Annotated in this window: 57 protein-coding genes and 1 tRNA gene (1 of these 58 only partly in view); 31 read left to right on the forward strand and 27 right to left on the reverse strand. The window is 58.7% G+C overall.

Annotated elements, in window-relative coordinates:
* Positions 1 to 302 precede the first annotated feature (302 nt).
* The 6 genes from ACWIKB_RS12740 to puuE all read right to left on the reverse strand — a co-directional run bounded on the left by ACWIKB_RS12740 (position 303) and on the right by puuE (position 6,416).
* Entirely contained in the window at positions 303 to 1,661 is a 1,359-nt protein-coding gene (locus tag ACWIKB_RS12740) for a nucleobase:cation symporter-2 family protein (protein WP_475267192.1), read from the reverse strand.
* Between the two features lie 227 nt (positions 1,662 to 1,888).
* Entirely contained in the window at positions 1,889 to 3,190 is a 1,302-nt protein-coding gene (locus ACWIKB_RS12745) for a urate hydroxylase PuuD (protein ID WP_054615676.1), read from the reverse strand.
* Between the two features lie 51 nt (positions 3,191 to 3,241).
* Complete coding sequence (locus ACWIKB_RS12750; protein WP_010456681.1) at positions 3,242 to 3,745, reverse strand: ureidoglycolate lyase; 504 nt, start codon at positions 3,743 to 3,745, stop codon at positions 3,242 to 3,244.
* Positions 3,746 to 3,891: 146 nt separating this feature from the next.
* Complete coding sequence (gene alc / locus ACWIKB_RS12755; RefSeq protein WP_475267194.1) at positions 3,892 to 4,887, reverse strand: allantoicase; 996 nt, start codon at positions 4,885 to 4,887, stop codon at positions 3,892 to 3,894.
* A gap of 90 nt (positions 4,888 to 4,977) precedes the next feature.
* Entirely contained in the window at positions 4,978 to 5,493 is a 516-nt protein-coding gene (uraD, locus tag ACWIKB_RS12760) for a 2-oxo-4-hydroxy-4-carboxy-5-ureidoimidazoline decarboxylase (RefSeq protein ID WP_475267196.1), read from the reverse strand.
* Positions 5,490 to 6,416, reverse strand: a complete 927-nt coding sequence (gene puuE, locus ACWIKB_RS12765; protein WP_475267197.1) for an allantoinase PuuE — start codon at positions 6,414 to 6,416, stop codon at positions 5,490 to 5,492. The genes uraD and puuE overlap by 4 nt, the downstream gene beginning before the upstream one ends.
* 420 nt (positions 6,417 to 6,836) lie before the next feature.
* On the opposite strand from puuE, the gene uraH reads away from it, so the two are divergent.
* On the forward strand, positions 6,837 to 7,190 hold the full coding sequence (gene uraH, locus ACWIKB_RS12770; RefSeq protein ID WP_010456673.1) for a hydroxyisourate hydrolase: 354 nt from the start codon (positions 6,837 to 6,839) through the stop codon (positions 7,188 to 7,190).
* A 171-nt stretch (positions 7,191 to 7,361) separates the two neighbouring features.
* Here the strand turns inward: uraH and ACWIKB_RS12775 are convergent, their stop codons facing one another.
* The 3 genes from ACWIKB_RS12775 to ACWIKB_RS12785 form a co-directional block, all read right to left on the reverse strand.
* On the reverse strand, positions 7,362 to 7,988 hold the full coding sequence (locus ACWIKB_RS12775) for a LysE family translocator (protein ID WP_475267199.1): 627 nt from the start codon (positions 7,986 to 7,988) through the stop codon (positions 7,362 to 7,364).
* A 64-nt stretch (positions 7,989 to 8,052) separates the two neighbouring features.
* On the reverse strand, positions 8,053 to 9,402 hold the full coding sequence (locus tag ACWIKB_RS12780; protein WP_475267201.1) for an NCS2 family permease: 1,350 nt from the start codon (positions 9,400 to 9,402) through the stop codon (positions 8,053 to 8,055).
* Positions 9,403 to 9,736: 334 nt separating this feature from the next.
* Positions 9,737 to 10,183 (reverse strand): MarR family winged helix-turn-helix transcriptional regulator, encoded by a 447-nt coding sequence (locus ACWIKB_RS12785; protein ID WP_475267203.1) that lies wholly within the window; start codon positions 10,181 to 10,183, stop codon positions 9,737 to 9,739.
* Between the two features lie 81 nt (positions 10,184 to 10,264).
* On the opposite strand from ACWIKB_RS12785, the gene ACWIKB_RS12790 reads away from it, so the two are divergent.
* A complete protein-coding gene (locus ACWIKB_RS12790; protein WP_475267205.1) occupies positions 10,265 to 11,431 on the forward strand; it encodes an aminotransferase-like domain-containing protein in 1,167 nt (388 codons plus the stop codon).
* 188 nt (positions 11,432 to 11,619) lie between these two features.
* On the opposite strand, the gene ACWIKB_RS12795 is transcribed toward ACWIKB_RS12790, so the two are convergent.
* From ACWIKB_RS12795 to ACWIKB_RS12815, 5 genes are all read right to left on the reverse strand, one after another.
* Positions 11,620 to 11,991, reverse strand: coding sequence for a glutathione S-transferase N-terminal domain-containing protein (locus ACWIKB_RS12795; protein ID WP_054048702.1), 372 nt, complete (start codon positions 11,989 to 11,991; stop codon positions 11,620 to 11,622).
* Between the two features lie 104 nt (positions 11,992 to 12,095).
* Positions 12,096 to 12,641 carry a GTP cyclohydrolase I FolE gene (gene folE, locus ACWIKB_RS12800; RefSeq protein ID WP_003204506.1) on the reverse strand — a complete coding sequence of 182 codons (546 nt, stop codon included), beginning with the start codon at positions 12,639 to 12,641 and terminating at the stop codon, positions 12,096 to 12,098.
* A 77-nt stretch (positions 12,642 to 12,718) separates the two neighbouring features.
* Entirely contained in the window at positions 12,719 to 13,276 is a 558-nt protein-coding gene (locus ACWIKB_RS12805) for a Smr/MutS family protein (protein WP_305505490.1), read from the reverse strand.
* A gap of 87 nt (positions 13,277 to 13,363) precedes the next feature.
* Positions 13,364 to 13,684 (reverse strand): hypothetical protein, encoded by a 321-nt coding sequence (locus ACWIKB_RS12810; protein WP_123510723.1) that lies wholly within the window; start codon positions 13,682 to 13,684, stop codon positions 13,364 to 13,366.
* 131 nt (positions 13,685 to 13,815) lie between these two features.
* The gene (locus ACWIKB_RS12815; protein ID WP_475267208.1) at positions 13,816 to 14,406 is read right to left on the reverse strand and encodes a cysteine hydrolase family protein; all 591 of its coding nucleotides are present in this window, start codon (positions 14,404 to 14,406) and stop codon (positions 13,816 to 13,818) included.
* Between the two features lie 252 nt (positions 14,407 to 14,658).
* Between ACWIKB_RS12815 and prmB the strand changes: the two genes are divergently transcribed.
* On the forward strand, positions 14,659 to 15,567 hold the full coding sequence (prmB, locus tag ACWIKB_RS12820; protein ID WP_475267210.1) for a 50S ribosomal protein L3 N(5)-glutamine methyltransferase: 909 nt from the start codon (positions 14,659 to 14,661) through the stop codon (positions 15,565 to 15,567).
* A 92-nt stretch (positions 15,568 to 15,659) separates the two neighbouring features.
* Here the strand turns inward: prmB and ACWIKB_RS12825 are convergent, their stop codons facing one another.
* A complete protein-coding gene (locus ACWIKB_RS12825; RefSeq protein WP_475267212.1) occupies positions 15,660 to 16,451 on the reverse strand; it encodes a hypothetical protein in 792 nt (263 codons plus the stop codon).
* A gap of 110 nt (positions 16,452 to 16,561) precedes the next feature.
* Positions 16,562 to 17,560 (reverse strand): alpha/beta hydrolase, encoded by a 999-nt coding sequence (locus ACWIKB_RS12830; protein WP_475267214.1) that lies wholly within the window; start codon positions 17,558 to 17,560, stop codon positions 16,562 to 16,564.
* 84 nt (positions 17,561 to 17,644) lie between these two features.
* Here ACWIKB_RS12830 and aroC point away from each other — a divergent pair, with 84 nt between their 5' ends.
* The 5 genes from aroC to mtnC all read left to right on the forward strand — a co-directional run bounded on the left by aroC (position 17,645) and on the right by mtnC (position 21,866).
* The gene (gene aroC, locus ACWIKB_RS12835) at positions 17,645 to 18,736 is read left to right on the forward strand and encodes a chorismate synthase (RefSeq protein WP_103402587.1); all 1,092 of its coding nucleotides are present in this window, start codon (positions 17,645 to 17,647) and stop codon (positions 18,734 to 18,736) included.
* Between the two features lie 34 nt (positions 18,737 to 18,770).
* Positions 18,771 to 19,916, forward strand: a complete 1,146-nt coding sequence (locus ACWIKB_RS12840) for an MFS transporter (RefSeq protein WP_475267216.1) — start codon at positions 18,771 to 18,773, stop codon at positions 19,914 to 19,916.
* Complete coding sequence (locus ACWIKB_RS12845) at positions 19,913 to 20,539, forward strand: methylthioribulose 1-phosphate dehydratase (protein ID WP_475267218.1); 627 nt, start codon at positions 19,913 to 19,915, stop codon at positions 20,537 to 20,539. The genes ACWIKB_RS12840 and ACWIKB_RS12845 overlap by 4 nt, the downstream gene beginning before the upstream one ends.
* A 93-nt stretch (positions 20,540 to 20,632) precedes the next feature.
* Complete coding sequence (locus ACWIKB_RS12850) at positions 20,633 to 21,178, forward strand: 1,2-dihydroxy-3-keto-5-methylthiopentene dioxygenase (protein ID WP_123510739.1); 546 nt, start codon at positions 20,633 to 20,635, stop codon at positions 21,176 to 21,178.
* 4 nt (positions 21,179 to 21,182) lie between these two features.
* The gene (gene mtnC / locus ACWIKB_RS12855) at positions 21,183 to 21,866 is read left to right on the forward strand and encodes an acireductone synthase (protein ID WP_475267220.1); all 684 of its coding nucleotides are present in this window, start codon (positions 21,183 to 21,185) and stop codon (positions 21,864 to 21,866) included.
* Positions 21,867 to 22,086: 220 nt separating this feature from the next.
* Here the strand turns inward: mtnC and ACWIKB_RS12860 are convergent, their stop codons facing one another.
* A complete protein-coding gene (locus ACWIKB_RS12860; RefSeq protein WP_054048577.1) occupies positions 22,087 to 22,365 on the reverse strand; it encodes a DUF3509 domain-containing protein in 279 nt (92 codons plus the stop codon).
* Positions 22,366 to 22,708: 343 nt separating this feature from the next.
* Here ACWIKB_RS12860 and ACWIKB_RS12865 point away from each other — a divergent pair, with 343 nt between their 5' ends.
* From ACWIKB_RS12865 to ACWIKB_RS12910, 10 genes are all read left to right on the forward strand, one after another.
* Complete coding sequence (locus ACWIKB_RS12865; protein ID WP_475267222.1) at positions 22,709 to 24,535, forward strand: long-chain-acyl-CoA synthetase; 1,827 nt, start codon at positions 22,709 to 22,711, stop codon at positions 24,533 to 24,535.
* Positions 24,536 to 24,631: 96 nt separating this feature from the next.
* On the forward strand, positions 24,632 to 25,150 hold the full coding sequence (locus ACWIKB_RS12870) for an ankyrin repeat domain-containing protein (protein ID WP_475267224.1): 519 nt from the start codon (positions 24,632 to 24,634) through the stop codon (positions 25,148 to 25,150).
* A 272-nt stretch (positions 25,151 to 25,422) separates the two neighbouring features.
* Entirely contained in the window at positions 25,423 to 25,953 is a 531-nt protein-coding gene (locus ACWIKB_RS12875) for a hypothetical protein (protein WP_475267225.1), read from the forward strand.
* 71 nt (positions 25,954 to 26,024) lie between these two features.
* Positions 26,025 to 26,216: a PLDc N-terminal domain-containing protein gene (locus tag ACWIKB_RS12880; RefSeq protein ID WP_054048570.1), complete on the forward strand. Its 192-nt coding sequence runs from the start codon at positions 26,025 to 26,027 to the stop codon at positions 26,214 to 26,216.
* Positions 26,217 to 26,491: 275 nt separating this feature from the next.
* A complete protein-coding gene (speE, locus tag ACWIKB_RS12885; RefSeq protein WP_475267226.1) occupies positions 26,492 to 27,364 on the forward strand; it encodes a polyamine aminopropyltransferase in 873 nt (290 codons plus the stop codon).
* Positions 27,365 to 27,586: 222 nt separating this feature from the next.
* Positions 27,587 to 27,820, forward strand: a complete 234-nt coding sequence (locus ACWIKB_RS12890) for a hypothetical protein (protein WP_475267227.1) — start codon at positions 27,587 to 27,589, stop codon at positions 27,818 to 27,820.
* A 214-nt stretch (positions 27,821 to 28,034) separates the two neighbouring features.
* On the forward strand, positions 28,035 to 28,376 hold the full coding sequence (locus tag ACWIKB_RS12895) for a ribonuclease E inhibitor RraB (RefSeq protein WP_054048564.1): 342 nt from the start codon (positions 28,035 to 28,037) through the stop codon (positions 28,374 to 28,376).
* A gap of 463 nt (positions 28,377 to 28,839) precedes the next feature.
* Entirely contained in the window at positions 28,840 to 30,249 is a 1,410-nt protein-coding gene (locus ACWIKB_RS12900; RefSeq protein ID WP_054048561.1) for a circularly permuted type 2 ATP-grasp protein, read from the forward strand.
* 12 nt (positions 30,250 to 30,261) lie between these two features.
* Complete coding sequence (locus ACWIKB_RS12905; protein WP_133836635.1) at positions 30,262 to 31,212, forward strand: alpha-E domain-containing protein; 951 nt, start codon at positions 30,262 to 30,264, stop codon at positions 31,210 to 31,212.
* Positions 31,209 to 32,024, forward strand: a complete 816-nt coding sequence (locus tag ACWIKB_RS12910) for a transglutaminase family protein (RefSeq protein WP_054048557.1) — start codon at positions 31,209 to 31,211, stop codon at positions 32,022 to 32,024. The genes ACWIKB_RS12905 and ACWIKB_RS12910 overlap by 4 nt, the downstream gene beginning before the upstream one ends.
* A gap of 114 nt (positions 32,025 to 32,138) precedes the next feature.
* Here ACWIKB_RS12910 and ACWIKB_RS12915 read toward each other — a convergent pair whose 3' ends face one another.
* Complete coding sequence (locus ACWIKB_RS12915) at positions 32,139 to 32,960, reverse strand: c-type cytochrome (protein ID WP_475267376.1); 822 nt, start codon at positions 32,958 to 32,960, stop codon at positions 32,139 to 32,141.
* Positions 32,961 to 33,638: 678 nt separating this feature from the next.
* Between ACWIKB_RS12915 and ACWIKB_RS12920 the strand changes: the two genes are divergently transcribed.
* The 3 genes from ACWIKB_RS12920 (at position 33,639) to ACWIKB_RS12930 (ending at position 37,831) form a co-directional block, all read left to right on the forward strand.
* Entirely contained in the window at positions 33,639 to 34,844 is a 1,206-nt protein-coding gene (locus ACWIKB_RS12920) for an acetyl-CoA C-acetyltransferase (protein WP_475267229.1), read from the forward strand.
* A 24-nt stretch (positions 34,845 to 34,868) separates the two neighbouring features.
* A complete protein-coding gene (locus ACWIKB_RS12925) occupies positions 34,869 to 37,013 on the forward strand; it encodes a 3-hydroxyacyl-CoA dehydrogenase NAD-binding domain-containing protein (protein ID WP_475267231.1) in 2,145 nt (714 codons plus the stop codon).
* Between the two features lie 95 nt (positions 37,014 to 37,108).
* Positions 37,109 to 37,831 (forward strand): amidotransferase, encoded by a 723-nt coding sequence (locus ACWIKB_RS12930; protein ID WP_475267233.1) that lies wholly within the window; start codon positions 37,109 to 37,111, stop codon positions 37,829 to 37,831.
* A 100-nt stretch (positions 37,832 to 37,931) separates the two neighbouring features.
* Here the strand turns inward: ACWIKB_RS12930 and ACWIKB_RS12935 are convergent, their stop codons facing one another.
* From ACWIKB_RS12935 to ACWIKB_RS12945, 3 genes are all read right to left on the reverse strand, one after another.
* Positions 37,932 to 38,903, reverse strand: a complete 972-nt coding sequence (locus ACWIKB_RS12935; protein WP_475267235.1) for a magnesium and cobalt transport protein CorA — start codon at positions 38,901 to 38,903, stop codon at positions 37,932 to 37,934.
* Positions 38,904 to 39,050: 147 nt separating this feature from the next.
* A complete protein-coding gene (locus tag ACWIKB_RS12940; RefSeq protein ID WP_475267237.1) occupies positions 39,051 to 39,773 on the reverse strand; it encodes a 1-acylglycerol-3-phosphate O-acyltransferase in 723 nt (240 codons plus the stop codon).
* Positions 39,774 to 39,987: 214 nt separating this feature from the next.
* Positions 39,988 to 40,677 (reverse strand): crotonase/enoyl-CoA hydratase family protein, encoded by a 690-nt coding sequence (locus ACWIKB_RS12945; protein ID WP_475267239.1) that lies wholly within the window; start codon positions 40,675 to 40,677, stop codon positions 39,988 to 39,990.
* 308 nt (positions 40,678 to 40,985) lie between these two features.
* On the opposite strand from ACWIKB_RS12945, the gene ACWIKB_RS12950 reads away from it, so the two are divergent.
* Positions 40,986 to 41,075 (forward strand) — tRNA-Ser (locus ACWIKB_RS12950).
* A 253-nt stretch (positions 41,076 to 41,328) separates the two neighbouring features.
* Here the strand turns inward: ACWIKB_RS12950 and ACWIKB_RS12955 are convergent.
* Positions 41,329 to 41,931, reverse strand: a complete 603-nt coding sequence (locus ACWIKB_RS12955) for a hypothetical protein (RefSeq protein ID WP_475267240.1) — start codon at positions 41,929 to 41,931, stop codon at positions 41,329 to 41,331.
* A gap of 182 nt (positions 41,932 to 42,113) precedes the next feature.
* Between ACWIKB_RS12955 and ACWIKB_RS12960 the strand changes: the two genes are divergently transcribed.
* A complete protein-coding gene (locus tag ACWIKB_RS12960) occupies positions 42,114 to 43,412 on the forward strand; it encodes a serine hydrolase domain-containing protein (RefSeq protein WP_475267242.1) in 1,299 nt (432 codons plus the stop codon).
* A gap of 16 nt (positions 43,413 to 43,428) precedes the next feature.
* Here ACWIKB_RS12960 and ACWIKB_RS12965 read toward each other — a convergent pair whose 3' ends face one another.
* A complete protein-coding gene (locus tag ACWIKB_RS12965) occupies positions 43,429 to 44,064 on the reverse strand; it encodes a hypothetical protein (RefSeq protein WP_475267243.1) in 636 nt (211 codons plus the stop codon).
* A gap of 156 nt (positions 44,065 to 44,220) precedes the next feature.
* Here ACWIKB_RS12965 and ACWIKB_RS12970 point away from each other — a divergent pair, with 156 nt between their 5' ends.
* Positions 44,221 to 44,541: a YbjQ family protein gene (locus ACWIKB_RS12970; protein ID WP_475267244.1), complete on the forward strand. Its 321-nt coding sequence runs from the start codon at positions 44,221 to 44,223 to the stop codon at positions 44,539 to 44,541.
* A 41-nt stretch (positions 44,542 to 44,582) separates the two neighbouring features.
* Here ACWIKB_RS12970 and ACWIKB_RS12975 read toward each other — a convergent pair whose 3' ends face one another.
* On the reverse strand, positions 44,583 to 45,419 hold the full coding sequence (locus ACWIKB_RS12975; RefSeq protein WP_475267246.1) for a hypothetical protein: 837 nt from the start codon (positions 45,417 to 45,419) through the stop codon (positions 44,583 to 44,585).
* 137 nt (positions 45,420 to 45,556) lie between these two features.
* On the opposite strand from ACWIKB_RS12975, the gene ACWIKB_RS12980 reads away from it, so the two are divergent.
* The 5 genes from ACWIKB_RS12980 (at position 45,557) to ACWIKB_RS13000 (ending at position 47,659) form a co-directional block, all read left to right on the forward strand.
* Complete coding sequence (locus ACWIKB_RS12980) at positions 45,557 to 45,745, forward strand: hypothetical protein (RefSeq protein WP_169370831.1); 189 nt, start codon at positions 45,557 to 45,559, stop codon at positions 45,743 to 45,745.
* A 323-nt stretch (positions 45,746 to 46,068) separates the two neighbouring features.
* Positions 46,069 to 46,440, forward strand: a complete 372-nt coding sequence (locus ACWIKB_RS12985; protein WP_475267247.1) for a bacteriocin — start codon at positions 46,069 to 46,071, stop codon at positions 46,438 to 46,440.
* A gap of 166 nt (positions 46,441 to 46,606) precedes the next feature.
* Positions 46,607 to 47,029 carry a hypothetical protein gene (locus ACWIKB_RS12990; RefSeq protein WP_475267249.1) on the forward strand — a complete coding sequence of 141 codons (423 nt, stop codon included), beginning with the start codon at positions 46,607 to 46,609 and terminating at the stop codon, positions 47,027 to 47,029.
* 129 nt (positions 47,030 to 47,158) lie between these two features.
* On the forward strand, positions 47,159 to 47,356 hold the full coding sequence (locus ACWIKB_RS12995) for a hypothetical protein (RefSeq protein WP_475267250.1): 198 nt from the start codon (positions 47,159 to 47,161) through the stop codon (positions 47,354 to 47,356).
* Between the two features lie 84 nt (positions 47,357 to 47,440).
* Entirely contained in the window at positions 47,441 to 47,659 is a 219-nt protein-coding gene (locus tag ACWIKB_RS13000) for a hypothetical protein (RefSeq protein ID WP_475267251.1), read from the forward strand.
* Positions 47,660 to 47,736: 77 nt separating this feature from the next.
* Here the strand turns inward: ACWIKB_RS13000 and ACWIKB_RS13005 are convergent, their stop codons facing one another.
* Together ACWIKB_RS13005 and ACWIKB_RS13010 are read right to left on the reverse strand one after the other, a co-directional pair.
* Positions 47,737 to 48,165, reverse strand: a complete 429-nt coding sequence (locus ACWIKB_RS13005) for a DUF6896 domain-containing protein (protein ID WP_475267253.1) — start codon at positions 48,163 to 48,165, stop codon at positions 47,737 to 47,739.
* Positions 48,162 to 52,949 (reverse strand): RHS repeat-associated core domain-containing protein, encoded by a 4,788-nt coding sequence (locus ACWIKB_RS13010; protein ID WP_475267255.1) that lies wholly within the window; start codon positions 52,947 to 52,949, stop codon positions 48,162 to 48,164. The genes ACWIKB_RS13005 and ACWIKB_RS13010 overlap by 4 nt, the downstream gene beginning before the upstream one ends.
* Before the next feature lie 261 nt (positions 52,950 to 53,210).
* Between ACWIKB_RS13010 and ACWIKB_RS13015 the strand changes: the two genes are divergently transcribed.
* The gene (locus tag ACWIKB_RS13015; protein ID WP_475267256.1) at positions 53,211 to 53,906 is read left to right on the forward strand and encodes an HAD-IA family hydrolase; all 696 of its coding nucleotides are present in this window, start codon (positions 53,211 to 53,213) and stop codon (positions 53,904 to 53,906) included.
* Positions 53,907 to 54,029: 123 nt separating this feature from the next.
* Here ACWIKB_RS13015 and ACWIKB_RS13020 read toward each other — a convergent pair whose 3' ends face one another.
* On the reverse strand, positions 54,030 to 54,776 hold the full coding sequence (locus ACWIKB_RS13020) for a 3-oxoacyl-ACP reductase family protein (protein ID WP_475267258.1): 747 nt from the start codon (positions 54,774 to 54,776) through the stop codon (positions 54,030 to 54,032).
* Positions 54,777 to 54,901: 125 nt separating this feature from the next.
* On the opposite strand from ACWIKB_RS13020, the gene ACWIKB_RS13025 reads away from it, so the two are divergent.
* A protein-coding gene (locus tag ACWIKB_RS13025) for a LysR family transcriptional regulator (protein ID WP_475267260.1) crosses the window boundary here: on the forward strand, positions 54,902 to 55,765 show its 5' portion. Its footprint extends 60 nt past the window's final position; only the first 864 of its 924 coding nucleotides appear in the window; it begins with the start codon at positions 54,902 to 54,904; the stop codon falls past the right edge of the window.

Here is a 55,765-nt window from a genome sequence, read left to right on the forward strand (position 1 = left end):
TCGGGCGGCCGCGGAGAATACTGACTCCTTGGCCAGGTCTCAAGTGCCCCGCAACAGCGCACCGACGACAGGTTTGGGGCACGGTTGGCGGTAGTTGGCTTGTCGTCGCAAAACGACAGCCTTGAGTGGGTAAAAACCATCTGTTGCTTCCTCTTGTTTTTATTGTTGAGGCGCAGGCAGTTGCTGACCCTGTGTGGGAGCGGGCTTGCTCGCGAAGGCGTCGGATCAGTCGACTCATGTGTGTCTGACACACTGCTTTCGCGAGCAAGCCCGCTCCCACAAGGGGCGGTGTGTTTTTCCGGTTAGTGCGGGTGGGCCGCGCAGTCGTTGATGGCCGCGCGTTCTCTACCGCCGAGAATGTTGAACAGCAGGTTCAACGACAGCGCACTCAAGGTCGCCATGGCGATGCCGCTGTGGGTGATCGGGCTCATCCAAAGTGGCAAGTGCGCGAAGAACTCCGGACGCACCACCGGGATCAGGCCCATGCCGATGCTCACCGCCACCAGCAACTGGTTGCGACGATCACCGATGTCGGCTTCTTGCAGGATCTTGATCCCGGTTGCAGCGACCATGCCGAACATCGCAATCGCCGCACCACCGAGTACCGCTGGCGGAATCGACGCCACCAGGAACGCCGCTTTTGGCAGCAGGCTCAGCACCACCAGCAAGCCACCGGCAACAATGGTCACCGAGCGGCAGCGCACGCCGGTCATCTGCACCAGGCCGATGTTCTGCGCGAAGGAGGAGTGGGTGAAGGTGTTGAAGAAACCGGCGAAGAACGAGGCGGCGGCGTCACACAGCAGGCCACGCCGCAGCATCCGTGGGCAAACTTCGCGGTCGGTGATTTTGCCGAGGGCGAGGAACATCCCGGTGGACTCGACGAAGATGATCACCACCACCAGGCACATTGAAAGAATCGGCGCGAGTTCAAACTTCGGCATGCCGAAATGCAGCGGCGTGACGATCTGCAGCCACGGCGCTTGCGCCATGCCGCTGAGGTCGACCATGCCGATCAGCCCGCAGACGACGTAGCCCAGGCACATGCCGATCAGCACGGAAATATTGACCCAGAAACCACGCATGAATCGATGGACCAACAGAATGGTCGCCAGTACCAGCGCGGCGATGGCCAGGTAAATCGGTGAACCGAATTGAGTTGCGCCAGCACCGCCACCGGCCCAGTTCACGGCGACGGGGAACAGCGACAAACCGATCGAGGTGATGACCGTGCCGGTCACCAGCGGCGGGAAGAAGCGCACGACTTTGGACATGAATGGAGCGATGAGCATGCCGAAAAAACCGGCGGCGATGGTCGCACCGAAGATCCCTTGCAGGCCGATCCCGGGCATGCAGGCCATCGCTACCATGCTGCCGACGGCGGCGAAACTTGCGCCCATCATCACTGGCATGCGAATGCCCAACGGGCCGATGCCCAGGGACTGGACGATGGTAGCGATGCCCGCGACGAGCAGGTCGGCGTTGATCAGGAAGGCGATTTCTTCACGATTCAGGCCAGCGGCCTGTCCGATGATCAACGGCACCGCGATGGCACCGCCGTACATCAGCAGAACGTGTTGCAGACCGACCAGGATCAGTTGCAAAAGGGGCAAACGCTGAATGGCGGGTGCGTCGGGGATGCGCGCTTCGGATAGCTCGGACATGCAACACCTCGGATCTTTTTTATTCTTGTGATTTTGTGCAACAGGCAAACCTGTGGGAGCGGGCCTGTGGCGAGGGGGCTTGCCCCCGTTGGGCCGCGAAGCAGCCCCAAACTCAGCAATTGCGTTCCGTCTATGGGACCGCATCCGCAGGTTTTACGACCGCTTCGCGCTCGAACGGGGGCAAGCCCCCTCGCCACACAAGCCCTACTGCCACAATGGCTTTTTACTTAATTGGTCTGGGCTCCCTGGTTGATCCAGGCACCAATCAGGTCACGCTCTTGCTGGGTCATCTGTGTGATGTTGCCCAGTGGCATGATCTGGCTGGCGACGGCTTGCGCCTGGATCCGCGGGGCCAATTGCTGGATTTGTTGCGGGGTGTCGAACATCACGCCGGCCGGTGCTGCACTGAACAGCGGGCTGGTCGGTTTGGCCGAGTGGCACACGGCGCAGCGTTCCTGAATCACGCTGTGTACCTTGTCGAATGCCGGGCCTTGATTTGAAGCTTGGGCCGGTGCAGCGGCAGGCGCGGCAGGCTTGGCTTCAGCAGGTTTGGCGCCACCGCCGAGGGCGGTTTCCGGCAACGGCTGGTACTCGATGGTGCCAGGGGCCTTAGCCACTTCAGGTGCGCTCGGCATCTGCGCCGGGCCAGTCACGTAGGCCAGGCTGATCATGCCGACGGCTGCAACCGGCAGGGTCCAGGCGAACTTGTGGCTGTCGTGACGGGTGTTGAAGTAGTGACGCACCAACACCGCCAGCACCGCGATCCCGGCCAGGATCAGCCAGTTGTATTGGCTGCCGTAGGTGCTCGGGAAGTGGTTGCTGATCATGATGAACAGCACCGGCAAGGTGAAGTAGTTGTTGTGCCGCGAACGCAGCAAACCTTTGGCCGGCAGCGCCGGATCAGGCGTGCGGTTTTCGGCAATCGCCGCTACCAGTGCACGTTGCGCCGGCATGATGATGCGGAACACGTTGCCGACCATGATGGTGCCGATGATCGCGCCGACGTGCAGGTACGCACCCCGACCGCTGAACACTTTGCTGAAGCCGTAAGCGGCGCCAATGATCAGCACGAACAGGATGAAACCCAGCAGGGCAGGGCGTTTGCCCAGGGCCGAGTCGCAGAGGAAGGAGTAGATGAACCAGCCGATGAACAGCGAGCCGATGCCGATGGCCACGCCTTCAGGACCGCTGAGGGTGCTGCCCGGTGCCAGCAGGTACAACGTCGGGTTGGAGTAGAACACCACGCACAGCAGCGCGATCCCTGACATCCAGGTGAAGTAGGCTTCCCATTTGAACCAGTGCAGGTTGTCCGGCATGGTTGGTGGAGCCAGTTTGTATTTTTCCAGGTGATAGATACCGCCGCCATGGATCGCCCACAGATCGCCCGCCAGACCACTTTTCGGGTTGACCCGATTGAGGTTGTTTTCCAGCCAGACGAAATAGAACGACGCACCGATCCAGGCCACGCCAGTAATCATGTGAACCCAGCGCACGCTCAGGTTCAGCCATTCCAACAGATGTGCTTCCACAGTCTTTACCTCTCGCCTGTCACCCTTGTTGTCGGGTGATCAGACCTTCTCTTATTGGTGGGGGGCGAGGATCAAACGCTCATCCTCTTTGAAAAAATGCTCATCGCAGTTATTGCCTGTGCCACTGCGATCAACCACCAGGAAGTCATCCCGCTTTTCGATCGTCAGCACCGGATGGTGCCAAACGCCGCGATGGTAATTAATGCCCTGCCTGCCGTTGGTGACGAAGGCGCGGACCAAGCCTGATACAGGTTCATCGCCAAGTGGCGCGACCACGATCAGAAAGGGGTTGCCGAGCAGCGGAATGAAAGCCTGGCTGCCCAGCGGGTGACGCTCCAGCATGCTGACGGTCAGCGGCATGTCCTGCGCGTCGGCGCGGAAGATGCTGATGATCGCGTTGTCCTCTGGCGTGGCGGTTTGCACCGTCGCCAGTTTATGAAAGCGCATGGTCGAACCGTTGTTGATCATGAAGTGATCGCTGCCGTCGGTTTCGATCACGTCACCGAAAGGGGCGAAGGCTTCTTTGGTCAGCGGTTCAATCGTTAGTGTGCGCATGCTGGTCTTCTTTTCCGAGTTCTGTGTTGTTGGTTCCGCTCTTGTGGCGAGGGAGCTTGCTCCCGCTGGAGTGCGAAGCGCTCCCAAGCTTTTGGGGTCGCTTCGCAGCCCAGCGGGAGCAAGCTCCCTCGCCACAGGTTCAGCGCTTACTTCGCGACCTTGCCGAGGACGCGCAGGCGACTCACACCACCATCCGGGAATACGTTGAGGCGGATGTGGGTGATCGGGCCCAGGGCCTTGATCTGCTCGGCGAAGGTGTGTTCGGCGTGCATTTCCAGTTTCTGCGCTGGCAGCAGTTCGCGCCAGAACAGCGATTGGGTTTCGATCTGGCTGTCGGTGCCGCCCTTCACGAAGGCGCCCTGGATCGAGCAGGTGTCCGGGTAGTTGCCCTTGAAGTGCAGGGTGTCGACGATGACTTTTTCGACTTCGCCGGCATGACCCAACGCGACGATCACCCAGTCATTGCCCGGTGTGCGACGACGCGCAGTTTCCCAGCCGTCGCCCATGTTGACGCCACGGCCCGGGTTGAGAATGTTGCTCATGCGGCCGAAGTGTTCGTCGGAGCAGGCGAGGGCGCGGCCACCGTTGAGGGCTGCTGCCAGGTCGATCTGCTCGTTGTCGCCGACGGCCGACCAGTCGCGGTGCGGCACGCCGTACACGCGCAGACGGGCCACGCCGCCATCCGGGTAGATGTTGAAGCGCAGGTGGCTGAAGGCCTGGTCGTTATTGATTTCGTGGTAGTGGTGGCTGTTGCCTTGCAGCTCGACGGCCGACAGCACTTCAACCCACTGGGTGTTTTCAGTCGGTTCACCTTCCGCCAGGAAGCACGCTTCCAGGGAGGCCGACGGCGGGTAGTTGCCGGTGAAGAATGAAGTGTCGATGTCCACGCCTTTGATCGAGCCCGCTACACCCAGGCGGATCACGGCGCTGTCATAGCCTTCGAAGCGCTTGCGGCGCGATTCCCAGCCGTCCATCCACTTGCCGTTGTCATCGAACACGCCTTCTTTCCATACCGCTGGAGTCGGCTGGAACAGGCGGTTGGCATCAGCGAACCAGTCATCGGTGACCGAGATGATTTTGGTGCCCAGGCGGGCGTCGGCCAGGTTGACGAACTTCTCGAAAGGTACGGCGTAAGCTTTCATTCTTCTTGTCTGCCTTTAATAAGTTGGCTTGGGATGCTTGCAGGGCCCTGGGAAACGCAAGCGTTCATGAGGTTTCTCGGGCCAGGCTCGCTATAGGGTCAGTAATCGGAACAGGGCGATCTTGTTGATCTCCGCCAGCGCGCATTTGAATTCGGTGTCTTCCGAGTTGTGAATGCGCGTTTCGAACGCCGCGAGGATCTGATGCCGGTTGCTGCCTTTTACCGCCATGATGAAGGGAAACTTGAACTTGGCTTTGTAGGCCTCGTTCAGCTCGGTGAAGCGTTGAAACTCTTCGGCCGTGCATTGGTGAATACCGGCGCCCGCTTGTTCATTGGTGCTGGCTTCGGTCAGTTGGCCCTGGACGGCGGCTTTGCCGGCCAGGTCCGGGTGAGCGTTGATCAGGGCCAGTTGGCTGGCGTGATCAGCGCTCAACAGGATGTCGCTCATGCGTTGGTGCAGGGTTTCGATCTGGTCGATCGAAGCGTCCTGGCCCAAGTCGAAAGCCTTCTCGGCCACCCATGGCGAATGTTCGTAGATGTCGGCGAAGGCTTTGACGAAAGCGTCGCGGCTCAGGGTCGATGGTTTGACGGTTTGAAAGGTGCTCATTTGGCAGCCCCTTGGTACGGGTGGGTTTCCTGCCAGTGGCGAGCGATGTCGACACGGCGGCTGAACCACACCTGTTCATGACTTTTAGCGTATTCGATAAAGCGCTTGAGCGAGGCCAGACGCGCCGGACGGCCGATCAAGCGGCAGTGCAGGCCGATCGAGAGCATCTTCGGCGCTTCGGCGCCTTCGGCGTACAGCACGTCGAATGCGTCTTTGAGGTATTCGAAGAAATCGTCGCCCTTGTTGAAACCCTGGACCTGGGTGAAGCGCATGTCGTTGGTGTCCAGCGTGTACGGGATCACCAGGTGCGGCTTGCCGGTCGGGTTGTTTGGTTCCCAGTAGGGCAGGTCGTCGTCGTAGGTGTCGCAGTCATAGAGGAAACCACCTTCTTCCATCACCAGCCGACGGGTGTTCGGGCCGGTGCGGCCGGTGTACCAGCCCAATGGGCGTTCGCCGGTGAGTTCGGTGAGGATGCGGATCGCTTCGAGCATGTGCTCGCGTTCCTGGGCTTCGTCCATGTACTGGTAGTCGATCCAGCGATAGCCGTGGCTGCAGATCTCGTGGCCGGCATCGACCATGGCGCGGATCACATCTGGGTGACGCTGGGCGGCCATGGCCACGGCGAAGATGGTCAGCGGGATGTCGAATTCCTTGAACAGCTTCAGCACCCGCCACACGCCGGCGCGGCTGCCATACTCGTAAAGGGATTCCATGCTCATGTTGCGCGCGCCTTGCAGCGGCTGCGCCGAGACCATTTCCGAGAGGAAGGCTTCAGACTCTTTGTCGCCGTGCAGGATATTGCGCTCGCCACCTTCTTCGTAATTGAGCACGAAGGACAGGGCGATGCGGGCATTGCCCGGCCAGTGTGGGTGCGGAGGGTTACTGCCGTAACCGACCAGGTCGCGTGGGTAGTCAGCGCTCACTGCAGTCTTCCTTCTTATTCGTGGTAGCAAGTTGTGTGGCGGCCTGGCGATGGATGACAGGCTGGCGTCACAGCGATGGGCTGATTGTATACAACTTTATATTCACTTTGTAAGCCTGAATTTTCGCATTTTTCATTAACTGTCATGAAGGGATGCTACTGCAAGAAACCTGCCTGACTGGTCAGCTAATGGATAGAAGGTCCCCAGCACGCATGCTTCGTGGTCAGATTGGCCGAGAATCCGCGGATGACGGTGGTCGCGATAAAAATGTCGTTTTTATTGTGTACAATTTTTTTGAAAAGTGTCTTAATCAGTCGCTCGCCGCAGCTTTTCGTGCTCCGAAACGGTGCGGTCTCCTTTTTAACTGACTTCGGGAGGCGCGAGGTCTGACTGCTGTATGCAGGCAGGCGCGCAGAATCAATGGGACGTTTGACTACACACGTTTTGGACGCTGCACACGGTTGCCCGGGCAGCTCGATCAAGGTCGAGTTGTACCGCGTTGAAGGCTCGCAACTGGAATTGGTCGCCAGTGCGATCACCAACAGCGATGGCCGTGTCGATGCACCGTTGTTGCAAGGCGATGACTACCGTTCCGGGGTCTATCAGGTTCAGTTTCATGCGGGCGATTACTACCGCGCCCGTGGCGTTCAACTGCCGGAGCCGGCGTTCCTGGATGTGGTGGTGCTGCGCTTTGGCATCTCTGCCGAACAGGATCACTACCATGTGCCATTGCTGATTTCGCCGTACAGCTATTCGACCTACAGAGGAAGCTAGACTCCCCCAAGAATCTGCGCATAAAGCTTCTTTGGTCTTTTGCCCGCCCACACTGCGGGCTTTTTTTTGCCCTTGGGAAAGTCAAAAGATCGCAGCCTTCGCCAGCTCCTACATGGAAACGCATTCCCCTGTAGGAGCTGTCGAGTTCAACGAGGCTGCGATCTTTTGCCCTTAACGGCTCAACAACGACGCCGCGCCCGCCCCACTGAACAACCCGGCACTGATCCGGTTAAACCAGCTCTGCCCCTTGCCACTGCGCAGATACCGCGCCGCGCCATGTGCACCCAGCCCATAAGCCAACTTGCACAACAGATCCAGCACCGTCCACGTCGCAATCATCACCAGCAACTGCGGCAGGAATGGTTGCTGGGCGCTCAAGAATTGCGGCAGGAAAGCGGCGAAGAACAGGATGTCTTTCGGGTTGCTCGCGCCCAGCACAAACGCGCGCCCAAACAGCGCACGAAAGCGCGGCACCGGTGCCGTCAGGGGCACTTCGGCACCGTGGGAGGGCTGGCGCGATTGCTGCCAGCTCTGCCAGGCGAGGTAGAACAGGTACAGCGCGCCGACGATCTTCAGCGCGCTGAACAGCTGTTCCGATGCCAGCAGCAGGGCGCCCAGACCCAGCGCGGACGCACTGAGCAAACAGATCGACGCAATCACCCCACCGAGAAACGCCGGGTAAGAACGGCGCAAACCGTAGTTCAAGCTGTTGCTGATCATCAGCAAAGACAATGGCCCCGGGATCAGGATCACCACCAGCGCAGCGCCGCTGAACAGCAGCCAGGTTTCCAGACTCATCACTTTCCTCCTAATGTGCAAAAGCCCCACCCGACGGGGTGAGGCTGTTTGAAGCTATGACCGCTTACAAGAAAACGAACTTGGCGATGAAGATCGCGCAGAGCACCCACAAACTGACGGAAATTTCCTTGTACTTGCCGGTGCCGGCCTTCAGCACCACGTAAGTGATAAAGCCCAGCGCGATGCCGTCGGCGACCGAGAAGGTCAACGGCATCATGATCGCGGTAACGATCGCCGGAATGCTGTCGGTCGCTTCATCCCATTCGATGTGCGCCATGCCGCTCATCATCAGCATCGCTACATAAATCAGCGCACCGGCGGTGGCGTAAGCCGGAATCATGCCAGCCAGTGGCGCGAAGAACATCGCGGCAATAAATAGCACACCTACGGTCACAGCGGTAAGACCAGTCCGACCACCAGCGGCTACACCCGCGGCACTTTCTACATAGCTTGTTACTGGAGGGACACCGACCATCGCCCCGAATACGCTGGAGGCGCTGTCGGCTTTCATGGCGCGGGAGAGGTTTTCGATGCGCCCATCCGCGTTCACCAGATTGGCGCGCTGAGCAACGCCCATCAAGGTTCCGGCGGTATCGAACATGTGCACGAAGAGGAACGCCAGCACCACACTGATCATGCTGACGTTGAACACGCCGGCAATGTTCATGGCCATCCAGGTCGGCGCCAGGCTTGGCGGGGCGGACATGATGCCTTCGTAATGGACGAGGCCCAGGCCCCAACCGGCGGCGGTCACGGTAATGATGCTGATGAGGATTGCGCCGAACACTTTGTGGTAGCTGAGCACGGCAATCATCAGGAAGCAGATGGCGGCGAGCAGCGGGCCGGGTTCGCGCAGGGAGCCGAGCTTGATCAGGGTCGCCGGGCTGGCAACGATGATGCCGGCGGTTTTCAGGCCGATGATCCCCAGGAACAGTCCGACACCGGCGCCCATGGCGTAGCGCAGGCTGACCGGAATACTGTTGAGCAGCCATTCGCGGATGCGCGAGAAGGTCAGGATCATGAACAACACACCGGAGACAAACACCGCGCCGAGGGCGGTTTCCCAGTTGTAGCCCATGGTGCCGACCACGGTGTAGGTGAAGAATGCGTTGAGGCCCATGCCCGGCGCCAGGCCGACCGGCCAGTTGGCGTACAGGCCCATCAACAGGCAGCCCAGCGCAGCGGCGATGCAGGTGGCGACGAACGCGGCGCCGTGATCAATGCCGGCGTCAGCCATGATGTTCGGGTTGACGAAGATGATGTAAGCCATGGTGATGAAGGTTGTCAGACCGGCAATCAGCTCGGTCTTCACCGTGGTGCCGTGCAAGGTGAGTTTGAAGATGCGCTCAAGCAAGCCATTGCGTAACGGCGGCGAGAGTTCCAGCGACGGGGCTTCGGATTTGCGGCTTTCCACAGCGAGTACTCCTCAAGAGTTTTATTTTTATTTCCAGGGCCGGACCCATGAGGGTGGCAGCGGCCCTTTGAGGCACTTGCGAATTTGTTGACCGCTTGGTCAGGAACTCGCACGAAGTGGATTATGCTTTTGTATACAAATAAAGCAAATAATGTTTTTGATTTTGTCGACGAAAAGTTTGGCGATAGGGATATATCGCTTGTTCGGACCCCTTCGCGAGCAAGCCCGCTCCCACACTCGACCGCATTCCCCTGAAGGAACCCGATCACCTGTGGGAGCGGGCTTGCTCGCGAAGGCGCTAGATCAATTCATAAAAATCCAACAGACAGTCCGCTTAGTCCGCGGTCATTTGGCTTTTCCCCAGCGCCAGATTCACCGCCAACCACCCATCCACCGCCGCCTCTCCAGCTTCAGCAAACACCCGCTCCAGCAATTTCACCTGCTCACGCCGCAGCGACTGCTCGAATCGCGCGCCATCCTCGGTCAACTCCAGCAGCCGCTTACGCTTGTCGGTCTCGGACGCCACGCTGTTCACTAGATGCATTTCCACCAGTTGCCGCAGCGGCATGTTCAGCGCCTGCTTGGTCACGCCGAGCAACGCCAGCAATTCCTTCACGCTCAGGTTCGGGTAACGGGCGATGAAAAACACGATGCGTTGATGCACCCGGCTCAAGCCTCGGCGCTCAAGCATTTCGTCAGCCTTGGCGGTGAACGCCTGGTAGCCGAAGAAAAACGCTTCCATGGCATGTTGCTGGGTCGTGGGATTTTTAAGGTCAAGCATATTGACGTATCCGCTCAAGCTGTCGTAATTTCGGTCAACCAGTTTGACTCATTTTCCTCAGGCCTCGCTACCGGTGACCCCATGGCTTTTTCCGAACGTGTCTCGCGCCTTAAAAGTTCTTTGATCCGTGAAATCCTCGCCGCAGCCCAGCGCCCGGAGGTGATGTCGTTCGCCGGCGGCTTGCCGGCTGAAGTCATGCTGCCGAAAGTCGAGTGGGCCGACATGCCGCTGTCCATGGGCCAATACGGCATGAGCGAAGGCGAGCCGGCACTGCGTGAAGCCCTGGCTGCCGAGGCGCGGGCGCTGGGCGTGCCGTGTGAGGCGAGTCAGGTGCTGGTAGTCAGCGGTTCCCAGCAAACCCTTGATCTGGCCGCCAAGCTTTACATCGACAAAGGCACCGAGATTTTGCTGGAAGCGCCAACGTATCTGGCAGCGTTGCAGATTTTCCAGCTGTTCGGCGCTGACTGCATCACCGTGCCGCAGGAGGCCGACGGCCCGAACCTGGCTCAGTTGCGTGCGCGCATGGAACAGCACCAACCCGCCTTCATCTACCTGATCCCGACCTTCCAGAACCCATCGGCGGTGCGCTACAGCGAAGCCAAACGCGATGCCGTGGCGGCGTTGCTGGACGAATTCGGCGTCACGCTGATCGAAGACGAACCGTACCGCGAGCTGACCTTCGACGGCGGCAGTGCCACACCGATTGTCAGTCGGTTGAAAAAGGCCAGTTGGATCTACACCGGCACCGTGTCCAAAACCCTGTTGCCGGGCCTGCGGGTCGGTTACCTGATTGCCAGCCCGGACCTGTTCCCGCACTTGTTGAAACTCAAGCAGTCGGCGGACCTGCACACCAATCGGGTAGGGCAGTGGCAGGCACTGCAATGGATCGGCACTGAGAAATTCCAGCATCACCTTAGCGAGTTGCGGGACTTCTATCGGGTGCGGCGGGATGCTTTCCAGTCGACGCTGGAAACCCATTTTTCTGATCTGGCAGACTGGAACGTGCCGCAAGGCGGGCTGTTTTTCTGGCTGACGCTCAAGCAGCCGCTGGATACTCGAACCTTGCTCAAGGCTGCGCTGGCTGCGGATGTGGCGTTTATGCCGGGCGAACCGTTCTTTCCGGACCCGGACAACAATCCCGGGCATCTGCGGCTGAACTTCAGCCACATCGACCCGGCGCGGTTGGAGGAAGGGGTGAAGCGGTTGGCGGCGGTGGTGAGGGAGGCTCTAGTGGCGAAAGCGGCTTGAGGGGAGGGTAGAAATGAATAAACCGGCTCAGGGGCCGGTTTATTTTTGTCTGGATTTTGTGGTGTCTGGGCCTGCCTCTTCGCGAGCAAGCCCGCTCCCACATTCGACCGCGTTTCACCTGACGGAACTCGGTCACCTGTGGGAGCGGGCTTGCTCGCGAAGGCGTCAGTCAGAACACCGTAAACCCATCAGACCGCTGCAAACCGCTTATCCAGATAATCAATAATCACCTTGGACTCATACATCCACGTGGTCTGCCCATTCTCTTCAATCCGCAGGCACGGCACTTTGATTTTGCCACCCTGGTCCAGCAGGGTCTGGCGATCCTGTTCGTTGTTCTTCGCATCGCGCAATGCCACCGGCACGTTCAAACGGCGCAAGGTGCGGCGGGTTTTCACGCAGAACGGGCAGGCGTGGAACTGATACAGGGTCAGGTCCTTGGCGGCGGAGTTGACCTGAGCCTGAGCCTCGGCCGGGCGCTGTTTTTTGCCCGGGCGGGTGATGAAGTCGATGAAGATGATCAGTTGGCCAAGGCCGACACGAAGCGCTTTTACGAACACGTTGAAAGCCTCACGGTGGGAATTGAGAAAGGCACGCAGCTTACCTGATTTTTCACAGGCGAAAAAAAACCGGCGATGAATGCCGGTTTTCTTCGTGCCGCAGATTACTTGATCAGGCTGAGAAACTCGCTGCGAGTCGCTGCGTTTTCGCGGAACTCACCGAGCATCACCGAAGTGATCATCGACGAATTCTGTTTCTCGACACCGCGCATCATCATGCACATGTGCTTGGCCTCGATCACCACCGCAACGCCCAGGGCGCCGGTGACTTGCTGGACCGCATCGGCGATCTGGCGGCTGAGGTTTTCCTGGATCTGCAGGCGGCGGGCGTACATATCGACGATCCGCGCGACTTTCGACAGCCCCAATACCTTGCCGCTCGGGATGTAGGCGACGTGGGCCTTGCCGATGAACGGCAGCAGGTGGTGTTCGCACAACGAGTAGAGCTCGATGTCCTTGACCAACACCATTTCGCTGTTGTCGGAGCTGAACAAGGCACCGTTGGTGACTTCTTCCAGTGTCTGTTCATAACCGCGGCAGAGGTACTGCATGGCTTTGGCGGCACGTTTTGGCGTGTCGAGCAGGCCCTCGCGGGACACGTCCTCGCCCAATTGGCCGAGAATCGCGGTGTAATTCTGTTCCAGGGACATGAAACTACCTGTGGGATTTTTCGCAAAGGGCAAGGGTACGGTGGCGGACACGGCGCTGCAAGCGTGGCGCGACAGCTTTACTCGTCGCGACCTTCCATCATGGTGCGTTTGAGCATCACATAAACCGCTCCTGCGCCGCCGTGTTTCGGTTGGCAGGAGGTAAAACCGAGCACCTGTGAATGTTGGCGCAGCCAGGTGTTGACGTGACTTTTGATCATCGGCCGCTTGCCGTCCAGGCGTACAGCCTTGCCGTGGGTGACGCGCACGCAGCGGATTTCGAATTTGGTCGCTTCAGCGAGAAAGGCCCAAAGGGTTTCCCGGGCCTTTTCCACGTTCATGCCGTGCAGGTCGAGACTGCCTTCGAACGGGATCTGGCCAATCTTGAGTTTGCGGATCTGGCTTTCCTGAACGCCGTCGCGGGCCCACATCAACTCGTCTTCCGGGCCGACATCGATCACAAACTGATCGGACAACCCGTCTACGGTGGTGGCATCAGTGCGCACGGTGGCGGCCTGACGCAGCTTGGCGATCTGCGCGCGGTCAGCCTTGGGTTTGCCGGTTTCGGCGCGATCGTGCTTGATCGGCTTGACGCCTTGGATCGCACTTTTGAACAGGGAAAAATCGTCGTCTTGCATGTCAGCCTCCGCGAAGGGCGGCCAGTTTACCCAAGTCGAGACGCTATCCATAACAATTGGCGCCCGGCGTAACGCCGGGCCCTGGATTCAGTCGTGTTTTTTCATCAGATGCGGAGCCATGTTCAGCGCTTGCGATTGGCGCGAACGGCGACGGCAGCGACGCCACAGCCACACGCCGATATACAGAACGAACAGACCAATCACCAGAATCACTGCCGAACCGACCTTGTTGGTGTTCAGCTCGCCCATGGCGGGCGCGTGGCCGAGCAGGCTGCCGACACCGGCCAGCGTCATCAACACGCCGAGCATCGCCAGCAGGGCGGCAATGGCTGCGCCGAATCGAAAACGCCAGTTGCTTTGGCCTTTGGGCCGCAAGCGGCGTGCGTCAAAACCATCGGATAACTTCATTCCGACCTTCCTCAATGGGTATCGGCCCTTCGACCGGGAGTTGACCGGGATGTTCCTGAGGCTAAGGCAATTGCAGCAAATGATAGGCTTTTGCGGATGAGCGGCGGCATGAACCGCTCATCTGACGTCGATCAGATCAGCTCGTGAGTCAGGGCAAGGGTGGCAAAATTGTCCGCCATGATCGCCATTTCGGTCTGCTGAACGTGCTCGGCGCTCAGGACGCCACCCTTGTACGGCAAGTCGCGAGTCGCGCAGGCATCTTCCACCAGGGTGCAACGGAAGCCCAGGTTCTTCGCCGCGCGTACGGTGGTGCTGACGCTGGAGTGGCTCATGAAGCCGCAGACGATCAGGTCCAAAGTGCCGAGTTCTTGCAAGCGGTCGTACAGCGTGGTGCCGTGGAACGCGCTCGGTAGCAGCTTGCCAATAATGGTTTCATCGGCCTGTGGCTCCAGGCCCGGGATGAATTCCCCGCGCTCGCCCTGTGGATCGAACAGCCCGCCGACGGTGCCGAGGTGACGCACGTGCACGATCGGCCGACCGGCTGCACGGGCAGCGGCCACCAGTTGCTTGATGTTCGCGACGGCAGCATCCATGCCGCTCAGGGCCAGTGGGCCGCTGAGGTATTCTTTCTGGGCATCGATGATGACCACGGTCGCATGGCTCAGATTGGCCGCCGCATAACCGCGACCGCTGAGTTGAAACATCGTTTTTGGAACGGACATTCTGGGGCTCCTTGGAGTGGGGCTTTTGCGACATTGTCCTCTGGCTGAGCGGTTCTGTGAATCGCTACCATCGTAGGCACCGTCGTTGCTGGCTTGCAGCCTTGTCAAGATACTCATTCTGTTCAATAGCCAACCGGAAAAATGGATGAGTCCTACATCTGATCCGGTGTTTTTCCTGCGTCGTCGTGGCGCGTTTTGGCTGTTAGAATCGCCAGTCGTTTTTTTGCCAGTCGTTTTATTTGGAGTTGCCCCGTGATCACTTCCCGACTTCGTACCCTGCGTGACCATATCCGTTGGGCCGTCAGCCGCTTCCATGGGGAGGATCTGTTTTTCGGCCATGGGACCGACAACGCCTGGGATGAAGCCCGTCAACTGGTGTTGGGTGCGCTGCACCTGCCGTGGGAAATTGCCGACAGCTATCTGGACTGCAATCTGGAAGAGGATGAGCTGGTCAATCTGCAACGCTTGCTCAAGCGTCGCATCGAAGAACGCATTCCCACCGCTTACCTGTTGGGCGAGGCGTGGTTCTGCGGCATGTCGTTTATTGTCGATGAGCGCGTGCTGATCCCGCGTTCACCGATCGGTGAGCTGATCGAAAAACGTTTTGCGCCGTGGCTGGGCAGCGATCCTGCGCGGATTCTCGACTTGTGCACCGGTTCCGGTTGCATCGGCATCGCCTGTGCCTACGAATTCCAGAACGCCGAAGTGGTGCTGGCGGACCTGTCGTTTGAAGCGCTGGAAGTGGCCAACCAGAACATCGAGCGCCACGGCGTCGATGAGCGGGTGTACACGGTTCAGGGCGATGGTTTCGATGGCTTGCCGGGGCAACGTTTCGACTTGATCGTGTCGAACCCGCCCTACGTCGATGCGGAAGATTTCGCTGACATGCCGGACGAATACCAGCACGAACCGGAGTTGGGCCTGGCCTGCGGCGATGACGGCTTGAACCTGGTGCGCCGGATGCTCGCCGAAGCGGCGAATCACCTGACCGAGAAGGGTTTGCTGATTGTCGAAGTGGGCAACAGCCAGGTTCACGTCGAGGCGCTGTACCCGGAAGTCGATTTCGCCTGGCTCGATTTCGAGCGCGGTGGGCATGGGGTGTTCATGTTGACGGCGGAGCAGTGCCGCGATCATCAGGCACTCTTCGCTTCCCGCGTTTAACCCTAAAAGCTTCGCGGGCAAGCCTCGCTCCTACGGATTTTGTATGACCCCCTGTAGGAGCGAGGCTTGCCCGCGAATGGCCGCGCCGCGGATTAGCGGTGCGTAGCAATCCAGATCAACAACCCCGCCTGAAACACCGAAAACGCCACCAGGCACGTAATCGTAAAGCGCAGCCCAGCGTCTTCACGCTTGTACTTGCTGACTTTTTCTTCGTGTTTCTTGAGCTTCACTTCCTGCTCGGCCAGGTTCTGCTCGGCCTGCTGCAACATCTGCGCGGCTTCGAGAATTTCCACCTGTTGCAGTTTTTCGCGATTCCAGTCCGCCAACAGGTCGCCGACCTGCACCTCTTTGACGCTGCCTTTCAAATGCTGGGCGTCGGCGTAGACCACATCAAAACCATGCATGCGCAAAAAGTGATCGCGACGTAGGCGTGTGTCTTCGTTCAGCGCATCCTTGTTGTTCAGATCGCTGCCGTCGACGGTATAAGCAGGCCAGCGCTTTTTCGCCCAGGTAATGCCTTGGGCGGCCAGGTAGCGCCCGATACCACGGTTCATCGGTTCAATCTGCAAACCGCTGGCGGGGCCGAAATGCACGCGTCTGGTTTCGTGATCGACCCAGACGTCCAGATGATTCTGTTCCTTGCGCACCCGCTGGCCGGGCAGCGAGATGGTCATGCGCATCAGGCTGCGCTGCTTGTCGTTGCGCTCGGCGTAACCGAACTCGACAAAGCGCAATGGCCGTCCGCCGGTGTTGCGGTCGGTCTGCAGCGGCGCCAGACGGAGCATCTTGTGGTGCTCGACGTGGACGTCCGCCCACGGCAGCTCGACCGCTGGCGGTGTGTCTTTTTCAGCGGTGGTGTCGGGTGAAGTCGGGGTATCAGTCATAACGGCGAGGTCCTGTCCAAGCGCTGCTTGCCGCCAGTCATAACGCTGGCGACAAAGGCTTATCGGCCGTTTTTTTCAAGACTGGAGGGCAAATAGCGCTTAAACAGCGCTTAACTGGAGCGAAGTCCGTCAATAAACCCGAGGATGCGCGTGCCGAGTTCGGCGGCCAGCGGCAAATTCGGGTCCTTGTAGGAGGCCAATTGCCGCTTCACATCGTTGGGGACGATGCGCATGACGTGGTTCATGCCTTCGATCACTGCCAGTTCGGCGTCCGGTTTGGCGGCCTTGAGGAGCTTGGCGTCACCGACACCGACCTGGATATCGCTGGTGCCCTGAATGACCAGCGCGGGCATCTTCAGTTTGGCGAAGGCCCCCGCCGGGTCCTGGCGGAACAGCGAAATCAGGTACGGCTGCACGCTCGGACGGAAAATCACCTGCAATTGCGGCGGCACATTGTCGTCGGTGTGGCCAGCCTTGAGGCTGTCGAGCAATTCATTGCTGCGCAGCATCAACGGTGGTGGCAGTCGATTGCTCAGTTGCTGGCGCAGTACCTGATCGACTGGCCGAGCGCTGCCGGACATGGAAATCACCGCCGCCGCATCGACGCTCGGCGCCGCCAGCGTGGCAATCAGCGCGCCTTCGCTGTGGCCCAGCAAAATCAGTTTGCCAAAGCGCGGGTCAGCTTTGAGTTTCTGGCTCCAGGCTTCGGCGTCGGCGACATAGGCTTCCACCGACAGATTGCGCTCGTCCGGGGTCGCGGCCAGGCTCGCCGCCACGCCGCGCTTGTCGTAGCGCACGCTGGCGATGTTGTGTTTGGCCAGCACCCAGGCCAGGCGCTTGAGGCTATCGTTGCGTCCCCCGTCGGGGTTGTTTCCGTCGCGATCCGTAGGACCGGAGCCGGAAATGATCAGGACAACCGGCACCGGCGTGTCGGATTTTGGCAGCAACAAAGAGCCGAAAAGCTCTCCGGTGCCGGTATCCAAAGTGATCGGCCGTTGTAGGACGGTTGCCTGGACGAAGCCAGTAAACAGGGTAAGGCTCAAGGCTAGAACTCGCAGCATCATCACGCCATCATGAACAAGATGCCGGTTGGACTCGCGGGCACCCATAAGGTTCGAGGATGAACTACTTGGGTAGCCTGCGTATACTGGCGCGCATTACGTATTCAGGTTCGATTTCACGGAGCGTCCCGCATGTCCGGCAATACCTACGGCAAGCTGTTCACTGTCACCACCGCTGGCGAAAGCCATGGTCCGGCGTTGGTCGCCATTGTCGACGGCTGCCCGCCGGGTCTGGAGATTTCCCTGGAGGATCTGCAGCGTGACCTTGACCGCCGCAAACCCGGCACCAGCCGCCACACCACCCAGCGCCAGGAAGCCGACGAAGTCGAAATCCTCAGCGGCGTGTTCGAAGGCCGCACCACCGGTTGCGCCATCGGCCTGTTGATCCGCAACACCGACCAGAAGTCCAAGGACTACTCGGCGATCAAGGATCTGTTCCGCCCGGCGCACGCCGACTACACCTACCACCACAAATACGGCGAACGCGATTATCGCGGCGGCGGTCGCAGCTCGGCGCGGGAAACCGCGATGCGTGTGGCGGCGGGGGCGATTGCCAAGAAATACCTGGCGACCCAGGGCATCGTCATTCGTGGCTACATGAGCCAGCTCGGTCCGATCGAGATCCCGTTCAAGACCTGGGATTCGGTGGAAGAAAACGCCTTCTTCAGCCCCGACCCGGACAAGGTGCCGGAACTGGAAGCCTATATGGACCAGTTGCGCCGCGACCAGGATTCGGTCGGCGCGAAGATCACCGTGGTCGCTGAAGGCGTGATGCCCGGCCTCGGCGAGCCGATCTTCGACCGTCTCGACGCTGAACTGGCCCACGCGCTGATGAGCATCAACGCGGTCAAGGGCGTGGAAATCGGCGCCGGTTTCGCCAGCGTCGCCCAGCGCGGCACCGAACACCGCGATGAAATGACTCCGCAAGGGTTCCTCAGCAACAACGCTGGCGGCATTCTCGGCGGGATCTCGTCGGGTCAGCCAATCGTGGCGCACCTGGCGCTGAAGCCAACGTCGAGCATCACCACGCCGGGCCGTTCCATCGACATCCATGGCAACCCGGTGGACGTGATCACCAAGGGCCGTCACGACCCGTGCGTCGGCATCCGTGCCACGCCGATTGCCGAAGCGATGATGGCCATCGTGCTGATGGATCACCTGCTGCGTCACCGTGGGCAGAACGCCGATGTGCGGGTGAGCACGCCGGTGTTGGGTCAGCTTTAATGGCTGACCTCACAGCCGCTTTGGTCTGACGACTTTGGCGGCGCTCCCGTACTGGCGGCTTTCCAGTTTCTATCTGTTCTATTTCGCCTTGCTCGGTTCGACAGCGCCATTCCTGGCGCTGTACTTCGATCACCTGGGTTTTTCCAGCGCGCGCATCGGCGAACTGGTGGCGATCCCGATGCTGATGCGCTGCGTGGCGCCGAACATCTGGGGTTGGCTCGGTGACTACACCGGCCGACGCCTGGCCATCGTGCGCTTCGGCGCGGTCTGCACGCTGCTGACGTTCTCGCTGATTTTTGTCAGTAAAACCTACGCCTGGCTGGCGATGGTCATGGCCTTGCACGCGTTCTTCTGGCACGCGGTGCTGCCGCAGTTCGAAGTCATTACCTTGGCGCACCTGAAGGGCCAGACCTCTCGTTACAGCCAGATCCGTTTGTGGGGTTCTATCGGTTTTATCATCACCGTGGTTGCGCTCGGGCGGGTCTTCGAATGGCTGAGCCTGGATGTCTATCCCTTCGCGTTGGTGCTGATCATGGCCGGGATCGTCGTCAGCAGCGTGTGGGTGCCGAACGCGCAACCGGTGCAGAGCGAACGAGTGACTGGGGAGGGCTTCCTCAAGCAACTGCGCAGCCCCGGCGTGTTGGCGTTTTACGGTTGTGTGGCGCTGATGCAGATGAGTCACGGTCCGTATTACACCTTCCTGACCTTGCACCTTGAGCGTCTCGGTTACAGCCGTGGCGTGATCGGAATGCTCTGGGCAGTCGGTGTGGTGGCTGAAGTCCTGATGTTCCTGGCCATGAGCAAGATCCTGGCGCGTTTCTCGGTTCGCCGGGTGTTACTGGCGAGTTTTCTGCTGGCGGCCCTGCGCTGGTTGCTGCTAGGTTCGTTTGCTGAATTTTTGTGGGTGCTGCTGCTCGCGCAGGTGTTGCACGCGGCCACTTTCGGCAGCTTTCACGCGGCTGCCATCCAGTTCGTGCAACGTAGTTTCGGCGCACGCCAGCAAGGCCAGGGCCAGGCGTTGTACGCGGCACTGGCCGGCACTGGCGGCGCACTCGGCGCGTTGTATTCCGGCTACAGCTGGAATGCCCTCGGCGCCACATTGACCTTTAGTATCGCCAGCCTCGCAGCCTTCGCGGCTGCCGTTATCATTGCCACACGTATGCAAGAGGACCGGCCATGAGCCTTACCCGTGAACACCTCGCCCAGGAAATCATCGACGCCGGGCGTTTTTTGTATGGTCGCGGCTGGTCGCCGGCCACCAGCAGCAATTACTCGACGCGCCTGTCACCGACCGAAGCGCTGCTGACCGTCTCCGGCAAGCACAAAGGCCAGTTGGGCCATGACGATGTGCTGGCCACCGACCTGTCGGGCAACAGCCTTGAACCGGGCAAAAAGCCGTCCGCCGAAACCCTGCTGCACACCCAGCTGTATAGCTGGCGCCCGGAAATCGGTGCGGTGCTGCACACCCATTCGGTGAACGCTACGGTGCTTTCGCGCCTGACCCCGCAAGACTTCATCGAATTCGAAGACTACGAACTGCAAAAAGCCTTCAGCGGCATTTCCACCCACGAGTCCCGGGTGCGGGTACCGATTTTCGACAATGATCAGGACATTGCGCGCCTGGCCGCCAAGGTGCAGCCTTGGCTGGACGCCCATCCCGATTGCGTCGGCTACTTGATTCGCGGCCACGGCCTCTACACCTGGGGCGCACGCATGAGCGATGCGCTACGCCAGATCGAGGCCTTTGAATTTTTGTTCGAATGCGAGTTGAAGACCCGCAGCGTCATGAACCGCCAAGGCTGACTTCACCAGAAGTAGCCCATTTGCCTGATGAAACGCCTGGCCTGACCGGTCTGAAAGAACCGGAAGGCGCGGCTGATACCGAGGAATTGCCCCATGAGCAGCCTGTCCGTTTATCACGTTTCAAGCCCGGAAATACCGAACAAGGTCCTGACCCACTTCGAAGACATCGCCTCGACCCTGGCTGAACAGGGTGTGCGCTTCGACCGCTGGCAAGCCACCGCGAAAATCCAGCCCGGCGCCAGCCAGGAAGAAGTAATCGCCGCTTACCAGGAACAAATCGACAAGCTGATGACCGAGCGTGGCTACATCACCGTCGATGTCATCAGCCTGAACAGCGATCACCCGCAAAAAGCCGAACTGCGCGCCAAGTTCCTCGATGAGCACCGCCATGGCGAAGACGAAGTGCGATTTTTCGTTGCCGGCCGTGGGCTGTTTACCCTGCACATCGACGATTACGTCTATGCCGTGCTCTGCGAGAAAAACGACCTGATTTCGGTGCCAGCCGGCACGCCGCACTGGTTCGACATGGGCGAGCATCCGCATTTCGTCGCGATCCGTCTGTTTAATAACCCGGAAGGCTGGGTCGCCAAGTTCACCGGCGAAGACATCGCCAATCGCTTCCCGCGCCTGGAGGACTGAGCCGATGCCGATCAAAGCGATTCTCACCGACATCGAAGGCACCACCAGCGCGGTGAGTTTTGTGTTCGACGTGTTGTTTCCCTACGCTGCCAAACACCTGCCGGACTTCGTTCGCCAGCACGCCGCACGGGCGGACGTTGCCGAGCAACTGGACGCCGTGCGCCGGGACAGTAATGAACCCGAGGCGAACGCTGAACGGGTGATCGAAATCCTCCTGGGCTGGATCGCCGAAGATCGCAAAGCCACGCCGCTCAAGGCGTTGCAAGGCATGGTTTGGGAGCAGGGCTATCAGGCAGGTCAGTTGAAGGGCCACGTTTACCCCGATGCCGTTGAAGCGCTCAAGCGCTGGCATCAGGACGGTTATCAACTGTTTGTGTATTCCTCGGGCTCGATCCAGGCGCAAAAGCTGATCTTCGGCTGCTCGGAGGCGGGGGATTTGTCGCCGCTGTTCAGCGGTTACTTCGACACCACCTCGGGACCCAAGCGTGAGGCGCAGTCTTACGCGCGAATTACTCAGGCGATTGGCTTGGAGCCGGGGCAGATTCTGTTCCTGTCCGATATCGTCGAGGAACTCGACGCGGCGCGCACCGCGGGTATGGCGACTTGCGGGTTGGCGCGAGAGGGTGGTGAGTTAGCCGGGCATGTGACCGTCGACAGCTTCGCGCGGATTGATCCATCTACCTTCTAAACCCCACATAACCCTGTGGGAGCGGGCTTGCTCGCGAAGGCGGTGTGCCAGGCGACATCAGTGTTGGCTGACCCGACGTCTTCGCGAGCAAGCTTCGCTCCTACAGGGATTGTGTGAGTCCAGATATTTGTGTGAGTCCAGATATTTGTGTGAGTCCAGTAACAACTCAGGCCGTGAAGCGAAAGCTCTCACGGCCTGTTTGTTTACAGCGTCGAACGATTTACGCCGAATGATAAGTCGGCAGTGCAAACCGTTGCTGGCTTTGCAGCATGGAGATCTGTGGCAGTTCACTGGCCTGTTCAGCCAGGTCACGGCGGATCGCACTGATCACCCACGACAGTTGATCGCCAGCATGCAATTGCTGGTAGGAAATCGAACGTTTAAAGACTTTGCCTTCGGTGCTGCGCAGTGTCAGCAGGATGCCGCCGTCAGGTCGTGCCTGGGTGGTCACGTCGAAGTTGGAGAACAGCGAGGTAAATTTTTCTTGGATCAGGCTCATGTCTATCAGCTCCGTTAGCACTTGATTAGCAAGCATGGAGAGGTAGTTGCAGCGATTGTGCCAGCACCTGAAATTTTAAAAGTCGTTATAAATCAATAAGTTATTTATATGACGGTTTTTTGCTTTCGTGCAATCTGCATGAAAGGCCATCGTGCATCCTGCATTTTGCGTGGTCTCGCGCAATTTGATGGAACGAATCACACCGCCAGGGTTCGCGTTTTCACTGGTATCGACGGCGGATACAAAACATTGCAAAAACCGCGTGTACAGCTCCAGAACCGCTGACGTATTTTCGGGCTCAATCAACGCCGCCCGACAATAAGAAGATCGAACGGGAGCTACCATGAGCGACACGATTACCTGGGGCATGATGCTCCGCAAACTGCCGACCATCGCCAAAGCCATTCCCCGGGTGGTGAAGGGCATGAAGGTCGCTAACGTCACGGACCCGACCCAACCGTGTGGCCTCGGCTGGACCTTCGAACAAGCCACGTTGCGCAATCCCGACGGCATGGCGTTACTGCAAGATGAGGTGGCGCTGACCTATACACAGGTCAATCAGTGGGCCAACCGGATTGCCCATCACCTGATCGGCCAAGGCGTCGGCAAGGGCGATGTGGTGGCGATCTTCATCGAAAACCGTCCCGAGTTGCTGGTCACGATCCTGGCGGTGGCCAAGGTCGGGGCGATCAGCGCCTTGCTCAATACCTCGCAAACCCGCGATACCCTGGCCCACAGCCTGAACCTGGTGGCGCCGGTGGCGATCATTGTCGGCGAAGAACTGGTGCCGGCGTATTCGGCGGTTCGCGAGCGGGTTTCCATTCCGGCGACGCGCACCTGGTTCGTCGCTGACCGCGACACCTACAGCTATCCGGGCATTTCGCCCGACAGCTTCGTCAACCTGATGATGGCCAGCGCTGATGCACCCGACGACAACCCGGCCAGCAGTCAGCAAGTGTTTTTCGATGACACTTGCTTCTATATCTACACCTCCGGTACCACGGGGTTGCCCAAGGCGGGGGTGTTCAAGCACGGGCGCTGGATGCGCAGCTCCGCGAGCTTCGGCATGATTGCCCTGGATATGCAGCCGCAAGATGTCGTCTATTGCACCTTGCCGCTTTATCACGCCACCGGGCTTTGCGTGTGCTGGGGCTCGGCCATCAGCGGCGCCTCGGGGTTTGCCATTCGGCGCAAATTCAGCGCCAGCCAGTTCTGGAGCGACGTGCGCAAATACCGCGCGACCACCCTCGGTTATGTCGGCGAACTGTGCCGTTACCTGGTCGATCAACCGGTCAGTGCCGACGACAGCAAACACGGCGTGACCAAGATGATCGGCAACGGCCTGCGTCCCGGCGCATGGCGCGAATTCAAGACGCGCTTTGGGGTAAGTCACATCTGCGAGCTCTACGCGGCCAGCGACGGCAACATCGGTTTCACCAATATCCTCAACTTCGACAACACCATCGGGTTTTCCCTGATGTCCTGGGAACTGGTGGCGTACGACCACGACAGCGGTGCGCCAATTCGCAACGCCAAGGGTTTGATGAGCAAAGTGGCCAAGGGCGGGCAGGGCTTGTTGCTGGCGAAAATCGATGACAAGGCGCCGCTGGACGGCTACACCGATCCGCAGAAAACCGAGAAAGTCGTGCTCCACGACGTGTTCGCCAAGGGTGATCGCTACTTCAACACTGGTGACCTGCTGCGCAACATTGGTTTCGGTCACGCGCAGTTCGTTGATCGCCTGGGTGACACCTACCGCTGGAAGGGCGAGAACGTCTCGACCACCGAGGTCGAAAACATCCTGTTGAAGCACCCGAACATCTGCGAGGCGGTGGCCTACGGTGTGGAAATCCGCAACACCAATGGTCGCGCCGGAATGGCGGCGATTACGCCTGCCGAGTCCCTGGCGACCCTGGATTTCAGTGAATTGCTGAGTTTTGCCCGCCAGCAAATGCCCGCCTATGCCGTGCCATTGTTCCTGCGGGTGAAAGTGAAAATGGAAACCACCGGGACCTTCAAATACCAGAAGACCCGACTCAAGGACGAAGCCTTCGACCCCGGCAAGACCGGCGATGACCCGATCTACGCCTGGCTGCCGGGCACCCAGACCTACGTGCAAGTCACCGGGCAAGTGCTGGCGGATATTCACTCGGGCAAGTACCGCTATTGAATCTGGCTATGGCCGCCCATGAGAAAAAAGGAGTGACAGGCGCCGGAGCGCTCGGGAAACTGTCGGCTTTCCGAACGACCGAAGATGGAGTCCCTCATGTCAGACCAAAGCCGCCAGATGACGCCCGAAGAAGCCGCTGAATTTGCCGAACAGGTGTTCAACAAAGCGCGCGAGGGCGATGCGGCCATGATGGCTGCGCTGCTGACCAAACGCCTGCCGCCGAACCTGCGCAACCACAAGGGCGACACTTTGCTGATGCTCGCCGCGTACCACGGTCATGTGGAAACCGTGAAAGTGTTGCTGGAACACAAGGCCGACCCGGAAATCCGCAACGACAACGGCCAGAGCCCGATTGCCGGTGCCGCGTTCAAGGGTGATCTGGCGGTGGTCAAGGCGTTGGTCGACGGTGGGGCGCAAGTGGAAGGTTCGTCGTTCGACGGCCGTACGGCGCTGATGATGGCGGCGATGTTCAACCGCGTTGAAATCGTCGACTACCTGATCAGCAAAGGCGCCGACCCGAAAGCCAAGGACGCCAATGGCGTGTCCGCGCTGGATGCGGCGAAGACCATGGGCGCGGTGGATACCACTGCGCAGTTGCAGAAACTGCTCGGCTGATCCGACGTGTTCCCCCGTGGCTGCGGGGCTCTTGTGGCGAGGGGGCTTGCCCCCGCTCGGCTGCGTAGCAGTCGTAAACCCGGCGAATGCGGTTTACCTGAAAGATTGCATTGTCTGATTTCAGGGCCGCTTCGCACCCCAACGGGGGCAAGCCCCCTCGCCACAGGTTTTGTGGCGCATCAAGGCCAGCCCCCTCACCACAGGTCCGCATTTCAACCGGAATGCGCTATCCTTCGCGCCCTAAAATTTCCCTCGCTACAGGATCCATCCCCATGAAAACCGCACTCGTCGAACTCATCAGCAAAATCAGCTCTGGGTGCATGGGCGATGACGAGATCCTGAAGATCGCTGATGAAGCAGCTCAGGCCTACGCCGACCCGGAAACTTTTCTGACAGCCAACCCGGACATCAACTACGACGACACCTTCCCGATGCCGCTGGGCGAATGGGTCGTGGTGGGCAGCCTGCCAGAAACCGTGTTGTTCCAGGCCGACACCTATGTAGACCTGTTCGCCCAGATCGTTGCCTCGTTCGGTCCGGGCGTCGACTTCAACATCAAGCCCAAGCAACTGGCCAAGACCGAAGCCCTGACCGCGCTCAATCGCATCCAGGTGCAGATGGGCAGCATGAACAAGGACAACGGCGGTTATACGCTGCTGAACTTCAGCCAGTTGCTCGACGACGAGCTGCAAGTGGTGCTGGTCTACGGTAGCGACGTGCCCCGCGTACTCGAACTGTGCGCCCAGGTCGGCATCGCCGCCGCGCCATCCCTGGAAGCCCTGAAAGTGGCAATCCACGTTTGATGCAATAAAACGGAACCCTCGCAAGGGCCGACTATCCTAAGACTGCATGCCTCAATCTTGGGAGCGACACCATGGGTTCCACGTTCAACGGTCTGGTTGGCCTGATCATTCTTGCCCTGGACATCTGGGCCATCATCAACGTGCTGAAAAGTGGCGCCGAAACCGGGATGAAAATCATCTGGGTGCTGCTGATCCTGCTGCTGCCTGTGCTGGGCCTGATCATCTGGGCCATCGCCGGGCCACGGGGTAATGTGCGCATCTGACAGGTGAATCCTGCTTACCTGTAGGAATACAGAACCTGTGGGAGCGGGCTTGCTCGCGAAGGCGGAATGTCAGTCGACATCAACATTGACTGACACACCGCCTTCGCGAGCAAGCCCGCTCCCACATGGGATTGCGTCCGCGTCAGCAAGTGACGTTCGACCTGTCATGTTCCGCAACGTAGAATGCGCGCCTTTCCCGGGCAATCGAGCCTTTCGATTGGCCATCATGGGCGGGTAACCGTCCGTTGCCGCCGCATTCATCGGAGCACTTCCCCATGACCACCAAGACCAGCGAATACCTGGAAACCCTCTACGAAGGCTACGGCCAGCGTTTTCGCATGGAAAAACTGCTGCACGAAGTGCGCACCGAACACCAGCACCTGGTGATCTTCGAAAACCCGCGCATGGGCCGGGTCATGGCGCTGGACGGTGTGATCCAGACCACCGAAGCCGACGAATTCATCTACCACGAAATGCTCACCCACGTGCCAATCCTCGCCCATGGCTCCGCCAAGCGCGTGCTGATCATTGGCGGTGGCGACGGCGGCATGCTGCGTGAAGTGGCCAAGCACGGCAGCGTCGAGCACATCACCATGGTCGAGATCGACGGCACCGTGGTCGACATGTGCAAAGAGTTCCTGCCGAACCACTCCAAGGGCGCGTACGAAGACCCACGGCTGAACCTGGTGATCGACGACGGCATGCGTTTCGTCGCCACCACCACCGAAAAATTCGACGTGATCATTTCCGACTCCACCGACCCGATCGGTCCGGGTGAAGTGCTGTTCTCGGAAAACTTCTACCAGGCTTGCCACCGCTGCCTGAACGAAGGCGGCATCCTGGTAACCCAGAACGGCACGCCGTTCATGCAACTGAGCGAAGTACAGACCACCGCCGGCCGCCTGCGCAGCCTGTTTCCGGACTGGCACTTCTATCAAGCCGCCGTGCCGACCTACATCGGCGGCGCGATGACTTTCGCCTGGGGCGCGACCAACACCGCGTATCGCAAGTTGTCCCGCGAAACCCTGCAACAGCGCTTCGCCGGCAGCGGCATCATCACCCGCTACTACAACCCGGAAATCCACATCGGCGCCTTCGCCATGCCGCAATACGTGCTGAACGCGATCAACAAGCCAAGCAACGACTAAAAGTTATCCACAACCTATTTGTGGGAGCGGGCTTGCTCGCGAAAGCGGTGTGTCAGTCAATATTAATGTCGACTGACACGACGCCTTCGCGAGCAAGCCCGCTCCCACAATGGGGCGTGGTGTTTTTTAGAGGGTGTATCAGGTAATTCGTTGGAACGATCAGTCAGGGCAAAAGTCCAGATGGTTGTAAGCCCATTTGCGGGTTTGATCGAGGAGGCACTGATGCAAAAGTGGAAAATCACTTTCGTGGATGATCACGGCGAAACGCTCGATGAAGTCTTTGAGTGCGACGAGTGCCCGGATAACGAGCACGCGGCCAAACTCATCAAGGCCCGGCTTCTGCCTGTTGCTGCCGAACTGGATCTGAACGATCTGGAAGGGCGAACCGCTGACGCCAGCGTAAAAAGTCTCAAGACCCAGAACAGCATTCAAATCCTCGGCATTACTCCCGTCTGAACCTCACCTGTCTCATTCATAACCAGGCCTTGGCAGCGGCTCCGACTTGGGGCTACTCTGCAAGCGAGATCAGCGAACGGATCGCTAAGGTCTGGTCTTGTCAGCTACATGCTTAAATCCCGGCGGCAACCTGGTTGCCGTATCGCCTCCACCAATCGGTTGCGGGCGCAGGGAGTACGGAAAGTCTATCCATATGGTTTTAGGAGGACGATTCATGAGCACAGCCTATCAAGAAGACATCAGTACCAGCGTACTGCGCCGCATGAAGGAAGGCGGTTTCGACTTTTCAAGATTCCATCCCATCGAGTTCTACGCGATTTTCCCGGACGAGGAGCGGGCACGCAGGGCGGCAGGTCATTTTTGTGGTGAATCCTTGAATGCCCAGATCAGCGTGCGCGACGACGGCGCGTGGCATCTGGAACTGAGCAAAGTGATGTACGCCACCTACGACGGCATCGGCGACTTTGAGCAGGACTTCGAGGCCGTGGTCGAACCTCTGGGCGGGATCATCGAAGGATGGGGCGTCAAACAGGAGGTACGAGGGCTACTCGCATAACACTATGAACAGCGACAACACCCAGCAACGGCTGACCTTCGGGTTGGCCGTTTTCGTTTGTGCGGTTTAAAAAAATAAAAGATCGCAGCCTCGTTTCACTCGACAGCTCCTACAGAGTGAAACGAGGCTGCGATCTTTTGATCTTCGCTTTTGATTCACAACATTTCAAAAACCCAAAAAAAAGCCGCCTAAACAGGCGGCCAAAGGGAAGTTCGAGAGGTTTTGCAACGAATGCGCGAATTATCCGCATCGGCTCCCGGGCAGTGAAATCAACTCTGACTATGCTGGTGATAGGCGACAACATTGCTTCGCAATGAAGCGGGGGCGATCAGGTTGGGGCGTTTGCCGCACAGGATTGGTGCGGTGCTTTTGGGGCGATTATCCAACTGATTGAAATCAAAGCGTTTATGCCGATGGCACGGGCCTTGCGAAGCCTAGATGTCCGGGTGACAAGGAGTACGGCATGATCCGCACCTATTTTGATGAGATGTACGATGCCGGCGGCCTGGTCCGCCCGCATTATCGGGAGTTTGCCCGTTGGCTGGCCGAAACGCCTGACGAGCTTTTGGCACAACGGCGACGCGAGGCCGATCTGTTGTTTCATCGTGCCGGCATAACATTCACGCTCTACGGTGATGAGCAGGGGACAGAGCGTCTGATTCCCTTCGACACCATTCCCCGCAGTATCCCCGCCAGCGAATGGCGGATCGTCGAACGCGGTTGTATCCAGCGGGTCAAGGCGTTGAACATGTTCCTCGCCGACCTCTATCACGAGCAGCGCATCATCAAGGCCGGCATCATCCCGGCCGAGCAAGTGCTGGCCAACGAGCAATACCAGTTGGCGATGCAAGGGCTGGACTTGCACCGGGATATTTATTCCCACATCTCCGGTGTCGATCTGGTGCGCGATGGCGACGGCACGTACTACGTGCTTGAAGACAATCTGCGGACACCGAGCGGCGTGAGCTACATGCTTGAAGACCGCAAGATGATGATGCGCCTGTTCCCAGAGTTGTTCGCGGCGCAGCGCATTGCCCCTATCGACCACTACCCGAACCTGTTACTCGACACCCTGAAAAGCTCCAGCCCGATCGATAACCCGAGCGTGGTGGTGCTGACCCCTGGGCGCTTCAACAGCGCGTTTTTCGAGCACGCCTTTCTGGCGCGGGAAATGGGTGTGGAACTGGTGGAAGGCGCGGACCTGTTCGTGCGCGACGACAAGGTGTTCATGCGCACCACGGACGGGCCGAAAGCCGTCGACGTGATCTACCGTCGCCTCGACGATGCGTTCCTCGATCCGCTGGCGTTCAACCCGGACTCGATGCTCGGTGTGCCAGGGCTGCTGTCGTCCTATCGCTCCGGCAACGTGGTGCTGGCGAATGCCATCGGCACCGGGGTAGCGGATGACAAGTCGGTGTATCCGTTCGTTACGGACATGATCCGTTTCTATCTGGATGAAGAACCGATCCTGAAGAACGTGCCGACGTTCCAGTGCCGCAACCCTTCGGAACTGTCCCACGTCCTGGCCAATCTCCCCGACCTGGTGGTCAAGGAAACCCAGGGCTCCGGCGGTTACGGAATGCTGGTGGGGCCGGCGGCGACAGCGGCGGAAATCGAGTCGTTCCGCGCGCGGATCAAAGCCAAGCCCCACGCGTATATCGCGCAACCGACGTTGTCCCTGTCGACCTGTCCGACCTTTGTCGAAAACGGCATCGCGCCACGCCACATCGACCTGCGTCCGTTTGTATTGTCTGGCCGCGAAACCCGGGTTGTGCCCGGCGGTTTGACCCGTGTTGCCCTGCGTGAAGGCTCCCTGGTGGTGAATTCCTCCCAGGGCGGCGGCACCAAGGACACCTGGGTGGTCGAGGATTGAAGGAAGCCTGCCATGTTAAGTAGAACTGCCTCGGATTTGTATTGGATGTCGCGTTACCTGGAGCGGGCGGAAAACCTCGCACGGATGCTAGACATCAGTTATTCGCTGTCGCTGATGCCGCAGGACGGCCGTGGTGACGGTCTGCACGAACTCGCCATGCCGCTGCTGATCACAGGCACCCTGGACGATTACCTGGAGCGCCACGGCGAACTGCATGCCGAACGGCTGCTGCATTTCTTCGCCCTGGACGCGGCCAACCCGGCGAGCATCTATAGCTGCCTCGGTTCGGCGCGGGCCAGTGCCCACGCAGTGCGTGGGCGAATCACCGCCGACATGTGGGAAAACATCAACGCCACCTGGCTGGAAATTCGCGGGATCGCCGAGCAAGGCTTGAGTCGCTATGGCATGAGCCGTTTTTGCGAGTGGATCAAGGAACGTTCCCACCTGTTTCGCGGTGCGTCCTACGGCACGATCATGCGTAACGATGCGTTTCGCTTTATTCGTCTGGGGACGTTTATCGAGAGGGCCGACAACACCTTGCGCCTGCTCGATGCCCGTTACGAAATGGCCGGCGATCAGGCTGAAGCGGTCAGTGACGGTACGGCGCACGCCTACTACCAGTGGAGTGCGTTGCTGCGGGCGTTGTCCTCGTTCGAGGCTTACACCGAGATCTACCGCGATGCACCGGGCGCCCGGCATGTCGCCGAATTGCTGTTGCTGCGCGCCGACGTGCCGCGTTCCTTGCGCGCCTGCACCGAAGAAATCGACCAGATCCTCGCCCAGTTGCCGGGGGCCAACGGCCGTCCCGCGCAACGCCTGGCGGCGGAAATGGACGCGCGCCTGCGCTACACCGGCATCTCCGAAATTCTCGACGAAGGCCTGCACGCCTGGCTGACCGAGTTCATCCCGCTGGTGCGCCAGTTGGGCAACGCCATTCACAGTTCCTACCTGGAGGCTGCATGAGACTTTCCATTAGCCACGAAACCACCTATCACTACGAAGATCAGGTGCGGGCGAGCATCCAGTACTTGCGACTGACACCCCACGACAGCGAGCGCCAGCACGTGCTGAGTTGGCAACTCGACCTGCCGCGCCCGGTGCGCGCGCAACTCGATCCGTTCGGCAACATCCTGCACGTGCTGACCATGGACGAGCCCCACGAGGCGATCATCATTGGCGCCCGTGGTCAGGTCGATATCGATGAACTGCGCGAAGCCGAGCACGAGAGCCAGTCGGCGCTGCCGTTCCTGCGTTTCACCCGATTGACCGAAGCCGACGAAGCCTTGCGTGCGTTCGCGGAAAAGGAATGCAAGAAGCGTCGGGATCGCACGGCGTTGATCGACTTGATGCAGGGCCTGAACCAGCACATGACCTACACGCCGGGCTCCACCGAAGTGGACACCAGCGCCGCCCAGGCTTTCGCCGGGCGTTCCGGTGTCTGCCAGGATCACACCCATGCGTTCCTCGCCTGCGCCCGCAGCCTGGGCATTCCGGCGCGTTATGTGTCGGGGTATTTGTACAGCGAGAACAGCGAACACCTGGCCAGTCACGCCTGGGCCGAAGCCTGGCTGGATGACGCGTGGTACAGCTTTGACGTGACTAATCAGTTGGCCCGTCCGGAGCGCCATCTGAAACTGGCGGTGGGCCTGGATTACCTGGATGCCTGCCCGGTGCGCGGAATGCGCCGGGGCGGTGGGTGCGAGCAGATGCATGCGAAGGTGTTCGTATCGCCGACGCCGGTTTTCGCGCCGGTGATTTCAGTCCAGCAGCAGTAATCGGGGATACCGCTTCGCGAGCAAGCTCCGCTTCTACAGGGGATCTGTGAACGACACAAATCCCCTGTAGGAGCGAGGCTTGCCCGCGAAGAGGCCAGCCCAGGCAGCACAAAGCTAAGGCTTAACCTTGCGCCCCGCCATATGCTTCAAATACCCCACCAGCAAATCCAGATCCCCCGCTGGCAATACCTGCTCTGAAAACGCCGGCATCTTCGCCTGTGGCCACTGCCTCAAACTCTGCGGATCACGAATGTAGCGCTTGAGGAAATCCGCGCCAAAGTACTCGGTGGGGTTGAATGGAATATTCAGGTCCGGCCCGAACTGCGCATCGCCCGCGCCATTGAGTCGATGGCACGCCAGGCAATTCTTCTGGAACAAGGCAAAGCCATGGTTCACCGGATCGTCCGCCTTCAACGCAGGATCGGGCAGCAGGGCAGGGAAGCGCTCGGCCAGGGGGGCCATGCGTTTGATGCTGGCGACTTCGAATGGCCATTGCTCGGGGCTGATATTGCCAGCCTGCGGATTTGTCCAAACCAAGTAAAACGGCCCGGCGCTGTGCTTGCCCTCGGACAGTGGCGGCCACGGCGTGGCCGGGTCTTCAATCGCCAGCCAGGCCTGTGCGCCTTGGGTATTGAGCAACGGCGCCGCCGACAGTTCGGCGGCAAAACCGTCCAGTGCCACGGCTTGCAGATGGTCATCGGGCTTGATGCCGGTCAACAACGCCGCCAACGGCACCGCTTGATAGCGCATGTCCTGTTTGTAGGAAACGTCGTTGCTGATGCTGATGGTCTGTAACTGAGGATGCTTGAGCAATTCCTCGGTCTGCCAGGTGCGACTGTTCGCGCCCAGCTCAAGGTTGAGCTGGGCGGCGTACAGGGGCGAGCCGAGCAGCATGGCCCCGAATAGAAAAAGTGCTTTCAAGTGATCGCCGTCCATGTCGTGGAAGTGCCGTGAAGGTTGGCACACCCACGCTGGCCCGGGTAGCGAGCCAGTCACATTTTTATGAGGCGATAGCAAATCCTGACGCTGCTTTTTTTCCAGCGACTAGCCGATCACCTTGGTCAGGTTCGGCAAAATCAACAACAGCGTAGTGGCGAATAGGATGAGTCCGGCTTGACGTACTTTCGAATGTTTGAACATGGCTGACCGCCTTTTTTGTTATTTCCTGATGCCTGCCTGCATATCTCCATGACGGCAAAGCGCTGCACTTCCTGTGAGACGAGTGCCTCGGCAAAACCCGACGACAACTTCGTACATCTTCACCTTAGAGCCCGCGTCACACTTGGTTTAGATCCATTTCGTATGGTCCTCGCGTGAAATGCTCTTAAAAAGGCATGAGGCCCATTGCCAGCTTCTTGGGCGCCCGTTTGCTAGACAGCTTCGTCACCTGAATCGGTTAATCCTAAAACTGACTACCGTCCGTCTGAGCGTGACCGTCAACGTCTGTGAGCATTGCGGTCATTGAATCAATCTCCACTCGGCTTAAGGTAAGGGTGAAGATAAAGATCAAAAGATCGCAGCCTTCGGCAGCGCTCACAGGCGCGTAGGAGCTGCCGAAGGCTGCGATCTTTTGATCTTTATCTGTTTTTTCTCACCACTAGGTTCGAGGACCACATGACCGAAGCTCTGATTTTCGACGCGCTACGCACGCCTCGCGGCAAAGGCAAGGCCGATGGCGCGTTGCACAGCGTCAAACCGGTGAACCTGGTGGCCGGGTTGCTGACGGCGTTGCAGCAGCGCACATCCCTGGACACCAGCCAGGTTGATGACGTGGTGCTCGGCTGCGTCACGCCCATCGGCGATCAAGGCTCCGACATCGCCAAGACTGCGGCGCAGGTCGCCGATTGGGACGTCAGCGTGGCCGGTTTGCAAATCAACCGTTTCTGCGCCTCAGGACTGGAGGCGGTGAACCTCGGCGCGATGAAAGTCCGTTCCGGCTTCGAAGACCTGGTGGTGGTCGGTGGCGTCGAGTCGATGTCTCGCGTGCCCATGGGCAGCGACGGCGGCGCCTGGGCACTGGACCCGGAAACCAACCTGCACAGCCACTTCACGCCGCAGGGCGTGGGCGCCGACCTGATTGCTACGATTGAAGGCTTCAGCCGCCAGGACGTCGATGCCTACGCACTGCACTCCCAGCAAAAAGCTGCGCGAGCCCGGGCGGATGGCTCGTTCAACAAGTCCCTGGTGCCGGTGCAGGACCAGAACGGCATCATCCTGCTCGATCACGATGAATTCATCCGCGCCGAATCGACCCTGGAAGGCTTGGGCAAACTCAAGCCGAGTTTCGAAATGATGGGGCAAATGGGCTTCGACGCCACTGCGCTGCGGGTCTACAGCCACGTCGAGCGGATCAACCACGTGCACACACCGGGCAACAGCTCCGGGATCGTCGACGGCGCGGCGCTGATGTTGATCGGCTCCGAAGCCAAGGGCCGGGCGTTGGGCTTGCAGCCGCGAGCGCGAATTGTCGCCACGGCGGTCACCAGCACCGACCCGACCATCATGCTCACCGGCCCGGCGCCGGCTACGCGCAAGGCCTTGGCCAAGGCGGGGCTGCGGGTGGAAGACATCGATCTGTTCGAGGTCAACGAAGCGTTCGCCTCGGTGGTGTTGAAGTTCATCAAGGACATGGCCATCGACCCAAACAAGGTCAACGTCAACGGCGGCTCGATCGCCATGGGCCACCCGCTGGGCGCCACCGGTTGCGCGATCCTCGGCACCTTGCTCGATGAACTGGAAACCCGGCGCCTGCGCTATGGTCTCGCGACCCTGTGTGTCGGCGGCGGCATGGGCATTGCCACCATCATCGAACGCCTCTGAGCCCCGATTTCAAGGAACTGTGACATGACTGAAGCCATTCGTTACGAAAAGGGCCAGGACCAGATCGTCGTCCTGACCATCGACATGCCGGGCCAGAGCGCCAACACCATGAACGCGGTGTACCGCGAAGCCATGGCCGCCCGCGTCGCCCAACTGGTTGCCGAAAAAGACAGCATCGCCGGCGTCATCGTCACCTCGGCCAAGAAGACCTTTTTTGCCGGCGGTGACCTCAATGAACTGATCAAGGTCGGCAAGCCCGAAGCCAAAGCCTTCTATGACATGGTGCTGACGCTGAAGGCGCAACTGCGCACCCTGGAAACCCTCGGCAAACCGGTGGTCGCGGCAATTAATGGCGCGGCGCTGGGCGGCGGTTGGGAAATCTGCCTGGCCTGTCACCACCGTGTGGCGCTGGACAACCCGTCGGTGCAACTCGGTCTGCCGGAAGTGACTCTCGGCCTGTTGCCGGGCGGCGGCGGGGTGGTGCGCATGGTGCGCATGCTGGGTATTGAGAAAGCCTTGCCGTACTTGCTAGAAGGCAAAAAAGTCCGGCCGCAGCAGGCATTGCAAGCCGGTTTGATCGATGAGCTGGCGGCGGATCACGATGAACTGCTGGCCAAGTCGCGGGCGTGGATTCTCGCCAATCCGACGGCTGTGCAGCGTTGGGACGTGAAGGGTTATCAGATCCCGGGCGGCACGCCGTCGAACCCGAAAGTCGCGCAGATGCTGGCCATCGCGCCATCGATCCTGCGCAACAAAACCCAAGGTACGCTGCCGGCGCCGGAGAAAATCCTCTGCGCGGCGGTGGAAGGCGCCCAGGTGGATTTCGATACGGCGCACCTGATCGAAACCCGTTACTTCACTGAATTGACCACCGGCCAAGTGTCGAAAAACCTGATCGGTACGTTCTGGTTCCAGCTCAACGAAATCAATGCCGGCGGTTCGCGACCGCAGGGTTTTGCGCCTTATGTCACGCGCCGGGTAGGTGTGTTGGGCGCCGGAATGATGGGCGCCGGGATTGCGTTCGTCAGTGCCTCGGCCGGAATCGACGTGGTGCTCAAGGACATCAATCTTGCCGCCGCAGAAAAGGGCAAGGCGCATTCGGCGGCGCTGCTGGACAAGAAAGTCTCCCGTGGCCAATTGAGCGCCGAGCAGCGAGACGCGGTGCTGGCGCGGATTCATACCACCGAAAACGATTGGGATCTGGCCGGTTGCGACCTGATCATTGAAGCGGTGTTTGAAGATCGCGAACTGAAAGCCAAAGTCTCTTCGGCCGCACAGAAAGTCGTTGGCCCAGACGCGGTGATCGCTTCCAACACCTCGACCCTGCCAATCAGCGGCCTGGCCACTGCCGTGCCGGACCAGAGCAAGTTCATCGGCCTGCATTTCTTCAGTCCGGTGGAGAAAATGCCTTTGGTGGAGATCATCAAAGGCGCGAACACCAGCGACGAGACCCTGGCCCGTGGTTTCGATTTCGTCCTGCAAATCAAGAAAACCCCGATTGTGGTCAACGACAGTCGCGGCTTCTTTACTTCGCGAGTGTTCGGCACCTTCACCAATGAAGGCATCGCCATGCTCGGCGAAGGCGTAAGCGCGCCGATGATCGAGACCGAAGCGCGCAAGGCCGGCATGCCTATCGGGCCTCTGGCGATCTCCGACGAAGTTTCACTCAGCCTCATGAGCCATATCCGTCAACAAACGGCCAAAGACCTGCAAGCGGAAGGGAAACCGCTGATAGAACATCCGGCGTTCGCCGTGATTGACTTGCTGCTCAACGAATACAAGCGTCCAGGCAAGGCTGCTGGCGGTGGTTTCTACGATTATCCGGCCGGTGGCCAGAAACATCTGTGGCCGGAACTGAAAACCCGTTTCGAGAAGGCAGATGGGCAGATTTCGCCGAAGGATGTGCGCGATCGACTGCTGTTCGTGCAAGCCATCGAAACCGTGCGTTGTGTGGAGGAGGGCGTGCTGACCTCGACGGCAGACGCCAACGTTGGCTCGATCTTCGGCATCGGCTTCGCGGCCTGGACCGGGGGCGCGCTGCAATTCATCAACCAATATGGCGTGAAAGACTTCGTCGCTCGCGCCCAGTATCTGGCCGAGCAGTATGGCGAGCGCTTCGCTCCGCCGGCACTGCTGCTGGAAAAAGCCGCAAAAGGGGAGGCATTCTAAGGGACCGGTGACGCATTCCGGGGCTTGCCTTGCCACCGTGTTTCAAGGCAGGCTCTGGGGTGTGCATTATTCCCATCACGTGTCAGGTATTTTTTATGTCGTTACGCATCTGCATTCTGGAAACCGACATCCTGCGTCCAGAACTGGTCGATCAATATCAGGGTTACGGGCAGATGTTCCAGCGCCTGTTTTCGCAGCAGCCCATCGCTGCCGAGTTCACCGTGTACAACGTGATGCAGGGCGAATATCCCAGCGATGAGCTGACGTTCGACGCGTACCTGATCACCGGCAGCAAGGCCGATTCCTTCGGCACCGACCCCTGGATCGAAACCCTCAGAACTTACCTGCTGACCCGCTACGAACGCGGCGACAAACTGCTGGGCGTGTGCTTCGGCCATCAGCTGCTGGCGTTGCTGCTGGGCGGCAAGAGCGAGCGGGCGACCCAAGGCTGGGGCGTCGGCATCCACAACTACAAACTCGCGGCCAAGGCGCCATGGATGAGCCCGGTGCGGGAAGAGCTGACGTTGTTGATCAGCCACCAGGACCAGGTGACCGCACTGCCGGAAAACGCCACGGTGATTGCTTCGAGTGATTTCTGCCCGTTCGCCGCGTACCACATCAACGATCAGGTGCTGTGCTTCCAGGGGCATCCGGAGTTCATTCACGATTACTCACGGGCGCTGTTGGAGATTCGTCAGGAAGCGTTAGGCGAACAGGTTTACTCCAAAGGCGTGGCAAGCCTTGAGCATGAGCATCATGGCGCTACGGTTGCGGAGTGGATGATGCGGTTTGTAGCGCATAAGCCTCAGACGGTTTAAAGCCTAAAAGCTTCGCGGGCAAGCCTCGCTCCTACAGGATCTGCGCAATTCCTGTAGGAGCGAGGCTTGCCCGCGAATGTCACAAACACCTCGGTCTTGGCTACAACCACCCAGACCTCTTGAAACTCGCCCACAACCCCACACACCCCACCGCTATAAACCCCAGCACCGCGAAATACCCGTAATGCCAACTCAACTCCGGCATGTTCTGGAAGTTCATCCCGTAAATCCCGGCCACCGCTGTCGGGAACGCCAGAATTGCTGCCCATGCCGCAAACTTGCGCTGCACCACGCTCTGGCGTGACGCCTCCAGCAACACCCCGACCTCGATGGTCTGGCTGGCAATGTCCGCCAGGGTTGTCAGGTCTTCCATCTGCCGCGTCACGTGGATCTGCACATCGCGGAAATACGGTCGCATGTTCTTGTCGATAAACGGGAAGCTCAGCTTCTGCAGTTCTTCACCAATTTCCACCATCGGCGCGGCATAGCGGCGCAAGCGCAGCACGTCTCGACGCAGACTATGGAGGTTCTGGATGTCGCGCTCATTCAGCGCGCTGCACAGCACGTTGCGTTCCAGTTCATCGATCTCGGCATGGATCGCTTCGCCCACCGGTTGGTAGTTTTCGATCACGAAATCGAGGATGGCATAGAGTACGAAATCTTCCCCGTGCTCCAACAACAACGGACGCGCCTCACAGCGTTGGCGGACATGGGCGTAGGACGCCGAGTGACCGTTGCGAGCGGTGATGATGTAACCCTTGCCGGCAAAAATATGAGTCTCGATGAACTCCAGTTTGCCGTCATGGCGAATCGGCGAGTACGTGACAATAAACAGCGCATCGCCGAAGGTTTCGAGCTTCGGTCGGCTGTGTTTTTCCAGGGCGTCTTCGATGGCCAGCTCGTGCAGGTTGAACTGGCGTTGCAGGTTGGTCAGCTCCTGGGCATTGGGCTCTTCGAGGCCGATCCACACAAAGTGGCCGGTCTTGGCCGCCCAGGCTGCGCCTTCATCGAGGGTGATATTGGTGATTTTTTTACCGGCGCTGTAAACCGCAGCAGCAACAACTCTACCCATGATTTTGGTTCGCTTCTTATTTATGCAATGGCAGTGGCAGGCAGTGTTCAGCTTAGCCTTCTGCTTGTAGAGATTCAGTGAAATCTGCAGAGTTCGGCGGTAAGCGTATTACAGGCAAAAGAAAACCCGCACAGGGCGGGTTTGTTTTCAGGCGGCTTGCAGTTGCCGATCCATTGAGGCAATACACTCGCGCATCTGTTCGCGGCATTGGGCGATCAGCAGCGGCATGTCATCCATGCTCAACCCGGCCGTAGGAATCGCCGGCAGCGAACGGATCAGAATTTTCCCACTGCACCAGCGGTTCAATCGCATGTGTTTGACGTAACTGCTGACACACACGGGTACGATCGGCACCCCGGCAGCAATCGCCATCTGGAACGCGCCTTTCTTGAACGGCAGCAACTCTTCGCCAAGGTTGCGCGTGCCTTCTGGGAACACCCAGATCGAGGTGTCTTCATGCTGCAAGGTGTGGGTGGTGGTGAGCATCGACTGACGGGCCTTGTGCGCGTTACCCCGGTCGATCAATACATTGCCCGCCAGCCAGAACAACTGGCCAAACAACGGGACCCACTTCAGGCTCTTCTTGCCGATGCACACGGTGCGGCGGGGCACCACGTTGCCAAATACAAACAGATCGTAGTTGGACTGATGGTTGGCGATGATGACGCAGCTGTCGGGCTTGTCCATCAACGGTCCTACGTCGGCCTTCACCCGCAGACGCAAAATACACATCGCTGGCCAGGCATACAGGCGAGCACACAAACGGCTGTTGTCCGGGTTGAATGGCCGGCACAGGCCCAGAATCACACCCAGCACACCGGCCAGAATAAAGTGCAGGCCCATCAATAACATACGAAACACAAAGAGCATTTACAGGCCCCACCGGGACAAAAGGTGGCGCAGTGTACGGATGTGCACTGTTTTCGGCAATTGCCGCTATAGAGGTGGGAGATAGACGATGTTTAAGCGCATGTTTCCGACTAGAGGGTCAGACGCGGCCTAGAGCGGTTACAGGCTTTTCAACAGAGCACGTACGAAAAAGCCCGACACGACGGTCGGGCTTTTCTCTGCAGCAGGCGTGGGCTTAACCCAAATGTTCCTGATCCTGGATGATCGCGTTGTCCAGCGTCTCCAGCAGCGCCTTGCGCACTTTCAGCTTAGTGTTCTTGTGCGCAGTCATGTTGATCTTCTTCAACTGACGTGCCGCCGCCAACGCCGCACCTTGCAACTCCTCGGCCGCCACCACCACATCGAGGAAACCGGCAGCAATCGCGCTTTGCGGGTTGAACATCTCGCCATTGATCACCGAGCGATGGAACGCCGCGTTGCTCAGGCGATCACGGGCCAGCTCGATCCCGGCGTGGTGCATGGTCATGCCGATCTGCACTTCGTTCAGGCCAATGCTGAACGCGCCGTCGACACCAATGCGGTAATCGGCCGACAACAAAAGGAACGCACCCTTGGCCACCGCATGCCCAGGGCAGGCAACGATCACCGGGAACGGGTGCGACAACAGACGACGAGCCAGCGTCGAACCAGCGGTCACCAGCGCCACCGCCTCTTTAGGACCAGCCGTCATCACCTTCAAGTCATAACCACCGGACAAAATGCCCGGCTGACCGGTAATGATCACCACTGCACGATCAGTCACCGCCTGATCCAGCGCAGCATTAAACGCCGCAATCACGTCCGGGGAAATGGCGTTGACCTTGCCATTGCTCAACGTCAGGGTCGCGATACCGTCTTCGAGGTGGTAGGAAATCAACTCACTCATGACGCTATTCCTTGTATGAAAGTTGAGGCAGACGTTACCCACCGTCGCAGGCCAGGTAAAGCGCCGTGACTGACCCGCTGGTCATGCTTTCCCGGCCCGGCAAGCGTAGCCGGCCACACTGGCCGTGCATTCCCCTCTATATAGATGGAGAGCGGAAGCCGGAGATTGGCCGGTTTGCCATGGCCCCGAACCCGCCGCAGCACCTGAATCGCTAAGCGCATGAAAATTCTGAAAAAAATATTTGCCATCGGAAAAGCTTTCGACTACATTAGCGCGCCTCGACAGACAGAACTTGTTTGAAGAGATACGGTGAAGTGTCCGAGTGGCTTAAGGAGCACGCCTGGAAAGTGTGTATACAAGAAATTGTATCGAGAGTTCGAATCTCTCCTTCACCGCCAAATTCGATGTAACCAGAACCCCTGATTTCGAGAGAAATCAGGGGTTTTGTGGTTTCTGGGGGCTGGATTTCAGGTGTGGCGCTGGTGCTACTTGATGGGCAGGGCACTCGACGCCCTCTAAATCTGGCAGATGCAAGCAATACAGGAACGCCCCATGGAGCAGGCCGAGTTGAAAAAGATTGGTACTCGTCGCCATTTTCGAATTGGTATTGCTCAATCACTACTGGGGGCATTCCAGTTAGTTTGGGCCGAGTCAGTTATCGACGCGTATGGTGGGGATGGAGTTGATCTCCAGCGAGAGGCCATGCTCGTACTCGCCGGAGATCAAGTCCCTGTAGAAAGAGGTATAGGATCGGTCGAGTACTCGCCCGAAGTTCGACAAACCGTCCTGTGCATAGATCACCAGGTGGACGTAGGGGCGTAGCTCGGGTTCCTTCTTATGGGTGTGTCTCCAGAGGTATTCCTGTTTTCTCCACTCACCCTCAAGATCATCGACGGTGACAAATCGAAAAGCTGCCGCGCCGTTCGCTCCCACAGCTGTCCGGGGTGATCGAAGAACAAAGACTGAGTCTTTAAGCAGGCTCATTTTCCCTATTCGTTTGGCAATACCTCCTGAAACCCGATCTGGTTGGACCAGGACCAGTTCAGCCTGAACATTGATGCAGTCAAACCATCCACAATTGATGACTTTGATTGAGTAGACGGTTTGGCGATTCAGTGTTGTCTTGGCGATCTGATGGGCTATCTGAATCTTCGGTCTACGGGCATACAACGCGGCAAGGAACAGTATCGAGGCGACGAAACTTCCGAGCACGCCCAAGGCGACATTGGAAAGAATGTCTGTCGGTATGCTCATTTCAAGTGCTCACTGAAAAACGTTCGATGACGTTTATTCTAGACATCAGCGGACAATGCCACAGGCCGCGCTGGAAATGGTTTATGTGGGAATCGTAGCTTTCTACCCCGAACTGCCACGCGCTGAATCGAGCTAGTCTCGCCTGATGTAAACTGCCAAACCCCTCGAACGGAATCGACTCCATGCTTCTCCACCGCATAGCACTGTTGATGTGCTGCTTCTCATCACTCGCCAACGCTACAGCCTTTCCCGACGCCGCCGCTAGCGACCCCGCCAAGCTCGGCTGGATGGTCGGCTCGCCACCCTCGGCCGACCGAACCGTCCGCTTCGAAGACGGCAGCTACTTCCAGTTCCCGGCCATGCGCTGGAGCGTTTCGAACTTTCGCCAATTGATGCCGACAACCAATGTTTCACGCGGTCTGGGCGCGCCCGTTCCTTTGGAATCAGCGCTGCGTAATGACATCGACGCCATCAGCTTCATCCCGCTCGGCGCAAAGACGCCGATGACCTGGGAGCAATCCCTTGCCGCTACTTACACCGATGGCATCGTGGTGATGCACAAGGGGAAAATCGTCTACGAGCGTTATTTCGGTGTGTTGACGCCGGAAGGCCAGCACGCGGCGATGTCAGTGACCAAGTCGGTGGTCGGTACGCTGGGGGCAATGTTGGTGGCGGAAGGGCGCATCGACGCGAACAAGCATGTTGCTGATTACGTCCCTGAGCTAGCGACTTCGGCGTTTGGCAGCGCCACGGTGCGTCAGGTACTCGACATGACCACGGGCCTCAAATACAGCGAAGATTACGCCGACCCGAACGCCGAGGTCTGGGCTCATGCCAAGGCCGGAAGTCCTTTGCCCAAGCCAAAGGACTACACAGGCCCGCGAAGTTACTACGAGTTTTTGCAGACGGTTCAGTTGCAAGGCGAGCATGGCAGCGCGTTCAGCTATAAAACCGTCAACACCGATGTGCTGGGTTGGATCATTGCCCGGGCCAGCGGTCGTAATGTCGCGCAGTTGTTGTCGGAGCGGATCTGGAGCCGTTTGGGCGCCGAGCAGGACGCCTATTTCACAGTGGATTCCATCGGTACGCCGTTTGCCGGCGGCGGATTGAACACCGGCCTGCGGGACCTGGCGCGGTTTGGCGAGATGCTGCGCAATGACGGCGTGTTTAATGGCCAGCAGATCGTACCGAAAGCGGTGGTGGACGATATACGCGGTGGCGGTGATAAACAGGCTTTCGCCAAGGCGGGTTACGACTTGCTGAAGAGCTGGAGTTACCGCTCGATGTGGTGGGTGACGAATAAGGAGGGCGGGGCATTTATGGCGCGTGGGGTGCATGGACAGCGAATCTATGTCGATCCGAAGGCTGAAATGGTGATTGTTCGTTACGCGTCGCACCCGGTGGCCAACAACTCGGCCAATGACCCTGTCACCTTGACGGCGTTTGAGGCATTGGCCGAGCATCTGAACGCGATACCATGAGTGGCCGATCTTGGTATCAAGCGGTTTCGTGGAGCCGGGACATCGTAAATCCATTGTTCCAGAGTTCTAGCGCCAACCATTGGCCCATTGTCATTTTGGGACGCACGGGAGGTGGGGTTGTCTCGGACGCCATGTCGCGAAGATTGACGTCGGCAGGGTTCATCCAATCCACTTCCTCATCCCTCCAGGCGTTGTCGAAATCTATTTCTGCGGCAGCAAATACATCGAGCTTGCTCAGAAGGTCGGGCGAAGCGCTGACGTGTTTGTTGAAGCGCTGCATCTGCTCATCGCTTAACGTGTGGCTGAAATCATAGAACGTTGCTTTGCCGGTTTTGTGGTCGATCCCGATCCCGATAATGCTTTTTCCCAAGTCAGGATCGGCGCTGAGAACTCCCTGCATGAAGCCTTTAAATGCGGAGAAAAATATCGACCCTGCTGCATTACGTGCTGCGGCAGCCTGTTCGTACCTGGCCGAATATCCGCTGGTTTCTTTCGGCGCACTGTCGGTATTGGTCTGATCACCAACTTCTTTCGAGGTGCCTGGAGCGTCGGCACTTGTGGTGGGCGTTGTCGCTGCGTTAACGGGTTTGACGGCTGGATCTGTCTTCAGTGTTGGCACAAAACCAAAAAGATTGTTTGCGTTGATTTCCATATCGCTACGTCCATGAGTGCGGATTGTCGTAATACTAGCGGCAGCGAACTGAGTAACTTGATAGTCAAGTTGAGTGGTCCTCGTGGAGTGATGAAGGACGCAGGTCGTCATCGCGCTTTAAACTTCAATCCTGTTTCTCCATTCAAGGGCTGCACCATGATCACCACTACAACCCACACCATCGAAGGCCGCCAAATCACCGCCTACCTGGACATCGTCAGCGCGGAGTCGGTGCAGGGCGTCAACGTGATTCGCGACATGTTTGCCGGAATGCGGGATTTTTTCGGTGGGCGGTCTCAAACGCTGGAGCGGGCGTTGAAAGAGGCGCGTATTCAGGCGACGGACGAAATCAAGGAGCGGGCGCGGACGTTGCAGGCGGATGCGGTGGTGGGGCTCGATTTCGAGATCAGCATGCCGGCCGGCAAGGGCGGGATGGTTGTGGTGTTTGTGACCGGGACGGCGGTCAAGTTGAGATGAGACGGCCCGTGGCGGTCAGCGCACGGGCGTCGTCAGGTTGATCAGGCGGTATGCGGGGCGCGCTCGCCCTTGGTGTAGACCTGATTGAAAAAATAGTTGCTCATGTTCATCGTTCCCGACTTTTGATAGGTAAACAGTTGGCCGAGGTCGATGGTCTTCTCAAAGTTGTCCTTGTTCAGAACGAAGCCGCCCGTGCCCAGGTATTCCCGGTCTTCCTTCACAAAATCGAACGAGCTTTTAGCGTATTCGTTGGCGGCATCTTTCAACGCGCCGGACTGGTTCATGTAGTCGGAAAGACGGGCGAGGTCCTCGGCGCTGATCGAGCCGGAGGGGGATGTGGCCTTGAGTTGGCCTTGTGGATCGACGGTAAAGCCGAAGTCTTTTTCCTCAAGTGCCGGGTCGATGTTTTTCAGATCGTCCAGAAACTGCATGTACGTAGTCTTGAGGTTTTCATGGGCTGCCATCAAGCGGTCACGGGCGGCCGGAAAGTCTTTGGTGGGCTCGGTGCGGCCGATGTAGGTTTCGACAGCGACCAGGGGAGGGCCTGGCTCGGCGGGCTGGGACGGTGATGGATTACTCGGGTGATAGATGACGCCTGGGGTCAGCTGCGTGCCCGTCGGGTTTTTCATGTCGATCGCGCCGGAGTCGATCATCTCCTTTATTTTTTCGCCACCTGCTTTACCGGCCGCGATCTGCTCGGGGGTGAGTGTGATGGGCGTGGTGTTGATCAGTGACGGCATTCCCTTGATTTCCATGTTCTCTCCCTGAGTTTTTTGTGTCGGAATAAGGGCAACGGCCTTTAACTGGATATCTTGAGGTTGGCGGAATAATCGATATGTTTCTGTTTGTTGCGTGGTCATTTTGTAGGAGGCCGGCATCGGCCATTCGTCGGGCTTGGGCTGATCTGAACCACAAGTCCAGTAATGACCGGCTAGTCTCCTAATCCTTGGAGGTCGATATTTTTCAGGCAAAAAGGGCTTGCCGGTATCGACCCTGTTTTGAAAGGGGCGAAGAGATGGCTGATCCGTATATCGAAGACGACGGGGCTGAGTTTCCAATCAACAATTGTGTGCAGTGTGGCCAGACTGAGTATGTGGCTGGCTTTGGCGAGGATCAGGTCAAGACTGGCAAGATCAAATCGGCGGCACCGAGAGCAACGAGGTCGAAATTTCTGCCCAAAGTGGCAGCGCCTTCGCGGAAGTAAACCGTCAGCAGAGCAGACCCCGCCATTGAGCGGGGTTTTTCATTTTTGGCGTGTGAATTTTTGGGAAATCTCCTACGGGCACATCTGATTTTTCTTTCACAAAGTTTTCACACCGTCCTACGTAGTCTCAGCTCATCCGTTAGAAAGTAGTACTCCAGCCCGTTTCCCCAGCGGGCTTTTTTTTGCCTGCGATAAAACCTTTTCCATAAACGCTGTCCAACCGTCGCCCATAGCGAGGTTGAGTCGGATTGTGTCTGGACTTTGCCTTCACTAAAGCATTCAATCTCCGCCTTTTCGTTTCCCCCTTTTTTGAGGTTCTCGTCATGCGTTTAACACTGCCCGCTCTGGTTCTGGGGCTTTTGGTTGCTCAAGGTGCGATGGCTGCCGGTCAAGGTACTGCCGCGCTCGGTGGCGGTCTGGGTGGCGCGCTGGGTAATGTGGTCGGCCAGAAAATGGGCGGCAGCACCGGCGCAGCGATTGGTGCTGGTGTAGCTGGCGCAGCAGGCAGTGCGATTGCCGCTCCGAAGGGCAGTCGTACCAAAGCGGCTATCGGCGGTGGCGTCGGCGCGGCTGGCGGTTCGGTGATCGGCAATAGCCTGGGCGGCAAGACCGGCGCAACCATCGGCGCCGGCCTCGGCGGTGCAGCGGGCGGTGCGGTAGGTACCAACCTGTCGAAAGGCCACAAGCGCCACTGATCCTGAGGGTCAGCTCAAGAAGCCCGGTTTATGCCGGGCTTTTTCGTTTCTGAACGTTTTTTTTCAGCGCGTCTCCAAACTCTTACAACCCTCTCGACTAGCAGAGTACTGTGGGAGCAGGTTGAGACACTTGCGCTCCTCCAATACGGAATTTGAGGTTCATATCATGCGTTTGACATTGTCCACGTTGGTTCTTGGTCTTTTGGTCGCTCAGGGCGCCATGGCGGCCGGCGATGGTACCGCAGCGGTTGGCGGTGGTCTTGGTGGTGCGCTGGGTAATGTGGTCGGCCAGCAAATGGGCGGCAGCACCGGCGCTGCGATCGGCGCGGGTGTGGGCGGCGCCGCAGGCAGCGCGGTCGGCGCGCGCAAGGGCAGCCGTACAGAAGCGGCCGTCGGTGGTGGTATCGGGGCGGCGGGCGGTTCGGTGGTCGGCCATAGTTTGGGCGGCTCCACCGGTTCGACCATTGGCGCAGGCCTGGGCGGTGCGGCGGGTGGTGCAGTCGGTAACAACCTGGGTAGCGACAGCGGCAGCTCCCATTCGGGTGGCGGCCACAAGCACAAGAATAAGCACAGAAACAAACATCACTAGTTTGACTGTCTAGCGACAGGACAAGCCCGGCCATGCGACGGGTTTTGTATCGGTGAGTCGGGGCTCTGGAACGCTTGGTAGTAAGACGCCTCGAACTTCATACACTCCCTGAAAACTGTGAGGCGTGCCATGACGCTTGAAACCGAAGACAAGGATAAGGACGAGGACGAGGACGAGGACTCCAGCGGTGTGCCGTATTTGAACGATCCTGGTAATGAAGACCCAGGGTCGCTGATGGACGATGCGACCGTGCCACTCAACGACTCTGATGATGCAGGGGATGTGGGAAACACCGAGTATGAAGAGGAAGACGCAGACGAAGACTGACCGATCGTCCCTCGGATCGAACGCCTGCATAACACCATCCTCGAAATAGCAGGGCCTACATTTCAGGCCCTTCGAGAGGTGCTTATGAACGCTGACCCGAAAGTCGCTGACGTCGACGAAACGCCTGAATACCCGCTGCCTTCACCCACTGATTCTCTGAGCCGTGATCAGCGTCCGCCTGATGATGAGGATGACGCTGGGGTGGAGCAGGTTCCGAATGATGATGTGACGCGAGGGGATGTGGAGGCGAGTCCGGATGATCCGGATATTGCGGGGGAGGATGGGTCGGGGGAGCCGAGTTGAGGAATGTAGGGGGCGAGTCACTCGACCCCTAGCACCCCATGCAAGTGCGCTGGTTAATCGACCCACCGTCTGTACGGTTAAATAAATCCGTCCCCTTTAATCATATAAAGCCCATCTGTTCCTGGAGATATTTCTTCAATTTTTCCTATTGAAATATATTCTTCGAACTCGGATTTTAGTAATTTTTTGTCAGTATATTTTTCGTATTTGAGCGGTAGCTCACACGCATACATATACAAGCGCCAAACGTCGAAACCATCAATCCTTCCGTTTGGACCATAGTCAAAATCTATACATGCTTCTGGGAGATAAATGGCGCAGCCTACTCCATGTAATTCATAAGTTATGTTGTCAATGATCGTTCCGCATCGTTCTATTTGGTTCGTGCGCCATAGCCTCAAAATGCACCGCGTGCCAAATTTATCCTCAAGTAATCCAGTAGCTTTATCTACTTTAGAAAGAAAGTCGACGATAAGCTGTTCTAAAGGGACGTTTCTGTAACTCATCTTCTTCGATGCTCCAGTCTGTCGTGGCCAACGTTATTCGCAGACTCCAAAACTTCTTCGATGCTGTTGAGGGTTCCTTTGTGTCCCTTGATGTCTTTCACCAGTTTTATTATCACGCTAGTCGATGTTTGTCTTGCGGCTGAGGCGCGATGATGTCCGTCAAGTATATAAAATTTTTCGTCATGTTCGGTTACGTCAATAGGGAACTTGGCGTCAAAACCATCGCTACGCATATCATTTGAAAAACTCTCTACTTTTTTTGTAGAACCTTTGCCTGAAATCGCATGCGTTCTATTCAAGGTCCTTGCATCCACGCCACTAATCACATCAGGCAGCTGTGGCTCCCCCTCATCAACCCCAACCCTCCCAGCCGGATCCTCCTCCCCAATCCCCGGCCTTTTACACCAGTCTCCACCCGGACAATCATTCAACCCCAACGGATCAACCCACCCCGTCGGATTCACGCCATACCGATATCCGTTCAACCCTCCAGCCAACTTCACCGGATCCGGCGTCAGATACCGCCCGACGTCCGGGTTGTAATACCGATGCCGGTTGTAGTGCAGTCCCGTTTCCGCATCGAAATACTGTCCCTGAAACCGCAACGGCTGATCCAGCACCTGATGGGTATCGCGGTTCAAGCGGGTCAGTCGGCCGTAGGCGCTGTATTGCGCCGCCCAGACAATCTCACCGCTGTAGTCGGTCAGTTCCTGTGGTGTGCCGAGGTGGTCGAGTTGGTAGTAGAACGGGCAGGCCTGGCGCGGGCCTTTGCCGTCGAGCATGGCCAGCGGGCGGAAGGTGCCGGGTTCGTAGAGGTAGCTGCGGTAGTGTTCGCGGCTGCTTTCGGCGACAACCTGGTCGCCTTGCCAGAAGAACTCGGTGGTTTTGCCGTCGATGGTTTTGGCAATGCGGCGACCGAAGGCGTCGTAGCGATAGTTCGCACAACTTCCATTCGGTAACGTGACGCCAATCAACCGGTGCTGGCAGTCATAGCGGTATTCGGTGACGAGTTTTTGCGCGGTGCCACGCCGTTCGCGAATCAGGTTGCCGAAGGCGTCGTAGTCGTAATGGCGGTCGCCCTGCATCAGCAGACGATTACCCAGAACCTTCGCCGCGCCGGGACGATCCTGCATCAGCAAGTTGCCCGCCGGATCGTGGCCGAAGTTTTCCGGCAGGTGATCCCGGGAATGGCGAACGCGGATCAGCCGGTCGAGCGGATCGTACTGGTAGCTGCGTTGGCCGTGGCGGGTGTCGGCAATGTGGTCGAGATTGCCGTTGGCGCTGTAGGCATAATCGCGGCGATACAACGGTTGTCGCTGCTGACTGACAGAATGGGCTTTCAGGCGCCCTTGGTCGTCGTACTGGTAATCGCTGAGCAACAGGCCCTGTTGGCGGTGTAGTTCGCGGCCGGCGGAAAACGAGTGCGAGGTCAGCCGCGCGCCATTAAGGTCGATGGCCGTCAGCGCGCCGCCCTTGGCGTGGTGGTAATCGAGTTTGCTGTTGTCCGGCAGATGAATGTGGTTGAGCTGGCCGCAGGCGTCATAGCCATAACGCAAGGTGCCCCAGCCTTGGTGCTCGGCGATCAGCCGGTCTTGTCGGTCGTACTCGAACTCCAGCGGATGATCATGACTGTCATCAACGCTGACGAGGCGGCCGAGGCTGTCATAGCGATATTCAACGGTCGTCCTATCGGGCAGCGCCTTGACCAGCAACCGCCCCGTCGAATCCCGTTGATAGCCGGTGATCAACCGGGAGCCGTCATCACCGAACTCGGTTTTTTCCAGCAGGTGCCCATTGAGGTCGTAGGCATACGCCGTGCGGCGACCATCGAATCCGGTTTCTTGTCGGATCAATCCATCGGGTGTGTAGTCCAGCTGATATTTTTCGCCGGATTCGTTTTCGATTTCCGTCAGCAACAGCTGCGCGTTGTCGTAGCGATACTTCAGTTGAGTGCCGTCGGGGTTGATGCGGCGACTGACCAGGTGCAAATCGTCGGCATATTCGTAGCGGGTGATGCGACCGAGTTCGTCCTGTTCGGCGGTAATCTTTCCATAGGCGTTGTAGCTAAAGGCGCGAGTGGCGCCTGTAGGTAAAGTTGTCTGAATCAGTCGCCCAACGGCGTCCCACTGGTAGCGGGTGACAGCGCCATGTTCGTCCTGACTAGTAGTCCGTCGGCCCAGCACGTCGTAGGAATAACGCCGCATGCCGCCATGCGGCAGCGTCTCTTCGAGCAGTTGCCCCAAACCATTCCAGACAAATACATGCCGACTGCTGTCCGGGTAGCGGATCGACAGCAACTGCCCTTGAGCGTTGTAGTGGTAATGGGTGATCTGCCCATCCGGGTCGACAGCTTCGGTGACATCGCCCTGAGCATTACGCTGATACGTCCACACCGCTTCGCCGCGACGCCGCGCATGCAGGAAGCCGTTGCGGTACTCGTAGGTCGTTGGCTCGCCTTCTGGCGGAATCAGCGCCACAAGACGTCCGACTTCGTCATAACGGTATTCAGTCACCGCGCCGAGCGGATCCTGCTCGGCGATCAAACGGCCGCTGTCGTCGTAGGCCTTGAGGTGCACACCGCCATTTGGCTCTACCCGGCGTATCAGTCGCGCCTTGTCGTCATGGACGTAAGCTTCTTCGCTGCCGTCGATGTTTTTTACTGCAACGCCACCCTGGTCATCCCAGATGTAACGTGTGTCCATCTGCGAAAACGATGCCCAATGCCCGACACATCGTGCAGCCTTGCCGGAACGTTCCCACTCCCAGAAGAAACTTGCTCCCCCGGCCAATTGTCGCTGCACGATCACGTGTTGATCGTTGTAGTCATACCGTTCGCTTTCGCCAGCGGCATTGGTTGCTTCGATCAGGCGATGGCGGGCGTCGTAGCGGTAGCAAACCAGTGTCTGTTCTGTGCGCCAGGCGTCGCCCAGCGTTTGCGCAGGATGAAACGTCTGGTACTCAACAGCGACAAGGTGCCGGCGCTCGTAACACAACAGCAGTGAACGTCCGGCTCCATTGTCGAGGCGTTGAATGCGGCCCTGGTGATCGCGAGTGATCAGTAGCCGGTTGCCGTAGGCATTGCTGAGCGACGTCAGTCGCCCGTTGTGAAAGTGGTAAAACCTGGCTGTCTCGCCAGCCTGGACGACGATCAGCTCTTGCGACTCATCCCCCCGGTAAATCGCCGCCCGTGACAGGCTGTTATGAATCGCCGGGCGCTCGATACTCGGTAGCGGAAACGTGGTGCGACGGTTTTCGTGGTCGATCCAGATAACGGAATCGCCATCGACTTCCAATCGATGGGCGAGAGAGTGACTCCAACCCCAGCCGAGCCCACAGTCGATTTCGGCAGCACTGGTGCGGTACAACCGGGTGAACTCGAAGGGCAGCAAGCCGTCGAGGGCTCCATCGGTGAGGGTCAGCAGTTCTTCGCCGGTGACCATCGACACCGGACAGCCGTTGGTGCAGGTCAATGGCCCGCAATCGGCGTTGTCGCCGTTGGGGTTTTTCGCCTGGTCCGGCGCGTCGTCGTGAGGTTCATGCCGGACCATTCGGGTTTGAACGTCGGTTTTACCGCGAGCGACGGCGGCCGGATTTTTCACCACCACAAGCGGTGACTCACCGTTGCGAATCTCCAACGGCACCGTCGGCGTTGGACTGATCGGTGCACGACGGGCATTCACCGCCAGCGGTTTGAATGCGACTGCATGGGCGGTCAGCCTGGAGTCGGCGGTCAAATCGCTCAGGCGTAATGTGGATTGCCGTGCCCGTGGGGATTTGATTTTGCCCAACACTTTGGCGCTTAACCCCAGCGTCACGCCCAGTGGTCCAGTCACCCGCATCAACACAAACGCGATCAGCAAGTCTGTACGAATTTCCGCCGCCACCTCGGCGACGAATTGTGGCGGCAGCATCCTCAGCCAACTGGTGAACGCGGCAAGGTGAATGAACAACAGTGGCTCGTCACTCAGTACCAGCAAGCCATTGGCGATGGCGTCGGCGGAGGCGTTGAGCAGTGCGTCCAGTTCGGCTTGGGTCAAGTAATCCAGCAGCTTCTCGCTGTTGGCTTGCAGATCCGCGAGCAGGGCATAGACCTGTTTCACGTCATCCCAAACGGCCTGCAACGAATTCCCGACACCCAGCCAGTCCGCCTCTCGCAGCAGACCGTAGCGCTCGATGAAACCGGCACTGGCGAACTCGGCCCACAGCGGTTCGAACTCACTGCTCCACTCGGCACGCAGCCAGCCGTCCAGCTCGTCGATCAAGCCTTGATAAGACGCATAGAGCACCTTGACGTGCTCGGTGGAAACATCGGGAAAGAAGGTGATGCGATATCGCTGGCCCCGACTGCAATCGGAAACTTCGAGAATGCCGCTGGGGCCAATGGCTTTGTGGACGGGGTCGCCGAACGTCAGTACACCGTTGTGATCCGAAATCACCGGTTCGAGCATTACCGGCGTGTTACCGATTGGCACGAAACGCGCCGCCTCGAACATATGCACGAGGTTCAATGGACCCTGGGCGGAGCATTGGGCAACCACGGAGCTGACAGGCGTAGTGGAATTCAGCGGTGCGCGGAGGTGGACGTCGTTACCGACCTTGAACACCTGCTCGACATCCAGCGCCCAGCCGGTCCAGAAGTTTTCCGCCCAGCGCTCGTAATCGTTAAGACAGAGGCGGAACTCACCGAGCAACGTTTCGACGTTCGGTTGCTCCGGGTTCATGGCGGCGACCACCATCAGGCCGATGGTGTTGTTCAGGGCCAGGAGTTGATTGGGGTCGAACATTCGCAGTCACTCGCGCACTTCAATTGAGGGATGCGAGACTTTGCGGGGGATCAGCGAGGAAAGAAGTCGGGAAAGGAGGCGTTTGCTGTAGGGATAATCGCTAAATCATGTGTGGAACGCAGGGGCAGGTTTTTTCATTCATCGGCTATTGCCCGTTGCCCTATGCCAGCGGCGCTCGTTATGCTGCTGAACCCTTTAATCGATCCGAGTATTGGCCGTACCTGAGCCGCCTGGGATGTCATTAAAAACGGATCAGATGCGATGAATGCACCACTGAAAGCGTTCGGCCCGATCAAGGCCGTGATTTTCGACATGGATGGCTTGCTGCTGGACACCGAGGGCATTTACACCGAAGTCACGTCCATGATTGCCGAGCGTTATGGCCGGACTTTCGACTGGAGCGTCAAACAGAACATCATCGGCCGTGGCGCGGGTGATCTGGCGCGTTATGTGGTCGAGGCGCTGGATTTGCCCATCACGGCAGAAGAGTTTCTGGTGATCCGTGAGCCACTGATGCGCGAACGTTTCCCCTTGGCGCTGGCGATGCCAGGTGCCGAGGAGCTGGTTCGGCACTTGAAGGCCAACAACATCCCGATTGCGGTAGGCACCAGCTCCTCCCGTCAATCGTTCGGCCAGAAAACCACCTTGCACCGCGACTGGTTTGCGCTGTTCGACTTCATCGTCACCGCCGATGACCCAGAAGTGGGAGCGGCCAAACCGGCGCCGGATATCTTCCTGACGGCTGCGCGGCGCCTGGGTGTCGCGCCTGAAGACTGCCTGGTATTCGAGGACTCGCCGTTTGGCGTCACGGCGGCTAAAGCGGCGGGGATGACCGCGATTGCGATACCGGATGCGGCCATGGCTGATGAAAAGTACGCACACGCTGATGGGATTCTTCGTACGTTGAAGGCGTTCACACCAAGTGAATGTGGTTTGCCAGCACTTGAATGGGCGTGATGTAGAAATGTGGGAGCGAGCCTGCTCGCGAAAGCGGACTAACAATCAACAATGTCGTTGAATGTTAACCCGTCTTCGCGAGCAGGCTCGCTCCCACATTAGATCTGCGTTGGCAGGCCTGTATCAGGCGCCGAAACCACCATCGATGGACAGGCTGGCACCGGTGATATAACCGGCTTCCGGGCTTACCAGGTAAGCGACGAAACTGGCGATTTCTTCTGCTTTGCCGTAACGACCTACAGCCATCAACGGGATCAGGCTCTCGGCGAAGTCACCGTCGGCCGGATTCATGTCGGTGTCGACCGGGCCCGGTTGCACGTTGTTGATGGTGATGCCGCGCGGACCGAGGTCGCGGGACAAGCCTTTGGTCAGGCCGACCAGCGCCGATTTGCTCATGGCGTACGGGCCGCCACCGGCGAAGGGCATGCGGTCGGCGTTGGTGCTGCCGATGTTGATGATGCGGCCGCCTTCGGTCATGTGTTTGGCCGCGGCCTGGGTGGCGATGAACACGCTGCGCACGTTGATGGCCAGGGTCTGGTCGAAATCTTCCAGTTTGAAATCTTCCAGTGGCGCGACGGCCAGCACGCCGGCATTGTTGACCAGAATGTCCAGGCGACCAAAGGCTTCAACGGTGGCGGTCACGGCGTTACGAATGGCTTCGGCGTCAGCGCTGTCAGCTTTAATGGCGAGTGCTTTGCCGCCGTTACCGGTGATGCTGTTTTGCAATTCTTCAGCCTTGGCGGTGGAGCTGACATAAGTGAAGGCAACCGCGGCGCCTTCAGCGGCCAGGCGTTTGACGATGGCTGCGCCGATACCGCGGGACCCGCCTTGAATCAAAGCCACTTTGCCGCTGAGGTTCTGAGTAGTCATATCGATCTCCAAAGTCCCGAGGCGAGATGTCTCGGTTGATGGAGCCTAGTATCGATTCCGGATTACATGCTGTGTAGAGGGTAATTGCGATAGTCTGTGTAAACCAAAAGTTTATAGTGGCGATCATGGAAACCTTCAGCAGTATCGAATGCTTCGTCCGTAGCGCCGAAGTTGGCAGCTTCGCCGAAGCTGCGCGGCGCTTGAGTCTGACACCGGCGGCGGTAGGCAAAAGCGTCGCCAAACTTGAAGCGAGACTGGGCGTGCGACTGTTTCAGCGCAGTACTCGTAGCCTGACGTTGACCGAAGCCGGTCAGTTGTTTTTGAGCGAAGTCAGCGCCAGCCTGCACACCATTCAAAACGCCGTGGCCAACCTCGCGAGTGCCGAAGGGCGCCCGGCGGGTACGCTGAAAGTCAGCATGGGCACGGTGTTTGGGCGCTTGTATGTCGTGCCGTTACTGGGGGAGTTTCTAAAGCGCTTTCCGGCAATTAACCCGGACTGGCATTTCGATAACCGTCAGGTCGATCTGATCGCGCAGGGTTTTGATGCGGCGATTGGCGGCGGATTTGAATTGCCTCAGGGCGTGGTGGCGCGCAAGTTGACGCCGGCCCATCGGGTGCTGGTGGCGTCAGCCGAGTATTTGGCGGGACGCGAGGCGATCGTCGAACCAGATGACCTCAAGCTGTGCGACGGGATTTTGATTCGTTCGCCGCAAACCGGTCGCGTGCGTTCCTGGCAGTTGACCAGTCGCACTCAGCAACACAGCCCGTTGGTGCTCAAGGCGCGGATGACCATGAGTGATTCGGAGGCGGCCTGTGCCACGGCGGCTCAGGGTTTGGGCATCGCACTGGTGAGCATGCCGTTTGCCGTGGGGTATCTGGAGGCGGGGACTTTGCAGCGGGTGTTGCCGGATTGGTATGTCGATGATGGCAATATTTCGATCTATTACGCGGAACACAAGTTGCTGCCGGGCAAGACTCGAGCGTTTGTG

Source organism: Pseudomonas sp. 5Vm1k, assembly GCF_056161485.1.

Coding starts and splice junctions, on each gene's coding strand:
- ACWIKB_RS12740 (WP_475267192.1), bottom strand. CDS start 1,661: ATGTCCGAGCTATCCGAAGCGCGCATCCCCGACGCACCCGCCATTCAG.
- ACWIKB_RS12750 (WP_010456681.1), bottom strand. CDS start 3,745: ATGCGCACACTAACGATTGAACCGCTGACCAAAGAAGCCTTCGCCCCT.
- alc (WP_475267194.1), bottom strand. CDS start 4,887: ATGAAAGCTTACGCCGTACCTTTCGAGAAGTTCGTCAACCTGGCCGAC.
- uraD (WP_475267196.1), bottom strand. CDS start 5,493: ATGAGCACCTTTCAAACCGTCAAACCATCGACCCTGAGCCGCGACGCT.
- uraH (WP_010456673.1), top strand. CDS start 6,837: ATGGGACGTTTGACTACACACGTTTTGGACGCTGCACACGGTTGCCCG.
- ACWIKB_RS12775 (WP_475267199.1), bottom strand. CDS start 7,988: ATGAGTCTGGAAACCTGGCTGCTGTTCAGCGGCGCTGCGCTGGTGGTG.
- ACWIKB_RS12785 (WP_475267203.1), bottom strand. CDS start 10,183: ATGCTTGACCTTAAAAATCCCACGACCCAGCAACATGCCATGGAAGCG.
- ACWIKB_RS12790 (WP_475267205.1), top strand. CDS start 10,265: ATGGCTTTTTCCGAACGTGTCTCGCGCCTTAAAAGTTCTTTGATCCGT.
- folE (WP_003204506.1), bottom strand. CDS start 12,641: ATGTCCCTGGAACAGAATTACACCGCGATTCTCGGCCAATTGGGCGAG.
- ACWIKB_RS12805 (WP_305505490.1), bottom strand. CDS start 13,276: ATGCAAGACGACGATTTTTCCCTGTTCAAAAGTGCGATCCAAGGCGTC.
- ACWIKB_RS12810 (WP_123510723.1), bottom strand. CDS start 13,684: ATGAAGTTATCCGATGGTTTTGACGCACGCCGCTTGCGGCCCAAAGGC.
- ACWIKB_RS12815 (WP_475267208.1), bottom strand. CDS start 14,406: ATGTCCGTTCCAAAAACGATGTTTCAACTCAGCGGTCGCGGTTATGCG.
- ACWIKB_RS12825 (WP_475267212.1), bottom strand. CDS start 16,451: ATGACTGATACCCCGACTTCACCCGACACCACCGCTGAAAAAGACACA.
- ACWIKB_RS12830 (WP_475267214.1), bottom strand. CDS start 17,560: ATGGGTGCCCGCGAGTCCAACCGGCATCTTGTTCATGATGGCGTGATG.
- aroC (WP_103402587.1), top strand. CDS start 17,645: ATGTCCGGCAATACCTACGGCAAGCTGTTCACTGTCACCACCGCTGGC.
- ACWIKB_RS12845 (WP_475267218.1), top strand. CDS start 19,913: ATGAGCCTTACCCGTGAACACCTCGCCCAGGAAATCATCGACGCCGGG.
- ACWIKB_RS12850 (WP_123510739.1), top strand. CDS start 20,633: ATGAGCAGCCTGTCCGTTTATCACGTTTCAAGCCCGGAAATACCGAAC.
- mtnC (WP_475267220.1), top strand. CDS start 21,183: ATGCCGATCAAAGCGATTCTCACCGACATCGAAGGCACCACCAGCGCG.
- ACWIKB_RS12860 (WP_054048577.1), bottom strand. CDS start 22,365: ATGAGCCTGATCCAAGAAAAATTTACCTCGCTGTTCTCCAACTTCGAC.
- ACWIKB_RS12865 (WP_475267222.1), top strand. CDS start 22,709: ATGAGCGACACGATTACCTGGGGCATGATGCTCCGCAAACTGCCGACC.
- ACWIKB_RS12870 (WP_475267224.1), top strand. CDS start 24,632: ATGTCAGACCAAAGCCGCCAGATGACGCCCGAAGAAGCCGCTGAATTT.
- ACWIKB_RS12875 (WP_475267225.1), top strand. CDS start 25,423: ATGAAAACCGCACTCGTCGAACTCATCAGCAAAATCAGCTCTGGGTGC.
- ACWIKB_RS12880 (WP_054048570.1), top strand. CDS start 26,025: ATGGGTTCCACGTTCAACGGTCTGGTTGGCCTGATCATTCTTGCCCTG.
- speE (WP_475267226.1), top strand. CDS start 26,492: ATGACCACCAAGACCAGCGAATACCTGGAAACCCTCTACGAAGGCTAC.
- ACWIKB_RS12890 (WP_475267227.1), top strand. CDS start 27,587: ATGCAAAAGTGGAAAATCACTTTCGTGGATGATCACGGCGAAACGCTC.
- ACWIKB_RS12895 (WP_054048564.1), top strand. CDS start 28,035: ATGAGCACAGCCTATCAAGAAGACATCAGTACCAGCGTACTGCGCCGC.
- ACWIKB_RS12900 (WP_054048561.1), top strand. CDS start 28,840: ATGATCCGCACCTATTTTGATGAGATGTACGATGCCGGCGGCCTGGTC.
- ACWIKB_RS12905 (WP_133836635.1), top strand. CDS start 30,262: ATGTTAAGTAGAACTGCCTCGGATTTGTATTGGATGTCGCGTTACCTG.
- ACWIKB_RS12910 (WP_054048557.1), top strand. CDS start 31,209: ATGAGACTTTCCATTAGCCACGAAACCACCTATCACTACGAAGATCAG.
- ACWIKB_RS12915 (WP_475267376.1), bottom strand. CDS start 32,960: ATGGACGGCGATCACTTGAAAGCACTTTTTCTATTCGGGGCCATGCTG.
- ACWIKB_RS12920 (WP_475267229.1), top strand. CDS start 33,639: ATGACCGAAGCTCTGATTTTCGACGCGCTACGCACGCCTCGCGGCAAA.
- ACWIKB_RS12925 (WP_475267231.1), top strand. CDS start 34,869: ATGACTGAAGCCATTCGTTACGAAAAGGGCCAGGACCAGATCGTCGTC.
- ACWIKB_RS12930 (WP_475267233.1), top strand. CDS start 37,109: ATGTCGTTACGCATCTGCATTCTGGAAACCGACATCCTGCGTCCAGAA.
- ACWIKB_RS12935 (WP_475267235.1), bottom strand. CDS start 38,903: ATGGGTAGAGTTGTTGCTGCTGCGGTTTACAGCGCCGGTAAAAAAATC.
- ACWIKB_RS12940 (WP_475267237.1), bottom strand. CDS start 39,773: ATGCTCTTTGTGTTTCGTATGTTATTGATGGGCCTGCACTTTATTCTG.
- ACWIKB_RS12945 (WP_475267239.1), bottom strand. CDS start 40,677: ATGAGTGAGTTGATTTCCTACCACCTCGAAGACGGTATCGCGACCCTG.
- ACWIKB_RS12955 (WP_475267240.1), bottom strand. CDS start 41,931: ATGAGCATACCGACAGACATTCTTTCCAATGTCGCCTTGGGCGTGCTC.
- ACWIKB_RS12960 (WP_475267242.1), top strand. CDS start 42,114: ATGCTTCTCCACCGCATAGCACTGTTGATGTGCTGCTTCTCATCACTC.
- ACWIKB_RS12965 (WP_475267243.1), bottom strand. CDS start 44,064: ATGGAAATCAACGCAAACAATCTTTTTGGTTTTGTGCCAACACTGAAG.
- ACWIKB_RS12970 (WP_475267244.1), top strand. CDS start 44,221: ATGATCACCACTACAACCCACACCATCGAAGGCCGCCAAATCACCGCC.
- ACWIKB_RS12975 (WP_475267246.1), bottom strand. CDS start 45,419: ATGCCGGCCTCCTACAAAATGACCACGCAACAAACAGAAACATATCGA.
- ACWIKB_RS12980 (WP_169370831.1), top strand. CDS start 45,557: ATGGCTGATCCGTATATCGAAGACGACGGGGCTGAGTTTCCAATCAAC.
- ACWIKB_RS12985 (WP_475267247.1), top strand. CDS start 46,069: ATGCGTTTAACACTGCCCGCTCTGGTTCTGGGGCTTTTGGTTGCTCAA.
- ACWIKB_RS12990 (WP_475267249.1), top strand. CDS start 46,607: ATGCGTTTGACATTGTCCACGTTGGTTCTTGGTCTTTTGGTCGCTCAG.
- ACWIKB_RS12995 (WP_475267250.1), top strand. CDS start 47,159: ATGACGCTTGAAACCGAAGACAAGGATAAGGACGAGGACGAGGACGAG.
- ACWIKB_RS13000 (WP_475267251.1), top strand. CDS start 47,441: ATGAACGCTGACCCGAAAGTCGCTGACGTCGACGAAACGCCTGAATAC.
- ACWIKB_RS13005 (WP_475267253.1), bottom strand. CDS start 48,165: ATGAGTTACAGAAACGTCCCTTTAGAACAGCTTATCGTCGACTTTCTT.
- ACWIKB_RS13010 (WP_475267255.1), bottom strand. CDS start 52,949: ATGTTCGACCCCAATCAACTCCTGGCCCTGAACAACACCATCGGCCTG.
- ACWIKB_RS13015 (WP_475267256.1), top strand. CDS start 53,211: ATGAATGCACCACTGAAAGCGTTCGGCCCGATCAAGGCCGTGATTTTC.
- ACWIKB_RS13020 (WP_475267258.1), bottom strand. CDS start 54,776: ATGACTACTCAGAACCTCAGCGGCAAAGTGGCTTTGATTCAAGGCGGG.